The sequence below is a fragment of the Yimella sp. RIT 621 genome, from assembly GCF_004146205.1.
Lineage (GTDB): Bacteria > Actinomycetota > Actinomycetes > Actinomycetales > Dermatophilaceae > Yimella > Yimella lutea.
The window spans coordinates 115344-173014 of the sequence record NZ_SEIP01000005.1 but is presented as its reverse complement, the minus strand read 5'-3'; the positions used below and the strand labels follow the sequence as shown (position 1 = coordinate 173014).

Annotated in this window: 53 protein-coding genes and 3 pseudogenes (1 of these 56 only partly in view); 26 read left to right on the top strand and 30 right to left on the bottom strand. The window is 67.2% G+C overall.

The annotated features are described in order from the left end of the window. The 4 genes in view from EU513_RS06705 to pgl are tightly spaced (at most 32 nt apart) and all read left to right on the top strand, a layout consistent with a single transcriptional unit that may run on beyond the window. Positions 1-98: the 3' portion of a glucose-6-phosphate isomerase gene (locus EU513_RS06705; protein ID WP_129625112.1), read on the top strand. Its footprint begins 1540 nt before the window's first position; only the last 98 of its 1638 coding nucleotides appear in the window; the start codon falls outside the window, past its left edge; it ends in the stop codon at positions 96-98. Then, positions 95-1639 carry a glucose-6-phosphate dehydrogenase gene (gene zwf, locus EU513_RS06700; RefSeq protein WP_129625111.1) on the top strand — a complete coding sequence of 515 codons (1545 nt, stop codon included), beginning with the start codon at positions 95-97 and terminating at the stop codon, positions 1637-1639. The genes EU513_RS06705 and zwf overlap by 4 nt, the downstream gene beginning before the upstream one ends. Next, positions 1636-2589 (top strand): glucose-6-phosphate dehydrogenase assembly protein OpcA, encoded by a 954-nt coding sequence (locus EU513_RS06695; protein ID WP_129625110.1) that lies wholly within the window; start codon positions 1636-1638, stop codon positions 2587-2589. Before zwf ends, EU513_RS06695 begins: the two co-directional genes overlap by 4 nt. Positions 2590-2621: 32 nt before the next feature. After that, positions 2622-3386 (top strand): 6-phosphogluconolactonase, encoded by a 765-nt coding sequence (gene pgl / locus EU513_RS06690; protein WP_129625109.1) that lies wholly within the window; start codon positions 2622-2624, stop codon positions 3384-3386. 103 nt (positions 3387-3489) lie between these two features. Here pgl and EU513_RS06685 read toward each other — a convergent pair whose 3' ends face one another. From EU513_RS06685 to uvrA, 11 genes are all read right to left on the bottom strand, one after another. Beyond that, on the bottom strand, positions 3490-3840 hold the full coding sequence (locus tag EU513_RS06685) for an RNA polymerase-binding protein RbpA (RefSeq protein ID WP_129625108.1): 351 nt from the start codon (positions 3838-3840) through the stop codon (positions 3490-3492). A gap of 20 nt (positions 3841-3860) precedes the next feature. Beyond that, positions 3861-4106, bottom strand: coding sequence for a preprotein translocase subunit SecG (gene secG / locus EU513_RS06680; protein ID WP_129625107.1), 246 nt, complete (start codon positions 4104-4106; stop codon positions 3861-3863). 154 nt (positions 4107-4260) lie between these two features. After that, positions 4261-5061: a triose-phosphate isomerase gene (tpiA, locus tag EU513_RS06675; protein ID WP_129625106.1), complete on the bottom strand. Its 801-nt coding sequence runs from the start codon at positions 5059-5061 to the stop codon at positions 4261-4263. A 77-nt stretch (positions 5062-5138) separates the two neighbouring features. Then, complete coding sequence (gene pgk, locus EU513_RS06670; RefSeq protein WP_129625105.1) at positions 5139-6338, bottom strand: phosphoglycerate kinase; 1200 nt, start codon at positions 6336-6338, stop codon at positions 5139-5141. 4 nt (positions 6339-6342) lie between these two features. Continuing rightward, positions 6343-7350, bottom strand: coding sequence for a type I glyceraldehyde-3-phosphate dehydrogenase (gene gap / locus EU513_RS06665; protein ID WP_129625104.1), 1008 nt, complete (start codon positions 7348-7350; stop codon positions 6343-6345). Positions 7351-7526: 176 nt separating this feature from the next. Beyond that, the gene (whiA, locus tag EU513_RS06660; RefSeq protein WP_129625103.1) at positions 7527-8510 is read right to left on the bottom strand and encodes a DNA-binding protein WhiA; all 984 of its coding nucleotides are present in this window, start codon (positions 8508-8510) and stop codon (positions 7527-7529) included. Positions 8511-8597: 87 nt separating this feature from the next. Beyond that, entirely contained in the window at positions 8598-9536 is a 939-nt protein-coding gene (gene yvcK / locus EU513_RS06655) for a uridine diphosphate-N-acetylglucosamine-binding protein YvcK (RefSeq protein ID WP_129625102.1), read from the bottom strand. Beyond that, complete coding sequence (gene rapZ, locus EU513_RS06650) at positions 9533-10459, bottom strand: RNase adapter RapZ (protein ID WP_129625101.1); 927 nt, start codon at positions 10457-10459, stop codon at positions 9533-9535. Before rapZ ends, yvcK begins: the two co-directional genes overlap by 4 nt. Before the next feature lie 15 nt (positions 10460-10474). Continuing rightward, positions 10475-12472, bottom strand: a complete 1998-nt coding sequence (uvrC, locus tag EU513_RS06645) for an excinuclease ABC subunit UvrC (protein WP_129625100.1) — start codon at positions 12470-12472, stop codon at positions 10475-10477. A 90-nt stretch (positions 12473-12562) separates the two neighbouring features. Next, positions 12563-13045 carry a Rieske (2Fe-2S) protein gene (locus tag EU513_RS06640; protein WP_205744687.1) on the bottom strand — a complete coding sequence of 161 codons (483 nt, stop codon included), beginning with the start codon at positions 13043-13045 and terminating at the stop codon, positions 12563-12565. 81 nt (positions 13046-13126) lie between these two features. Next, positions 13127-16171 carry an excinuclease ABC subunit UvrA gene (gene uvrA / locus EU513_RS06635; RefSeq protein WP_255407426.1) on the bottom strand — a complete coding sequence of 1015 codons (3045 nt, stop codon included), beginning with the start codon at positions 16169-16171 and terminating at the stop codon, positions 13127-13129. Between the two features lie 263 nt (positions 16172-16434). Here uvrA and EU513_RS06630 point away from each other — a divergent pair, with 263 nt between their 5' ends. Genes EU513_RS06630 through EU513_RS06615 form a run of 4 tightly spaced genes read left to right on the top strand, consistent with a single transcriptional unit; the run spans position 16435 to position 20622 of the window. Next, positions 16435-18297, top strand: coding sequence for a glycoside hydrolase family 15 protein (locus EU513_RS06630; RefSeq protein WP_129625099.1), 1863 nt, complete (start codon positions 16435-16437; stop codon positions 18295-18297). A gap of 57 nt (positions 18298-18354) precedes the next feature. After that, complete coding sequence (locus EU513_RS06625; protein WP_129625098.1) at positions 18355-19017, top strand: MBL fold metallo-hydrolase; 663 nt, start codon at positions 18355-18357, stop codon at positions 19015-19017. After that, a complete protein-coding gene (locus EU513_RS06620; protein WP_129625097.1) occupies positions 19007-19735 on the top strand; it encodes an NlpC/P60 family protein in 729 nt (242 codons plus the stop codon). The genes EU513_RS06625 and EU513_RS06620 overlap by 11 nt, the downstream gene beginning before the upstream one ends. Further along, positions 19732-20622 carry a DMT family transporter gene (locus tag EU513_RS06615; protein ID WP_129625096.1) on the top strand — a complete coding sequence of 297 codons (891 nt, stop codon included), beginning with the start codon at positions 19732-19734 and terminating at the stop codon, positions 20620-20622. The genes EU513_RS06620 and EU513_RS06615 overlap by 4 nt, the downstream gene beginning before the upstream one ends. Here the strand turns inward: EU513_RS06615 and EU513_RS06610 are convergent, their stop codons facing one another. After that, entirely contained in the window at positions 20623-20967 is a 345-nt protein-coding gene (locus tag EU513_RS06610; RefSeq protein ID WP_129625095.1) for a DUF3817 domain-containing protein, read from the bottom strand. 425 nt (positions 20968-21392) lie between these two features. Between EU513_RS06610 and EU513_RS16650 the strand changes: the two are divergent. The 12 genes and pseudogenes from EU513_RS16650 to EU513_RS15795 form a co-directional block, all read left to right on the top strand. Next, a pseudogene (locus EU513_RS16650) lies at positions 21393-21809 on the top strand (methylated-DNA--[protein]-cysteine S-methyltransferase); the annotation flags it as partial. 55 nt (positions 21810-21864) lie between these two features. Continuing rightward, on the top strand, positions 21865-21990 hold the full coding sequence (locus EU513_RS16645; protein WP_370447348.1) for an MGMT family protein: 126 nt from the start codon (positions 21865-21867) through the stop codon (positions 21988-21990). A gap of 45 nt (positions 21991-22035) precedes the next feature. Continuing rightward, on the top strand, positions 22036-22539 hold the full coding sequence (locus tag EU513_RS06600; protein ID WP_129625094.1) for an RNA polymerase sigma factor: 504 nt from the start codon (positions 22036-22038) through the stop codon (positions 22537-22539). Further along, positions 22536-23180 (top strand): methylated-DNA--[protein]-cysteine S-methyltransferase, encoded by a 645-nt coding sequence (locus EU513_RS06595; protein WP_129625093.1) that lies wholly within the window; start codon positions 22536-22538, stop codon positions 23178-23180. The genes EU513_RS06600 and EU513_RS06595 overlap by 4 nt, the downstream gene beginning before the upstream one ends. Beyond that, positions 23177-23440 carry a hypothetical protein gene (locus EU513_RS16100; RefSeq protein ID WP_205744686.1) on the top strand — a complete coding sequence of 88 codons (264 nt, stop codon included), beginning with the start codon at positions 23177-23179 and terminating at the stop codon, positions 23438-23440. The genes EU513_RS06595 and EU513_RS16100 overlap by 4 nt, the downstream gene beginning before the upstream one ends. Continuing rightward, a complete protein-coding gene (locus EU513_RS06590; protein WP_205744692.1) occupies positions 23428-23910 on the top strand; it encodes a 2OG-Fe(II) oxygenase in 483 nt (160 codons plus the stop codon). The genes EU513_RS16100 and EU513_RS06590 overlap by 13 nt, the downstream gene beginning before the upstream one ends. A gap of 8 nt (positions 23911-23918) precedes the next feature. Then, a complete protein-coding gene (locus EU513_RS06585; protein WP_129625092.1) occupies positions 23919-24191 on the top strand; it encodes an Ada metal-binding domain-containing protein in 273 nt (90 codons plus the stop codon). Then, complete coding sequence (locus EU513_RS16335; protein ID WP_240795953.1) at positions 24188-24949, top strand: alpha-ketoglutarate-dependent dioxygenase AlkB; 762 nt, start codon at positions 24188-24190, stop codon at positions 24947-24949. Before EU513_RS06585 ends, EU513_RS16335 begins: the two co-directional genes overlap by 4 nt. A gap of 67 nt (positions 24950-25016) precedes the next feature. Then, positions 25017-25652 (top strand): DNA-3-methyladenine glycosylase I, encoded by a 636-nt coding sequence (locus EU513_RS06575; protein ID WP_129625091.1) that lies wholly within the window; start codon positions 25017-25019, stop codon positions 25650-25652. After that, a complete protein-coding gene (locus EU513_RS06570) occupies positions 25649-26509 on the top strand; it encodes a DNA-3-methyladenine glycosylase (RefSeq protein WP_129625090.1) in 861 nt (286 codons plus the stop codon). Before EU513_RS06575 ends, EU513_RS06570 begins: the two co-directional genes overlap by 4 nt. Before the next feature lie 68 nt (positions 26510-26577). After that, a pseudogene (locus EU513_RS16640) lies at positions 26578-26685 on the top strand (hypothetical protein); the annotation flags it as partial. A 28-nt stretch (positions 26686-26713) separates the two neighbouring features. Then, positions 26714-26947, top strand: a pseudogene (locus EU513_RS15795) (IS481 family transposase); the annotation flags it as partial. Positions 26948-26964: 17 nt separating this feature from the next. Here the strand turns inward: EU513_RS15795 and uvrB are convergent. Further along, positions 26965-29070: an excinuclease ABC subunit UvrB gene (uvrB, locus tag EU513_RS06560; RefSeq protein WP_129625089.1), complete on the bottom strand. Its 2106-nt coding sequence runs from the start codon at positions 29068-29070 to the stop codon at positions 26965-26967. A gap of 220 nt (positions 29071-29290) precedes the next feature. Between uvrB and EU513_RS06555 the strand changes: the two genes are divergently transcribed. Continuing rightward, positions 29291-30604 (top strand): sodium:proton antiporter, encoded by a 1314-nt coding sequence (locus tag EU513_RS06555; protein WP_129625088.1) that lies wholly within the window; start codon positions 29291-29293, stop codon positions 30602-30604. Here EU513_RS06555 and coaE read toward each other — a convergent pair. Further along, positions 30601-31818 (bottom strand): dephospho-CoA kinase, encoded by a 1218-nt coding sequence (gene coaE, locus EU513_RS06550; RefSeq protein WP_129625087.1) that lies wholly within the window; start codon positions 31816-31818, stop codon positions 30601-30603. The two genes, EU513_RS06555 and coaE, sit on opposite strands and share 4 nt — an antisense overlap. A 42-nt stretch (positions 31819-31860) precedes the next feature. On the opposite strand from coaE, the gene EU513_RS06545 reads away from it, so the two are divergent. Further along, entirely contained in the window at positions 31861-32622 is a 762-nt protein-coding gene (locus EU513_RS06545; protein WP_129625086.1) for an SDR family NAD(P)-dependent oxidoreductase, read from the top strand. A gap of 174 nt (positions 32623-32796) precedes the next feature. On the opposite strand, the gene rpsA is transcribed toward EU513_RS06545, so the two are convergent. Then, positions 32797-34251 (bottom strand): 30S ribosomal protein S1, encoded by a 1455-nt coding sequence (rpsA, locus tag EU513_RS06540; RefSeq protein WP_129625085.1) that lies wholly within the window; start codon positions 34249-34251, stop codon positions 32797-32799. A gap of 164 nt (positions 34252-34415) precedes the next feature. On the opposite strand from rpsA, the gene EU513_RS06535 reads away from it, so the two are divergent. After that, positions 34416-35276: a class I SAM-dependent methyltransferase gene (locus EU513_RS06535; protein ID WP_129625084.1), complete on the top strand. Its 861-nt coding sequence runs from the start codon at positions 34416-34418 to the stop codon at positions 35274-35276. A 34-nt stretch (positions 35277-35310) separates the two neighbouring features. On the opposite strand, the gene EU513_RS06530 is transcribed toward EU513_RS06535, so the two are convergent. Genes EU513_RS06530 through EU513_RS06510 form a run of 6 tightly spaced genes read right to left on the bottom strand, consistent with a single transcriptional unit; the run spans position 35311 to position 39595 of the window. After that, complete coding sequence (locus tag EU513_RS06530) at positions 35311-36318, bottom strand: UDP-glucuronic acid decarboxylase family protein (protein WP_129625083.1); 1008 nt, start codon at positions 36316-36318, stop codon at positions 35311-35313. Between the two features lies 1 nt (position 36319). Next, on the bottom strand, positions 36320-37282 hold the full coding sequence (locus EU513_RS06525) for a DUF3068 domain-containing protein (RefSeq protein ID WP_129625082.1): 963 nt from the start codon (positions 37280-37282) through the stop codon (positions 36320-36322). Positions 37283-37342: 60 nt separating this feature from the next. Beyond that, positions 37343-37897, bottom strand: coding sequence for an HAD-IIIA family hydrolase (locus EU513_RS06520; protein WP_168990174.1), 555 nt, complete (start codon positions 37895-37897; stop codon positions 37343-37345). Further along, a complete protein-coding gene (locus EU513_RS06515; protein ID WP_129625080.1) occupies positions 37884-38537 on the bottom strand; it encodes an SIS domain-containing protein in 654 nt (217 codons plus the stop codon). The genes EU513_RS06520 and EU513_RS06515 overlap by 14 nt, the downstream gene beginning before the upstream one ends. Further along, positions 38519-38827 carry a hypothetical protein gene (locus EU513_RS16330; protein ID WP_240795952.1) on the bottom strand — a complete coding sequence of 103 codons (309 nt, stop codon included), beginning with the start codon at positions 38825-38827 and terminating at the stop codon, positions 38519-38521. Before EU513_RS16330 ends, EU513_RS06515 begins: the two co-directional genes overlap by 19 nt. Positions 38828-38869: 42 nt before the next feature. Beyond that, entirely contained in the window at positions 38870-39595 is a 726-nt protein-coding gene (locus EU513_RS06510; RefSeq protein WP_240795951.1) for a hypothetical protein, read from the bottom strand. Between the two features lie 90 nt (positions 39596-39685). Between EU513_RS06510 and EU513_RS06505 the strand changes: the two genes are divergently transcribed. After that, positions 39686-40831, top strand: coding sequence for an acyltransferase (locus tag EU513_RS06505; RefSeq protein WP_129625079.1), 1146 nt, complete (start codon positions 39686-39688; stop codon positions 40829-40831). Here EU513_RS06505 and EU513_RS06500 read toward each other — a convergent pair. Genes EU513_RS06500 through EU513_RS06490 form a run of 3 tightly spaced genes read right to left on the bottom strand, consistent with a single transcriptional unit; the run spans position 40743 to position 45630 of the window. After that, a complete protein-coding gene (locus EU513_RS06500; protein ID WP_129625078.1) occupies positions 40743-44126 on the bottom strand; it encodes an alpha-(1->3)-arabinofuranosyltransferase family protein in 3384 nt (1127 codons plus the stop codon). The genes EU513_RS06505 and EU513_RS06500 overlap by 89 nt on opposite strands. After that, positions 44123-44818: a class I SAM-dependent methyltransferase gene (locus EU513_RS06495; RefSeq protein WP_240795950.1), complete on the bottom strand. Its 696-nt coding sequence runs from the start codon at positions 44816-44818 to the stop codon at positions 44123-44125. Before EU513_RS06495 ends, EU513_RS06500 begins: the two co-directional genes overlap by 4 nt. 26 nt (positions 44819-44844) lie before the next feature. Beyond that, the gene (locus EU513_RS06490; protein ID WP_240795949.1) at positions 44845-45630 is read right to left on the bottom strand and encodes a class I SAM-dependent methyltransferase; all 786 of its coding nucleotides are present in this window, start codon (positions 45628-45630) and stop codon (positions 44845-44847) included. A 147-nt stretch (positions 45631-45777) separates the two neighbouring features. Between EU513_RS06490 and EU513_RS06485 the strand changes: the two genes are divergently transcribed. Beyond that, complete coding sequence (locus tag EU513_RS06485) at positions 45778-47025, top strand: glycosyltransferase family 4 protein (RefSeq protein ID WP_240795948.1); 1248 nt, start codon at positions 45778-45780, stop codon at positions 47023-47025. A gap of 72 nt (positions 47026-47097) precedes the next feature. Here the strand turns inward: EU513_RS06485 and EU513_RS06480 are convergent, their stop codons facing one another. From EU513_RS06480 to EU513_RS06460, 5 genes are all read right to left on the bottom strand, one after another. Beyond that, positions 47098-47271, bottom strand: coding sequence for a DUF2613 family protein (locus EU513_RS06480; protein WP_129625074.1), 174 nt, complete (start codon positions 47269-47271; stop codon positions 47098-47100). Between the two features lie 98 nt (positions 47272-47369). Beyond that, positions 47370-49145 (bottom strand): hypothetical protein, encoded by a 1776-nt coding sequence (locus EU513_RS06475; protein WP_129625073.1) that lies wholly within the window; start codon positions 49143-49145, stop codon positions 47370-47372. Between the two features lie 3 nt (positions 49146-49148). Continuing rightward, positions 49149-50228 (bottom strand): glycosyltransferase family 4 protein, encoded by a 1080-nt coding sequence (locus tag EU513_RS06470; RefSeq protein ID WP_129625072.1) that lies wholly within the window; start codon positions 50226-50228, stop codon positions 49149-49151. Next, on the bottom strand, positions 50225-51079 hold the full coding sequence (locus EU513_RS06465) for a glycosyltransferase family A protein (protein WP_129625071.1): 855 nt from the start codon (positions 51077-51079) through the stop codon (positions 50225-50227). The genes EU513_RS06470 and EU513_RS06465 overlap by 4 nt, the downstream gene beginning before the upstream one ends. After that, complete coding sequence (locus tag EU513_RS06460) at positions 51076-55236, bottom strand: alpha-(1->3)-arabinofuranosyltransferase family protein (RefSeq protein WP_168990173.1); 4161 nt, start codon at positions 55234-55236, stop codon at positions 51076-51078. Before EU513_RS06460 ends, EU513_RS06465 begins: the two co-directional genes overlap by 4 nt. 214 nt (positions 55237-55450) lie before the next feature. Between EU513_RS06460 and EU513_RS06455 the strand changes: the two genes are divergently transcribed. Further along, positions 55451-56704, top strand: coding sequence for an oligosaccharide flippase family protein (locus tag EU513_RS06455; protein WP_129625069.1), 1254 nt, complete (start codon positions 55451-55453; stop codon positions 56702-56704). On the opposite strand, the gene EU513_RS06450 is transcribed toward EU513_RS06455, so the two are convergent. Then, the gene (locus EU513_RS06450; protein ID WP_129625068.1) at positions 56678-57514 is read right to left on the bottom strand and encodes a class I SAM-dependent methyltransferase; all 837 of its coding nucleotides are present in this window, start codon (positions 57512-57514) and stop codon (positions 56678-56680) included. The genes EU513_RS06455 and EU513_RS06450 overlap by 27 nt on opposite strands. Positions 57515-57671: the final 157 nt, after the last annotated feature.

Below are 57671 nucleotides of genomic sequence, written 5' to 3'. Positions count from 1 at the left end.
GTGTGCACCTCACCGACACCGAGCAGGGCATGAGCGATCTCACCCAGGCGATCCGCACCGCGACCAGTTCGCACGCGGGTTCGCAGGGCGACTCGTGACCACTGCTCGCGTCGCACGCGGGATCAACCCGTTGCGGGAGGCGGCCGACCGCCGCCTCCCGCGCATCGCGGGTCCGTGCAGTCTGGTGATGTTCGGTGTCACCGGAGACCTCGCCCGCAAGAAGCTGCTGCCCTCGATCTACGACCTCTACAACCGCGGTCTGCTGTCCCCCAGCTTCTCCCTCGTCGGCTTCGCCCGGCGCGACTGGGAGGACCAGGACTTCGGACGCATCGTCAAGGCCGCGGTCAAGGAGGGCGCCCGCACGGGCTTCTCCGAGGACGTCTGGCGTGACCTGTCGAAGGGCCTGCGATTCGTGCCCGGTGCCTTCGACGACGACGAAGCCTTCGACGAGTTGGCCCGCACCGTGGAGGAACTCGACCAGGAGCGCGGTACGGGCGGCAACCACGCGTTCTACCTGTCGATCCCACCGGCCGCGTTCGGCACCGTCTGCCAGCAACTCGAACGCTCCGGCCTGTCGACGCCCAAGCCGGACACTTGGCGTCGCGTGGTCATCGAGAAGCCGTTCGGTCACGACCGCGAGAGCGCCCGGAAGCTGAACGAGATCGTGGGTGCGGTCTTCCCCACCGACTCTGTCTTCCGGATCGACCACTACCTGGGCAAGGAGACCGTCCAGAACATCCTGGCGCTGCGCTTCGCCAACCAGTTGTTCGAACCGGTCTGGAACGGCAACTACGTCGACCACGTACAGATCACGATGGCCGAGGACATCGGCATCGGAGGTCGCGCCGGCTACTACGACGGCATCGGCGCCGCCCGCGACGTCATCCAGAACCACCTGCTGCAGTTGCTCGCAATCACCGCGATGGAGCAGCCGAACTCGTTCTCCGCCAAGGCTCTTCGCACCGAGAAGGAGAAGATCCTCGCCGCGGTGAAGCTGCCCGCCGACATCGGCAAGCACACCGCGCGGGGTCAGTACACCGCGGGCTGGCAGGGCTCGGAGAAGGTCATCGGCTATCTCGACGAGGACGGCATCGCGAAGAGTTCCACTACCGAGACGTACGCCGCGATGAAGCTCGAACTGGCCACCCGACGCTGGGCGGGCGTGCCGTTCTATCTGCGCGCCGGCAAGCGACTCGGCAAGCGGGTGACCGAGATCGCCGTCGTGTTCAAGCGTGCCCCGCACCTACCCTTCAACGAGAACTCGACCGAGGAACTCGGCCAGAACGCGATCGTCATCCGTGTGCAGCCCGACGAGGGCGTCACCATCCGCTTCGGGTCGAAGGTGCCCGGCGCGGGCTCGATGGAACTGCGCGACGTCACGATGGACTTCGGCTACGGCACCGCGTTCACCGAGTCGAGCCCCGAGGCTTACGAACGACTCATCCTCGACGTCCTGCTCGGCGACCCGCCGCTGTTCCCGCGACACGAGGAGGTCGACCTGTCCTGGCAGATCCTCGACCCGGTGGAGCGGTACTGGGAACGGCATGGCAAGCCCGCACCGTACGAGGCCGGTACGTGGGGACCGACGACGGCCGACACGATGATGAAACTCGACGGCCGCTCCTGGAGGATCCCGTGATCGTCGACCTGCCCAGCTGCAACACCCGCGACATCTCCAAGCAACTCCTCAGGCTGCGTTCGCAGGTCGGTGCAGTGACTCTCGGTCGGGTGATGACGCTCATCGTCGTCACCGACGAGGCCCACGCGGACGCCGCGATCGACGCCGCCGCGGAGGCCAGCAGGGAGCACCCGAGCCGCATCCTCGCTCTGGTCAGCGGACACCGTCGCGCGGCCAGCCGGCTGGATGCGCAGGTGCGCGTCGGCGGCGAGGCCGGTGTCAGCGAGCTCGTGGTGATGCGGATGTACGGCGAACTCGCTCGACACGGCGGCAGCATCGTCACTCCGCTCCTGCTGCCCGACTCGGCGGTCGTCGCGTGGTGGCCGGGTGCCGGGGAGACCGAACTGGCCGGCTCGTCCGTCGGCTCGCTGGCCGGACGACGGATCACCGATGTGTCCTTGGACAAGAACCCACGTCGGGCATTGGCCCGTCGAGCCGAAAACTACACGCCCGGTGACACCGACATGGCGTGGTCGCGCACGACCAGGTGGCGAGCGCTGCTCGCGACGGCATTGGACCAGTCTCCGTTCGAATCGGTCGATTCGGTGACGGTGACGGGTGCATCCGATTCAGCCAGTGCCGACCTGCTCGGTGGGTGGCTCGCCGTCCGGTTGCGTTGCCCGGTCCGACGGGTGTCTGCTGCGGCCGGTCGCGGGTTGGTCAGCGTCCGGATGGAGCGTGCGAGTGGACCGATCGTGTTGGAACGCGCGACCGACGACCAGGCGACGCTCACCCAGCCGGGTCACCAACCGCGTCCGTTCCCGTTGCCCCGGCCGACCACGGCCCAGGCGCTCAGCGAGGAGCTGCGGCATCTGGACAAGGACGAGGTCTACCGACTCGCGCTGCAGAACATCGGGCTGATGAGAACAACTTCGGCGGCGAAGCAGACATCATCGAGCAAGAGCACGTAACCCTCTCCCCCGCACGCACAACGAGGAGCGCCGTGAGCGACCGCACGATCGAGGTCCGTCCCGACAGGAATGAACTGGCAGCGGCGATCGCCGAAGCCCTCGAGCAGGCGGTCGACGCGGCACTGCGACGCGGACGGAACGCGCACATCGCGCTGACCGGCGGCTCCATGGGCCAGGAACTCATGAAGGCCTGGGTCGCCCGCGCCGACGACGAGCGCGACTGGACGCGCGTGCACATCTGGTGGGGCGACGAACGTTTCGTGCCCGCCGGCGACGACGACCGCAACGACAAGCAGGCGGACGACGCGGGTCTGAAGAAGCTGGGCGTCCCGGCGAACAACGTGCACCGCATGCCCTCGAGCGATGACGGTGGCGTTGCCGCGGGAGCCGAGGCATACGCTCAGGAGCTGGCGGAGTTCACCGACGTGACTGCGGTCGGTCTGCCGGAGAAGCCTCAGATGCCGACCTTCGACGTCCTGATGCTCGGCGTCGGGCCGGACGGTCACGTCGCGTCCTTGTTCCCCGGCCACCGCGACCAGTTGGTCGACCGGGTCACCGTCGTTGCGGTGCAGGATGCCCCGAAGCCGCCGCCCACTCGCCTCAGCCTCACTTTCCCCGCGCTCGCGGAGGCGCGCGAGGTCTGGCTCATGGTGGCCGGCGAAGACAAGGCGGACGCCGTCGCGACTGCCTTCAGTTCCAGCGACCCGATGGAGTGCCCGGCCTCCGTCGTCGGCGGCCAGGTGAGCACAACCTGGTGGCTCGACACCGCAGCAGCCTCGAAGGTCGAGCAAAGCTGATCCCGGTGGTCGAGTAGGTGCGCCGGCGCTGCAACCGGTCATGAGAGGCCCCGAAAACGACGATGCCGCCCGAACCGTGGTTCGGGCGGCATCGTCGTTCGAGCTACTTGATCAGACCGCGGTTGCGCAAGGTCTCCAGCGCCTCGTCCAGGATGACGGCGCCTTCGGCGTCGCTACGACGCTCCTTCACGTAGGCCAGGTGCGTCTTGTACGGCTCGGCCTTCGGCGGAGAAGGAGGGTTCTCCTGGTCCTGACCGGCCGGGAAACCGCAGCGCGGGCAGTCCCACTGCTCCGGCACGACCATGCCCGGCTCCTGCGCGAAGCTCGGCTTGGTCTCGTGCCCGTTGGAGCACCAGTACGAGATGACGACTCGGGGTGCGGACTCGCCGCGCTCCGCTTCGCCCATGGGTCCGGCGCCGACTCGGCTACCCCGGATTGCGTTTCCACCTGCCACGATCGTTCTCCTTCTGGTGCTTAGGCGCTGAAGCGCGCGACGAGCCCCAGCCCGACGATCGCCGTGATCCAGGTCAGACCGGCGATCACCGTGAGGCGATTGAGGTTCTTCTCGGCGACCGAGGAGCCGCCGAGGTTGCTGCTGACACCGCCGCCGAACATGTCGGACAGGCCACCGCCCTTGCCCTTGTGCATGAGGATCAACAGCACCAGGAACAGGCTGCTGAGCACGACCACCGCCTGCAACGCGATCCGCACCGCATCCACGTCGGGAACTCACCTTCGTCGGGAACATTCGGCAGTCGCCGAACGGCGACAACCCGTCCAACTTTACGGCATGGACCAGGCCGCTCCGAGCAGCCGTATGCCGACCCGCCGTGATGGCCGGGTCGGCGTACGCGTTACCGCAGGCCGACGGTGCTCAGTTGCCGCCGCCGTGGTGCTGCTTGTACCGGCAGATGGTGGCGAACTCGACCGGGTCGGTGCTCGCGCCGCCGACGAGCGCACCGTCGACATCGGCCTCCGCCATGATCGAGGCGACATTGCCCGACTTCACCGAGCCGCCGTAAAGGACGCGGACGCCGTCGGCCAGCTTCTGGTCGTACAGCTTCGCCAGCTCACCACGGATCGCCGAGCAGACCTCCTGGGCGTCGGCCGGGGTCGCGACCTCGCCGGTGCCGATCGCCCATACGGGTTCGTAGGCGATGACGATCGACTGGGCGGACGTCGCGGCCAGCCCGTCGAGGGCGGCACGCACCTGCCCGAGAACGAACTCGACCTGCTCGCCGGCCTTGCGGGTCTCGAGCTTCTCGCCGACGCACAGGATCGGGGTCAGATCGTTCTTGTAGGCGGCCTTCACCTTCGCTGCCACGACCTCGTCGGTCTCGTCGTGGTACTCACGACGCTCGGAGTGGCCCACGACCACGTAGGTGCAGCTGAGCTTCTTCAGGAACACCCCGGCGATGTCGCCGGTGTAGGCGCCTTCGTCGTGCGGGCTGAGATCCTGTGCCCCGAGCTTCAGCTTGAGCTTGTCGCCGTCGATCAGCGTCTGCACCGAGCGCAGGTCGGTGAACGGCGGGATGATCGCGACCTCGACCTCGTCGTAGTTGTGCTTGCCGTCGCGCAGCGTCCAATCCAGCTTCTGCACCAGCACGGTGCCCTGCTGGTGGTCGAGGTTCATCTTCCAGTTGCCGGCGATGAGCGGAGTGCGGGTATCTGCCACTTCGATTCCTTCGGTAGAAGCGTGAGGCGGCGGACGATCGAATCGCCCACCGCCTCAGGCGTTTTGGTTCGGGTTCCTCAGCTTTCGAGCACGGACAGGCCGGGCAGTTCCTTGCCCTCGAGGTACTCCAGGCTCGCGCCACCGCCGGTGGAGATGTGCGTGAAGTCGGAGTCCTCGAAACCGAGCTGACGGACGGCAGCCGCAGAGTCGCCGCCACCGACGACGGTGAGCGCGCCGTTCTCGGTCGCCTCGACGAGCGCGCCCGCGAGCTCCTTGGTGCCGGCCGCGTACGGCTCCATCTCGAACGCGCCCATCGGGCCGTTCCAGAAGACCGTCTTGGCCGACTTCACCTTCTCGGCGAAGGCCTTCGCCGACTCCGGTCCGATGTCCAGCCCCATCCGGTCGGACGGGATCGCGTCAGCAGCGACGACCTCGTGGTCGGCGTCCGCCGAGAACTCGGTGGCCGCGACGACGTCGGTGGGCAGCACGATCTCGACGCCGTCCTTCTGCGCCTGCTCCAGGTAGCCCTTCACGGTGTCGATCTGGTCCTTCTCCAGCAGGCTCTTGCCGACCTCGTGACCCTGGGCCGCGAGGAAGGTGAAGACCATGCCACCACCGATGACGAGAATGTCGGCGGTCTTGAGCAGGTTGTCGATCACGCCGAGCTTGTCGCTGACCTTGGCGCCACCGAGCACGACCGCGTACGGCTTCTCGGGGTCCTTGGTGAGACGCTCGAGCACCTTCACCTCGTTCTGCACCAGGTCGCCGGCGCCGTGCGGCAGCTTCTGCGCCACGTCGTAGACGGACGCCTGCTTGCGGTGCACCACACCGAACCCATCGCTGACGAAAACGTCTGCGAGGCAAGCGAGTTCGTCGGCGAACTTGCCGCGCTCAGCATCGTTCTTGCTGGTCTCACCCGCATTGAAGCGCAGGTTCTCCAGCAGGACGACGTCGCCGTCCTTCATCGCGTCGACCTTCTCCTTCGCCGACTCCTGCACCGTGTCGGTGGCGAATTCGACGGAGCTGCCGAGCAATTCGGCGAGGCGCTCGGCGACGGGCGCGAGCGAGTACTTGTCCTCCGGCTCGCCCTTCGGGCGGCCGAGGTGCGCGCACACGATGACCTGAGCGCCCTGCTCGGTCAGCTTCTTGATCGTCGGGACCGAGGCGCGGATGCGTCCGTCGTCGCCGATCTTCTTGCCGTCCAGCGGGACGTTGAGGTCGCTGCGCAGCAGCACCTTCTTGCCCGAGAGGTCGCCCAGGTCATCGATCGTGCGCATAGTCTCAGAGGTCCTTGCCGACGAGCTCGACGAGGTCGACGCAACGGTTGGAGTAGCCCCACTCGTTGTCGTACCAACCGACGACCTTGACCATGTTGCCGGTGACCTTGGTCAGGCCGGCGTCGAAGATGCAGGACGCCGGGTCGGTCTCGATGTCCTTGGAGACGATCTCGTCCTCGGTGTAGACCAGGTAACCCTTGAGCGGGCCTTCCTCGGCGGCCTTCTTCACCGCAGCGTTGACCTCCTCGACGGTGACCTCCTTGGAAGCCTCGAAGGTGAGGTCGGTGGCCGAGCCGGTCGGGGTCGGCACGCGCATCGCGTAACCGTCCAGCTTGCCCTTCAGTTCCGGCAGCACCAGGGCGACGGCCTTGGCCGCACCGGTGGTGGTCGGCACCATGTTCAGGGCTGCCGCGCGGCTGCGGCGCAGGTCCTTGTGCGGGCCGTCCTGCAGGTTCTGGTCCTGGGTGTAGGCGTGGATGGTGGTCATCAGGCCCTTCTCGATACCGATCGAGTCGTTCAGGGCCTTCGCCATCGGCGCCAGGCAGTTGGTGGTGCAGGAGGCGTTGCTGATGATGTTGTGCGACTTCGGGTCGTACTTGTCGTCGTTCACACCCATCACGATCGTGATGTCCTCGTTCTTCGCCGGGGCGGAGATGATGACCTTCTTGGCGCCTGCGTCCAGGTGCGCCTTGGCCTTCTCGGCGTCGGTGAAGAAACCGGTGGACTCGACGACGACGTCGACTCCGAGGTCCTTCCACGGCAGGTTGGCCGGGTCCTTCTCGGCGAAGGCACGGATCTTCTTGCCATCGGCGGTGATCGACTCGTCGTCGTAGGTCACCTCGCCGTCGAAGCGTCCGAGGATCGAGTCGTACTTGAGCAGGTGGGCGAGCGTCTTGTTATCGGTGAGGTCGTTGACGGCCACCACCTCGACGTCAGCACCCGAGGCCACCACGGCCCGGAAGAAGTTGCGGCCGATGCGGCCGAAGCCATTGATTCCTACGCGGACGGTCACAGTGAAACATCCCTTTCTGGGAGGCGGTATCCGAACTTACGGACGGGCTCCCCCGAGAGGATCCAGTGCTGCGAGAACCTCACGAGGTGTCACCTTCGACCCTATGGGATGACCGGGAAGTAACTGCAATCAGGCCGCACCGGAAATCAGCAGGCGGAACGAGTCGTGAGACGCACTCACTCGCCGTCGAGCATGTCCGGGGTCAAGCCGGCCTCGGTGCCCTCGATGCCCATCTCCTCGGCCTTCTTGTCGGCCATGGCCAGCAGACGGCGGATGCGTCCGGCGACGGCGTCCTTGGTCATCGTGGGCTGGGACAGTTGGCCCAACTCCTCGAGACTGGCCTGCTTGTGCTCCAGCCGCAGTCGGCCCGCATGTGCGAGATGTTCGGGCACCTCGTCGCCGAGGATCTCCAGCGCCCGCTCCACCCGTGCCCCGGCGGCGACCGCGGCACGCGCCGAGCGACGCAGGTTGGCATCGTCGAAGTTGGCCAGGCGGTTGGCGGTCGCGCGCACCTCGCGGCGCATCCGGCGCTCCTCCCAGGACAGCACACAGTCGTGCGCGCCCAGGCGGGTCAGAAGTTGGCTGATCGCGTCGCCGTCGCGGATCACCACGCGGTCGACGCCGCGAACCTCGCGTGCCTTGCTGGCGATACCCAGCCGGCGAGCGGCCCCGACGAGCGCCAGCGCGGCCTCCGGCCCAGGGCAGGTGACCTCGAGCGCCGACGAGCGTCCGGGTTCGGTAAGCGAACCGTGAGCCAGGAACGCCCCGCGCCACGCCGCCTCGGCGTCGCAGATCGCGCCGTTGACCACGCGCGGCGGCAGGCCCCGAACGGGGCGGCCCCGGTTGTCGATGAGCCCAGTCTGGCGGGCCAGGGCCTCACCGTCATGGCTGACCCGGACCACGTAGCGGCTGGTGCGCCGGATGCCGCCGGCGCTCATCACGACGACGTCGGGCACCTGCCCGTAGAGGTCGGCGATGTCGCGGCGCAACCGGCGGGCGGCATTCGCGGTGTCGAGCTCCGCCTCGATGACGATGCGACCACCGACGATGTGCAGACCTCCCGCGAAACGCAGGATCGCGGAGACCTCCGCCTTGCGGCAGCAGGTCTTCGTGACCGGCAACCGGCTCAGTTCGTCCTTGACCGCGGATGTCATCGCCATGGCGGCAATCCTCTCACCGCTGTCCAGACCGGCTCGTGGCCGAACTGGGCAGCGTCCCTCAGGTTCGATTCAGGTCCGTCGGCAAGGTCAACCGAGGATGTCTCGATAGGCAGCAGCGAGCAACAGTACGTCGTGTGTGCTCGAGTGGTCACGGTTGGCAACCGATTTGAGGATCAGTTCCGCCCCGACGGACTCGGCCGCGCGGCGTAGGAGGTCTTCCTGACCCACCACCGCCTCGGCGTCGGCGAGCACGGCGTCGAAGTGCAGTTCGGGGGCGTGAGCGACCATCACCTCGAGGTGGTTGGCGGCGGTGAAGCCCTCGGTCTCACCACTGTTGACGACGTTGAGGGTCAGCAACCGGCGGGCGCGGGTCTGTACCAGCGCCTCGCGCAGATCGGGCACCGCGAGGTGCGGCATCACAGAGGTGAACCAGGAGCCCGGACCGAGCACCACCCAGTCCGCGTCATGAACGGCGTCGAGCGACTCGCGGCACGCCAGCGGGGGGTCGGGCAACAGCCGGATCGACTGAACGCGTCCCGGTGTCGTGGCGACCTGCACCTGACCGACGACCTCGGTGACCTCGTCCGAACCCGGCTCGGCGCCCTGCACCATCGCGCGGATCTCGAGGGGCTCGGTCGACATCGGCAGCACGCGGCCACGCGCTCCCAGCAGGCGACCGACGAAATCGAGACCGGAGACCGGGTCGCCGCGCAAATCCCACAGCGAGGCGATGATCAGGTTGCCGAGGGCATGCCCGCCGAGCGGACCGTCGCCGGCGAACCGGTGTTGCAACGCGTCCCGCCACTGCAGGCCCCACTCGGTGGAGTCACACAAGGCAGTGAGTGCCATGCGCAGGTCACCGGGCGGAAGGATGTCGAACTCCTCGCGCAAGCGTCCGCTCGAGCCACCGTTGTCGGCGACCGTCACGATCGCGGTGATCCGGTCGGTGACCAGTTGCAGCGCCTGCAGCGAAGCCGACAGGCCGTGGCCCCCGCCGAGTGCGGCGACCCTGGGGCGGCCGCTCACTCGCGCCCCAGATCGCGGTGCACCACCACGGCACGCAGCCCGGGGACGTCGTCCAACCGGCCGCGCAACGCCTCGGCCATCGCGACCGAACGGTGTTTTCCGCCGGTGCAGCCGAACGCGATCGTCACATAGCTGCGTCCCTCTCGCAGGTAGCCCTGCAGCATCGGCTCGAGCATCGCCTCCGCGCGGTCGAGGAACTCGGCGGCACCCGGCTGGGACAGCACGAAGTCGGAGACGACCGCGTCCTGACCGGTGAACGGCCGCAGGTCGGGGTTCCAGAACGGGTTGGGCAGGAAGCGCATGTCCAGGACGATGTCGGCATCCAGCGGGATGCCGTACTTGAACCCGAACGACAGGACGGCCACGCGCATCCTGACCTCGGTGCCGTCCGGACCGAGGAACTGCTTCACCTTCGCAGTCAGCTGGTGCACGTTGAGGCCGCTGGTGTCGATCAGAACATCGGAGGTGGCGCGCAACTCCCCTAGCGCCTCACGCTCGGACTGGATGCCGTCGAGCAGACGTCCCTCCCCTTGCAACGGGTGGGGACGGCGTACCGACTCGAAGCGGCGCACGAGCGCCTCGTCGGTCGCGTCGAGGAAGATCACCGTCGGACGCCATCCGCCGTCGCGCAGCCGGTCGAGCCCGTCTCGGAAATCGGTGAAGAAGGTGCGGGCTCGGATGTCGACCACGGCCGCCAGCTTGGCCGGCTTGCGGGCCTGACCGCCGGCCAGGAGCTCGGCCATCGCGGACAGCATCTGCGGCGGGAGGTTGTCGATGACGTACCAGCCGGCGTCCTCCAGGACGTTCGCCGCGGAGGTGCGTCCTGCGCCGCTCATGCCGGTGAGAATCAGGAACTCGTTCTTGTCGGCAGGTCTCTCGCCGACGTCGTCGTGGTCGGCCGAGGGTGCGGTCGAGTCAGGCATGCGTTCCTACTGCTCCTAGTCCAGGACTTCGCCCGTGGTCACGTTGACCGACGGCGCACTCTCATCTTGGCGCAGACGGGAGGAGATTGCCTCCGCAAGTCGAGGACCGATCCCCTCAACCTGTTCGATCTCGGCGGTGGTGGCCGCACGGATCTTCTTCACCGACCCGAACTTCTTCAGCAGCGCCTTGCGTTTCACTTCACCGAGCCCGGGAATCTCATCGAGCGCGGAGACGGTCATCGACTTGCTGCGGCGTTGCCGATGGAAGCTGATCGCGAACCGGTGAGCCTCGTCGCGGACCCGTTGCAGCAGGTAGAGACCCTCGCTGGTGCGCGGCAGGATGACCGGGAAGTCATCGCCTTCGACCCAGACCTCCTCCAGTCGTTTGGCCAACCCGACCACCGGGATGTCGTCGATGCCGAGGGCGCGCAGGGCGCGGACGGCCGCGGTCACCTGCGGCTTTCCGCCGTCGACGACCACGAGTTGGGGCGGGTAGGCGAACCGTCGCGGTCTGCCGGTCATCTCGTCGATCGGACCGGAGGTCATTTCCTCGTCGTCCACGTCACCGAGCTCGACGTCGCCGGCATCCTGCCGATCGGACAGGTAACGCTTGAAGCGGCGGGTGAGCACCTCGTCCATGGCGGCGGTGTCGTCGAGGCGGAGTTCGCCGGACTCGGTGGGCGTGCCGCGCACCAGGAACTTGCGGTACTCCCCCTTTCGCGGCAGACCGTCCTCGAACACGACCATGCCGGCGACGACGTTCGTGCCCTGGACGTGGCTGATGTCGTAACACTCGATGCGCAGCGGCGCCTGACCGAGATCGAGGTACTCCTGCAACTCCTCCAGCGCCTTGCTGCGCGCGGTGAGATCGCCGGCGCGCGCGACCTTGTGCCTGGCCAGCGATTGGGTGGCGTTGCGGGTGACCGTCTCCATCAGCGTCTTCTTGTCGCCACGCTGCGGCACCCGCAGGGAGACCTGCGCGCCGCGTCGTTCGGTGAGCCATTCGCTCATCGCGTCGGCGTCGGTCGGCAACACCGGCACGAGCACCTCGCGCGGAAGACCTTGACCGCTCTCCTCGCCGTACACCTGCTGCAGCAGTCGCTCGACGACGTCCGCGAGCCCCACATCGCCCTCGGCCTCCTTGTCGACGACCCAGCCGCGCTGGCCGCGGACGCGACCACCACGCACGTGGAAGACCTGGACGGCTGCTTCGAGGTCGTCGTCGGCCATGCCGAAGACGTCGGTGTCGGTGGAGTCGCCGAGCACAACCGCGCTGTGCTCCAACGACTTTCGCAACGCCATGATGTCGTCGCGGCGCCGCGCGGCGGTCTCGTAGTCGAGGTCGGCGGACGCCTGGTTCATCTGTTGCTCGAGGCGTTTGACGAAGCGCGTGGTGTTGCCGTCCATGAAGTCGCAGAACTCTTCCGCGATCTCCCGGTGTTCTTCGGCGCTGACGTCGCCGACACACGGCGCCGAGCACTTCTCGATGTAACCCAGCAGGCACGGACGACCCACCTGGCCGGCCCGCTTGAACACACCGCTGCTGCAGGTGCGGATCGGAAAGACCCGCAGCAGCTGGTCGAGGGTCTCCCGGATCGCCCAGGCGTGGGCGTACGGACCGAAGTAGCGAGTGCCCTTGCGCTTGGCGCCGCGCATCACCTGAGCACGCGGGAACTCCTCGCCCATCGTCACCGCGAGATAGGGGTAGGACTTGTCGTCGCGGTACTTGACGTTGAACCGCGGGTCGAACTCCTTGATCCAGGAGTACTCAAGTTGCAGGGCCTCGACCTCGTTGCGGACGACCGTCCACTCAACCGATGCGCCGGTGGTGACCATCGTCCGGGTACGCGGGTGAAGGGCGGTGATGTCCTGGAAGTAGGAGGACAGCCTGCTGCGCAGAGACTTCGCCTTGCCGACGTAGATGACCCGTCCGTCCTTGTCGCGGAAGCGGTAGACACCCGGGTCGATCGGAATGTCGCCCGGTTTCGGTCGGTAGGAGGAGGGGTTGGCCACGTACCCACTCTAAGGAGGGCCACCGACATCGCAGACCACCCCACCGAGGCGTCTGCGCGTCGGTGGGGTGGTCTGCCCAACAAGGAGGTCTCAGGTCACCTTGAGGTTGTCGCCCTCCACGCTGACCTTCTTCTCGTCCAACGGCTTCTCGGCCGGACCGTTCTTCACCGAGCCGTCGGCCAGGGAGAAGGCGCTGCCGTGGCAGGCGCATTTGATCTGGTCACCGTCGATCTTGGTCATCGGGCACTTCTGGTGCGTGCAGATGTTGCTGAACGCCTTGAACTGGCCTTCGGTCGGCTGACTGACGACGACCAACTTCGCCTTGTCGACGAATCCGGAGCCGACCGGCACCTGCGACTTCGGGATCACCGCCCCGTCGGCGACGACCGAGGACGCGCTCTGCGAAACCTCACCGGCGCCGGAACTCGCCTTCGCGCCGAGATCGGACGCGGTGGACTTCGCCGCCTCCTGGTCCTCCTTGCTGCACGCGGCCAGGCCGCCGGCTGCAGCCACGATGCTCATACCGCGAAGAACCGAGCGTCGGTCCGCGTCGAAGGGCTTCTTGTCGGTCATCGCTACCTCCAGTCGTCGGGGTGTTCGCCCATCCTGACAAAAGGTTGACCGGGCAACAGCCCGCGCGACCTGTGAATTCGCCTACTTCTTCGAGGTGGCCTTCGTGGTCGTCCTCTTCGTGGCCGCCTTCTTCACCGGTGACTTCTTGGGCACAGCCTTCTTCGTCGCCGGCTTGGTCAAGACCTTGCTCGAGGAACTGGCCGACCGGGTCTGCGACGGACGAGCAGCGCCGGACGCGGCGAGCAGCGGCTTGAGGAATCGGCCGGTGTGGCTCTCGGCGACCTCGGCGACGTCCTCGGGCGTGCCCTCGGCGACGACGGTGCCACCGCGGAAACCGCCCTCGGGACCCATGTCGACGAGCCAGTCGGCCGACTTGATGACGTCGAGGTTGTGCTCGATGACCACCACCGTGTTGCCCTTGTCGACCAGACCCTGCAGCACGAGCAGCAGCTTGCGGATGTCCTCGAAGTGCAGACCGGTGGTCGGCTCGTCGAGCACGTAGATCGTGCGGCCGGTCGATCGCTTCTGCAGTTCGGAGGCGAGCTTCACGCGCTGTGCTTCACCGCCGGACAGCGTCGGCGCCGGCTGTCCGAGACGGACATAACCGAGTCCCACGTCGACCAGCGTGTTCATGTGCCGGGCAATGGCGGGCACCGCAGCGAAGAAGTCCTTCGCCTCCTCGATCGGCATGTCGAGCACCTCGGCGATCGTCTTGCCCTTGAAGTGCACCTCGAGCGTCTCGCGGTTGTACCGCGCCCCGTGGCAGACCTCGCACGGCACGTAGACGTCGGGCAGGAAGTTCATCTCGATCTTGAGCGTGCCGTCACCCGAGCAAGCCTCGCAGCGACCGCCCTTGACGTTGAAGGAGAACCGGCCGGGCATGTAGCCGCGCACCTTGGCTTCGGTGGTCTCGGCGAACAGTTTGCGGATGTTGTCGAACACACCGGTGTAGGTGGCCGGGTTGCTGCGCGGCGTGCGGCCGATCGGGCTCTGGTCGACGTGTACCACTTTGTCGAGTTCGTCCAGGCCCTCGACCGTGCGGTGACGCCCCGGGACGTGGCGCGCTCCGTTGAGTTGGTTGGCCAGGACGTTGTAGAGGATCTCGTTGACCAACGTGGACTTGCCGGAGCCCGAAACGCCTGTGACAGCAACGAGATTGCCGAGCGGGATCGACACGTCGACGTTCTGCAGATTGTGCTCGCGGGCGCCGCGGACGACGACCGTGCGGCCGTCCTGCGGACGACGCACTGCGGGCGTCTCGATCTGGCGGCGACCGGCCAGGTAGTCGCCGGTGATCGACTTCTTGTTGGCGAGCAGATCCTTGACCGATCCGGCGTGCACGACCTCGCCGCCGTGCTCGCCCGCGCCCGGACCGATGTCGATGACCCAGTCGGCGGTGGCGATCGTGTCCTCGTCGTGTTCCACCACGATCAGCGTGTTGCCGAGATCGCGTAGGCGGGTGAGCGTCTCGATCAACCGGTGGTTGTCGCGCTGGTGCAGACCGATGGACGGCTCGTCGAGCACGTACAGCACCCCGACCAGACCGGATCCGATCTGCGTGGCGAGCCGAATTCGTTGTGCCTCACCCCCGCTCAGCGTCGCGGCAGGACGGTCGAGCGACAGGTAGTCGAGTCCGACGTCCAGCAGGAAGCCCAGCCGCGCGTTGATCTCCTTGATCACCTGCTCGGCGATCTGCCGCTCGCGGGGCGTGAAGTCGACGCTCTCGAGGAAGGTCGCGGACTCCGAGATCGGCAGCGCACACACCTCGGCGATGGAATGCCCGCCGATGGTGACCGCAAGCGTCTCGGGCTTGAGGCGCGACCCCTTGCACGTCGGGCACGGGACCTCACGCATGTAACCCTCGTACTTGTCGCGGCTCCAGTCGGATTCGGTCTCACTGTGCCGGCGCTTGATGAACGGGACGACGCCCTCGAACCCGGTCGTGTACGAGCGCTCGCGGCCGTAGCGGTTCCGGAACTTCACGTGCACCTTGTAGTTCTGGCCGTGCAGCAGCGCTTCCTGCGCCCGCTGGGGCAACGCGCGCCAGGGCGTGTCCAGGGAGAACCCGAGATCCTTGCCCAGCGCGCCGATCACTCGGGTGAAGTAGTCGCTCGACGTGCCGCTGGTCGTCCACGGCAGGATCGCGCCCTCGGCGATCGACTTGTCCTCGTCGGGCACGACCAGTTCGGGGTCGACCTCGAGTTCGGTGCCCAGACCGGTGCACGCAGGGCAGGCACCGAACGGGCTGTTGAAGGAGAACGACCGCGGCTCGATCTCGTCCATGCCGAGCGGGTGGTTGTTCGGGCACGCCATCTTCTCGGAGAAGCGGCGTTCACGCTCCGGGTCGCCGGCCTCCTTGTCGACGAACTCGATGAGCACGATGCCGCCGGCGAGACCGAGTGCGGTCTCGATGGAGTCGGTGAGTCGCTGCTTACCGGTGCGGTCGTCCGGTCCCTTGGCGACCAAGCGGTCGACGACGACATCGATGGAGTGCTTCTTCTGCTTCTCCAGCTTCGGCGCCTCGGAGAGGGTGACCACCTCGCCGTCGACCCGGGCGCGCGAGTAGCCCTTGGCCTGCAGTTCGGCGAACAGGTCGAGGTACTCGCCCTTGCGCTCGCGCACCACCGGCGCCAACACCTGGAACTTGGTGCGGTCGGGCAGCTGCATCAACTGGTCGACGATCTGCTGCGGGGTCTGGCGACCGACCGGCTCGCCGCAGATCGGGCAGTGCGGGCGACCGGCACGCGCATACAGCAGACGCAGGTAGTCGTAGACCTCGGTGATGGTGCCGACCGTCGAGCGCGGGTTGCGGTTGGTGGACTTCTGATCGATCGACACCGCGGGCGACAGGCCCTCGATGAAATCGACGTCCGGCTTGTCCATCTGGCCGAGGAACTGGCGCGCGTACGCCGACAGGGACTCGACATAGCGGCGCTGGCCCTCGGCAAAGATCGTGTCGAAGGCCAGCGACGACTTGCCCGAGCCGGACAGGCCGGTGAACACGACGAGACTGTCGCGGGGCAGGTCGACACTGATGTTCTTGAGGTTGTGCTCGCGCGCACCACTGATCCGAAGATGATCGTGCGTGGGGCGGGCGGAAGCGTTCGAAGGGGTCTGTGCAGGCACGACCGCAATGCTAAGCCGCGCCACCGACAACCTCCGATTCGCGAGCCGAACGACTGCGTCACGTTCTCACCGATGGCGCCGCGCTGTGTTTGCGCTCCGCTGTGAACCCCGGGCGACTCCTGGCGCAGCAGTACGGATTGGCCATCACCGATGTCACCTGCGGTGCGGCCAAGACCCAGGACTTCGCGGGCCTCGGCTGACGAGCACGAACAGGCAGCGGCGCGGTTCCCGAGCCAGCCGCGCCGTTGATCTAGTCTGGCGCGATGCTCGAAGACCTGCCAGTGGGCGTCGAACGCGCTCGCGAACCCGCTCACACCCCGATCGAGGACTACGCGATCATCGGCGACACCGAGACCGCCGCACTGGTGAGCCGGTTCGGTTCGATCGACTGGCTCTGCCTCCCCCGGTTCGACAGCGGCTCCTGCTTCACCAATCTGCTCGGCACCCCCGAACACGGTCGTTGGCTGTTGCGACCGTTCGGTCCGTCCGAGGCCACACGTCGGTACGTCGGCAACACCTCGATCCTCGAGACCACACACCGCACTGCGACCGGGATCGTCAAGATCACCGACCTCATGCCGCTCGGCATGGAACGCGCCGACCTCGTCCGGATCGTCGACTGCATCGAGGGCGAGGTCGAGATGCAGCACGAGTGGATCGTCCGCTTCAACTACGGACGCACCCGCCCCTGGGTGTCGCACCACCCCAACCTCGAACCCGACCAGGACGCGCTCATCGCGATCGCCGGCCCCGACATGCTGGTGCTGCGCAGTTCGCGCGGCCCACAGGCCGAGGACGGCACGCACCGCGACCGGTGGACGATGCGGGCCGGTGGCCGCGAGGAGTTCGTCATGAACTGGCACGCGTCGTGGAAGCCGATCCCGCCCCCGACCGATGTCGAAGAGCGGGTCGCGAAGACCTTCGCCACCTCCGAGGCGTGGGCCTCGGCCTGCACCTACGAGGGCCCGTACGAAGACGCGGTCGTGCGATCGCTGCTCGTCCTTCGGCTGCTCACCGATACCCGTCGCGGTGGCATCGTGGCCGCTCCGACGACGAGCCTGCCGGAGGACTTCGGCGGGGTACGCAACTGGGATTACCGCTACTGCTGGCTGCGCGACGCAGCGCTCACGCTGGAGGCACTGCTCGCCGCCGGTTTCGTCGAGGCCACCGACCTGTGGCGCGATTGGCTGATCCGCGCGATCGCCGGTGACCCCGAGGACATGCAGATCATGTACGCGGTCGACGGCGGACGTGAACTCCCCGAGCGAAAACTCGACCACCTGCCCGGTTATGCAGACTCCAAACCGGTACGGATCGGCAACGGCGCGGTCGACCAACGTCAGACGGATGTCCTGGGCGAGGTAATGATCGCGCTGGAGGACGCCCGGACGATGGGCCTGACGGAGTCCGAACGATCCTGGGCAGTCCAGCGCGCTCTGGTGGAGAACCTCGCCGAACACTGGGACCAGGCCGACAACGGGCTGTGGGAGATCCGCGGTCCGCTACGGCACTTCACTCACTCGCGGGTGATGGTCTGGGCGGCGTTCGACCGTGCGATCAGTGCGGTCGAGGACCACGGCACCGATGGCCCGGTGGAACACTGGCGCGAACTGCGCGACCGTGTTCGTGCCGAGATCATGGAGCGCGGGTTCAACAGCGACATCAACTCCTTCGTGCAGCACTACGGCACCACCGAGGTCGACGCGAGCCTGCTGCTGATCCCGTTGGTGGGCTTCCTGCCGGGCGACGACCCGAAGGTGCTCGGCACCATCGAGCGCATCGAGCAGGACCTGATGCGGGATGGACTGTTGTTGCGCTACCGCACCGAAGCCGGCGTCGACGGACTCCCCGGCGACGAACACCCGTTCCTGGCCTGCTCCTTCTGGCTGGTGTCGGCGTACGCCAAGTCGGGACGCCTGGACGACGCACACCGATTGATGCAGCGACTGGTCGGCCTCTGCAACGACGTCGGTCTGCTCGCCGAGGAGTACGACGTCGACAACGACCGGATGGTCGGCAACTTCCCGCAGGCATTCAGTCACCTCACCCTCGTCGGCGCCGCCGTCGAACTCGCCCGGGCGGAGAAGGAGGCTGCGGCCACAACGGCAGGCACGCGTCCGGCATAGTGTGATCGCGAGCGGCCCGGGGCAGTGCCGTTCGATCGACAGCAAGCGAAGGAAACGATGACCCGTTACGACGGCAAGGTACAGCCGGGCGGCAACGTCCAGATCCGAGATGTCGGCAATGCTCGCATCCACAAACGCAACGTCGGATCGATGGGCAACAACGCCTATGTGATCGAGTCGAAAGCGACGGGCGACGCCCTGCTCATCGACGCCGCAGCCGACTGGCCCAAGCTGCAGCAGATGGTGTCAGGGGTCAACGTCGTCGGTATTGCGACCACCCACCGTCACAAGGACCACACCGGGGCCTTGGCGGACGCCGTCGACGCACTCGATGTCCCGACCTACGCCGGCGCCGACGATGCGGATGCGATCGAACAACCCACGACGACCCGTCTGTCGGACGGCGACACGATCGAGGTCGGCGACCTGAGGATCGACTGCGCCCACCTGCGTGGGCACACCCCTGGGTCGATCGCCTTCTCGTTCACCGATGCCGACGGACACAGCCACCTCTTCTCCGGCGACACGCTGTTCCCGGGTGGGGTCGGGGCGACGAATCACTATGACTATCAGTCATTCCCGCAGTTGATCGACGACGTCGAGGAGCGTTTGTTCGGACGCTTCGACGACGAGACGTGGGTATACCCCGGTCACGGTGACGACACCACGATCGGCACCGAGCGGCCGTCCCTGGACGAGTGGAGGAACCGTGGCTGGTGAAGCATGGGTGGCCGTCCCGGTCGCCGGGCTGTGGCGTTCGCCGGAGGCACCCAGAGCTGTGGACACCCCTGCGCTGCAGGACGATCCGGACCACACCGGCTGGCTCGCCGCGATGGATCAGCACCCGGTCGACCATCACGACAGTCGCGTCGGGCTGTTGGACCGACTCGACTCCGAAGTGCTGCACGGTGAACCGGTCGAGGTTCGCGAGGAACTCGACGGGTGGGTGCGGGTGACCTGTCCGCTCCAACCGGCAGGCAAGTCGCTGCAGCCTTACGAGGGCTGGGTACGGCGCGCGCACCTGAGCCACGACGCCCCGCAGCAGCCGCAAACGGCGTCCCCTGACCTTCTCGATGCGAAGGAGTTCGTCGCCGAGGCGCGTAAGTACCTCGGCCTGGGCTACCTCTGGGGTGGCCTGTCCCCCGCCGGCCTCGACTGCTCGGGTCTGGTGCATTTCAGCGCGCGCAGCCTCGGTGTCGTCGTGCCCCGTGACGCCGGCGACCAGCAACTCGCGGCCGAACCGGTCGAACTGGATCAGGTGCGCGAGGGTGACCTCTACTTCTTCGCCCACCCCGGCGAGCACGTCCACCACGTGGGCATCGTGATCCGGCCCGGCGTCATGTTGCACGCCCCCGAGTCGGGTGCCCGCGTGGTCGAGGAGGACCTCGGCGAGGATCGCTTGCGGACCCTCGTCGGAGCCGGACGCATCACCCGTTGAGCCGAACGTCCATCGGCTCGTCCGTCGATCGGGTGCCCCCGGTCGTCCTGGTCCTCTCCGCGGTCGTGTCGGTGCAGTTCGGCGGCGCGCTCGCCGCGACGCTCGTCCCGCAGGTGGGAGCACCGGGCACGGTTGCGCTCCGCATGGTGATCTCGGCACTGGTGCTGTGGCCTGTGGTGCGCCCACGCTTGCGCGGACGCACGGCATCCGATTGGCGCATCGTCGGCGTGTACGCGGCCGCACTCGCGTTGATGAACCTCAGTTTCTACGAGTCGCTGGCCCGGTTGCCGATCGGTGTGGCGGTGACGATCGAGTTCGTCGGACCGCTCGTGCTGGCGGCGGTGCTGTCCCGCGAGGGCCGCGATCTGATCGCCGTCCTGGCCGCCGCGATCGGAGTCGTCCTGATCTCGGGAGCCTTGTGGACGCCATGGTCGGAACTCGACCTCGTCGGCATCGTGTTCGCATTGCTCGCCGGCGCTATGTGGGCGCTGTACATCCTGGCCGGCGGACGCACGGCCGCGCGCTTCGCACAGTTGGACGGACTGGCCATCGCGCTGGCGCTCGGGAGCGTCGTGCTGCTGCCCCTCGGCTTCGCCACGGCCGGCACGACGTTGTTGGAGCCGGCAATCCTGCTCAAGGGTCTGGGCATCGCGATGCTCTCGTCACTGATCGCGTACAGCCTCGAGCTCCTGGCTCTCGGCCGGATGTCGGCCGGGGTGTTCGGAGTGTTGCTGAGCCTCGAACCCGCCGTCGCTGCGCTCGCCGGTCTGGTGGTGTTGTCGCAGACGCTCAGCCCGATCCAACTCGTCGGGATGTCGCTCGTCGTGCTCGCGAGCGTGACGGTGATGAGTCGCCGTCGCTCCGCCGAGCCTCAGGACGGCGGTTGATCAGACCCGAGGGGTGTCGGCTGCGGCGCCGCCCAGCAGGCCGTGACGCTCGGCGTGTTTCTCGAACCAGAGCGTCATCAGCGGCGGTACGGCGCTGACCAGGCCGAGGAGCAGGTGCTTGGGCGTCCACTTGTGCACCATCGCCACCCACAGGCAGCTGATCACGTAGAGCACGAACATCCCACCGTGGATCGGTCCCATGATCTGCACGCCCTTCTCGGTGGTCTCGAGGATCCACTTGAAGAACATCCCGGTCAGTAGACCGATCCAGGACAGTGCTTCGAGGACGGCTGCGACCTTGAAGAGTTTGGCGGAGGGGTGCGTGGTGGTGAGGTTCTCGGACACGGTCTCACCCTATGAAATCGTGCCACCCGCGCGGTCCATGGGGTCGCCGGCGTAGCTCCCCCGCCAGCTGACGACCTCAGCAGAAACCCGACCTAGCTGTACTGACCGGACACGTTGATCGAGCGATCTGGCATTCTCTGGCTGCCCGAACCCCTCGCATCGTGTTCCGCTGTCGTCCGCATGGGAGGGCCTCAGGAGCTGACTCCGTCCCCGGTCTCCGTCGCCGACGACGACCGAGTGCAGCAAGTATTCGTAGCCCTTGCCCGAGGACATGACCCGGATCGTCATCACCACGACGGCCCCTCCCCGAGACGGGCTCAGGAGGAGCCGTCTCAGGGGTCAGGTGGGCGCCCGGCACCCTGGTGCCAGACGTGTGGGGGGAATCATGGGGCTAGGTATCCGGCGCCAGCGCGGACGTCGCCCTCATGAGACGCGTTCAACAGCAGGGGATCTCACGTTTGCCGCTGCTGGCACGTCTTCATCGTGAACGAGGAGAGGTGAGAGGCATGAACGACACGAGACATACAACGGTCGAGTTGGCGCTGGGCGATGTGACTCTGGTTGCCGAAGGTGATGAGTTGACTGGGTTGTACTTTCCTGGCCACTGGCATCTGCCGGACGCGTCGGTGTTCGGTGCTCGGGTGGAGGCCGATGCGGACGAGGTATTCGTGTGGGCGAAGGCCGAACTGGAGGCGTATCTGGCGGGTGAGCGGGAGTCGTTCGATGTGCCGCTGCGCGCCAGCGGGGATGACTTTTCCGAGCGGGTGTGGTCGTTGCTGCGGTCGATTCCGTATGGTCAGACCACGAGTTACGGGGTGCTCGCTGAGCAGCTGGGTGACCGGCGTCTGGCGCAGCGCGTAGGGCAGGCGGTCGGGCGGAACCCACTGTGCGTGGTTCATCCCGTGCCATCGCGTCGGCGGTGCGGACGGGTCGCTGACGGGATACGCGGGCGGGCTGGAGCGCAAGCGGTGGCTGCTGGAGCTGGAAGAGCCCGCCGAGGCGACCGGATCGCGACTGTTCTAGAAAACCGGATCTCACGTTTCGCGCCGCTGGTGCGTCTACCGTGTGATGAAGGCGAAACACCCATTCGAACAGGCCGTGCAGCGGCACGGGGAGACCGTGCTGCGGGTCTGCCGCGCCGTGCTCGGGCCGGGGCCGGATGCCGACGATGCCTGGTCGGAGACGTTCCTGGCCGCGCTGCGATCGTGGCCGGACCTTCCCGAGGACACGAATACGGAGGCGTGGCTGGTGCGCGTCGCTCGCCGAAAGGCGATCGACATCACCAGGGCACGTGCACGGCATGCGATCCCCACCGACGATCTCCCCGAACAGGTCTCACCGCTGGGTAACCACGACGGTGACGAGTACGGGGTGTGGGCGGCGGTCGCGGCGCTCCCGGAGCGGCAGCGCCTCGCTGTCGCGTATCACTATCTCGGCGGGCTGCCGCACGTCGAGACCGCCGAACTCATCGGCGGCAGCACGGATGCGGTGCGCCGAGCGGCGGCGGACGGCATCAAGAGTTTGAGACAGACCTATCACGCGGGCCAGCACACGAAAGGAGCATCCCGATGACCGACATCACTCCATCCGGGATCAGCCGTCCGACGGGTGACGGCACGGGAGCCGAGCACGCCGCCCTCTTCCCGATCGACCCAGGCGCGATGGCCGCCTTGCACACGCGGCTGGCCGAACTCGCCGGTGAGCGCGGCCTGCTCGATGTCGCCTACCGCACGATCGACACCCCGGTCGGTCCGCTGCTGCTGGCCGCGACCGAGAAGGGTCTGGTGCGCGTCGCGTTCGAGCGCGAAGACTTCGACATGGTGCTGGAGTCGCTGGCGCGGAAGATCAGCCCGCGGGTGCTGGAGGCCCCCCGCCGTCTCGACGCGGTGGCCGCTGAGATCGACGAATACTTCGCAGGTAAGCGGCACGCGTTCGACGTGCCCTTGGACTACGCGATGTCCTCGGGGTTCCGGCAGATCGTGCAGCGCTACCTGCCGCACATCGGCTACGGACGCACACAGTCCTACAAGGAGGTCGCCGAACTCGTCGGCAACCCGAAGGCGGTACGCGCCGTCGGTACGGCGTGCGCGACCAACCCGCTGCCGGTCGTGGTGCCCTGCCACCGGGTGCTGCGCACCGACGGCAGCCTGGGCGGGTACATCGGCGGCCCGGACGCGAAGACGACGCTACTGACACTGGAGAAGGCAGCATGAACGCGACGAAGAACGATCCGGACGTGTATGCGCAGCGCGTGGACTCCGGCGAATGGGAATCGATCACCGAGGAGGTCAACGAGTACGGCGGTGCGCTGTTGCCGCAGTTGCTCGCTCCGGAGGAGGCCGAGGAGATCCGTGGCCTCTACGACGTGGATGACGCGTTCCGGCAGACGGTCAACATGGGCCGTGTGCGTTTCGGGGAGGGCCAGTACAAGTATTTCCATGCCCCCCCTACCCGGAGCCGATCGAGCGGCTGAAGCAGGCCCTGTACCCGCGTCTTCTGCCGATCGCCCGCGACTGGTGGGGAAAACTCGGCCGCGAGGCGATCTGGCCCGACACCCTGGACGAATGGCTGGACATGTGCCATCAGGCCGGGCAGGACAAGTCCACCGCGATCTTGTTGAAGTACGGCGAGAAGGACTGGAATGCGCTGCACCGCGATCTCTACGGCGATCTCGTGTTCCCCTTGCAGGTGGTCATCAACCTCAACAACCCCGGCGTGGATCACACCGGCGGCGAGTTCCTGCTCCTGGAGCAGCGCCCCAGGGCGCAATCCAGGGGCACCGCGTTCCTGTTGCCGCAGGGTCACGGGTATGTGTTCACCACGCGGGATCGCCCGGTGGAGTCCAAGCGCGGCTGGTCGGCGGCCCCGGTCAGGCACGGTGTCTCCGCGATCCGTTCGGGTGAACGGTTCACGCTCGCGCTGGTCTTCCACGACGCCGCGTGAGGGCACGCATGGTCGGCAAGACGTACACGCTCCTCGGCGCGGATCGGAAGCCGTATGAGAGCACAACTGCGGGCACGCTCGGCGGACACTGGGCCGGGCGCATCTACGGGCGCATGGACTGCCCGGCGGCGCTGCGTGCGATCGCGAAGGGCGGCTACGTGAAGAACCGGGTGTTCTTCGCCGATGAAGCCACTGCGATCGCCGCAGGGTTGCGGCCCTGCGGCCCGTGCCTGCCAGAGGAATACGCCGCATGGAAGCAATTGCAACAGGAGGCCCGATGACGCACAGCCCCCGCCTGTCCACACCGCTGGCTGTGCGCGACACCTTGCCGGAACCGGCGACCGATGCGGAGGTCGACGCTCTGGTCGATCTCGCGGACCGCCTCGACGTACAGAGTGTCGTGATCGGGCACGGCCGCGATGACGTCTCGCGTCAGAACGCGGCCCGCTTCGTCGCCCGCTGGGAGGCGGGCGACGGGGAGGTGCTTGTACGGGTGTCGTGGCCCGAGGAAGCTGCGTCGTGGCTGCGACAGTCCCGCAGGCTCACTGGACCGGAACCGGATCTGTGGGTACTCGGCGGAGCCGCTGCGGGGCTGGCGCAGGTGACCCGCAGGCTCGCGTGGTCGACGCTGTGGCAGCCGCGCCGCACCCTGGCCCTCGGCAGCAGCACCGTGCGCGAGACGCTGCGTCTGGCCGGGGCCGCGTGTGCTGGAAGGAATGCGCGGCGCTCACCCGGACGGGGCGCTGTGGCAGATCCGAGACGATGCCGTGGGGTGTCTGCATCCCGCCGAGACCTCGCCCCGGTGGTGTCGCTGTCGATCGGGGACACCTGTAGGTTCCGGTTTGGCAACACCGAAACCCGGAACAAGCCCTACCAGGACATCGACCTCGCCTCCGGCGACCTGTTCGTCTTCGGAGGTCCCTCCCGTCTCGCCTATCACGGCATCCCCAAGGTCTATCCCGGCACCGCACCGCACGGGTGCGGTCTGGAGGCCGGGCGGATCAACATCACCATGCGCGTCACCGGACTCGACGGCTGACAACTCGCCCCTGCCGCCGCGACCTCGCCGAACGAGCACCGCACCGAGCGAACGAAGGATTTCAGGTTTGACCCCCACGACTCCCACCGAAGCCCCCACTGCGAGGGACGATCCGGGCATCGTCATCGGTGAAGACGGACTCGCACGCCCTGCCTGGGCGAGTGTCGATCCGATGCTGCGCGACTACTACGACACCGAATGGGGCATGCCCGTGCGCGACGAGCAAGGCATGTACGAGCGCATCAGTCTCGAAGCGTTCCAGGCGGGTCTGTCGTGGGCGACGATCCTGCGCAAGCGGCCCGCGTTCCGTGCAGCGTTCGACGGCTTTGACCCCGAGCGGGTCGCCCGCTACGGGGAGGCGGAGATCGATCGGCTCATGGCCGATGCGGGGATCGTGCGGAACCGGGCGAAGATCCTCGCCGCGATCACGAACGCGAACGCGACGATCCGGCTGCGCGACAAGGGAGGGCTGGCCGAGTTCGTTTGGTCGTTTCAGCCGTCCGAGACGCCCGCGCCGCGCACGTTCGCCGAGATCCCCTCGAAGTCCCCCGAATCTTTGGCGCTGTCCAAGGCGCTGCGCAAGGAGGGGTTCGCGTTCGTCGGCCCCACGACGATGTACGCGTTGATGGAGGCGATTGGGATCATCGACACCCACCTCGTCGGCTCTCACCGTCGTGGTTCCTCCGGCGTCTGGACCGCATGAGCGACGTCTTGCAGACCAGGATCGACGCCAACGGCCCATTGGATCGTGACACGGCTCTCGGCACACTCGCCGCGCACGCCTTCGATGGCCTGCACCGGCTCGACCCCGACACAGCGGAACTGACCCGCTGGATCGACATCCACGGCGAGCCGTACCAGATCGTGGTGCGTCTCGACCCGGACGGCGCGACCGTCTCGACAGCGACCCACGACGCGGGCATCAATACTGAGATCACCAGACGGGTGCGGCACTGGTTCGACCTCGACACCGACCTCACCCACGTCAACGCCCATCTCGGCGCGGACCCTTTGTTCGCTGAGCAGATCGAGTGGCGGCCGGGCATCAGGATCACCCGGTTCCATGCCCCGTTCGAAGCGGTCATCCTCACCGTGCTCGGGCAGCAGGTCTCCCTCGCCGCCGGGCGACGGTTCGCGGCACGGCTCGTCGCCGCATACGGTGTCCATCCGGCCGCGGGCCACCAGAACTCCGGGCTCCGATGTTTCCCGGCACCAGCAGTCCTCGCCGCCACGCCGATCGACGAGTTGCGTGCGGCGGTCGGGCTCACCGGTGCACGAGCGCGCACCGTGCACGAGGTCGCCGTGCTCTTCGCCGAGGCAGACGACAGCGCGGCACTGCCAGCGCGGACGGATCTGCACGCTGTCTTTGGTGTCGGGCCGTGGACGCTGGACTATCTCGCGATCCGCGCAGGCACAGATCCGGATGCGCTCCCCGCGACGGACGCCGTGCTGCGCCGCACCCTCACAGCCGCCAGTCCGGACGCCGATGCTGCACGCGTCGAGTCCTGGAGCCCGTATCGCAGTTATGCGGCGTCACGGCTCTGGGCACAATCTCTCTGATCCCGGATCTCACGTTTGCTCTTGCTGGGGCGTCTACATGGTGAGGCCGAGATTCGGCCCGGAAGGAGATGACCATGCCTGACACCAGAACACAGCAGGATCTGGCGAAGCGAGTCCGTGACCTCCACGACGACTTCCTGATTCTCCCCAACGCCTGGGACGCAGGCAGCGCACACCTCATCGCGCAGACCGGAGCCGCTGCCATTGCGACGTCGGGAAGGGCCGGTGCAATTGGCTTGCCGGCTCGGCATCGCGCCGTCGACGGTCCACCGCATCCTCACGGATGCCCATCTCAACCGGCTTTCTCGCGTCGACCGCGCCACCGGAGAACCCGTCCGCCGCTACAAGCATGACCATCCCGGTGCGATGCTGCACGTCGACGCGAAGAAGCTCGGCAACATTCCCGACGGCGGCGGCTGGCGCCGGGTCGGCCGAAAGAGTCATCATCATCGACTTCAGCTGGTCGCGGCCGTCATCTGGCGCAGTTCTTTCTTGAGGTCGGACAGTTCGTCTCGCAGCCGTGCGGCCAGCTCGAAGTGCAGGTCGGAGGCTGCCTGGTGCATCTGCTCGGTCAGTTCCTGGATCAATTGCGCCAACTCCGCCGCCGGCATGTTCGCCGCCTTGCCTGCACCGGCGACCTCGGCGTCGGCGGCCGCAGCACCGCGACCACCGCGGCCCTTGCCCCGCGACTGAGTACGCCCGCTGCCGAGTAAAGCATCGGTGTCGGCGTCCTCTCGCTGCAGCATGTCGGTGATGTCGGCGATCTTCTTCCGCAACGGAGTCGGGTCGATTCCGTGTTCCTTGTTGTAGGCGACCTGCTTGTCGCGCCGTCGCTGGGTCTCGTCGATGGCGTCCTGCATCGACGGAGTGATCTTGTCGGCGTACATGTGCACCTGGCCCGACACGTTGCGAGCTGCGCGACCGATCGTCTGGATCAGTGAGCGTGTCGACCGCAGGAAGCCCTCCTTGTCGGCGTCCAGGATGCTGACCAGCGAGACCTCCGGAAGGTCGAGGCCCTCACGGAGCAGGTTGATACCCACCAGCACGTCGAACTCACCCAGTCGCAGCTCGCGCAGCAACTCCACGCGCCGCAGCGTGTCGACCTCGGAGTGCAGGTACCGCACCCGGACGTCCTTCTCCAGCAGGTAGTCGGTGAGGTCCTCGGCCATCTTCTTGGTCAACGTCGTCACCAGCACGCGTTCGTTCTTTGCCGTGCGCTCACGAATCTCGTGCAGCAGGTCGTCGATCTGGCCCTTGGTGGGCTTGAGGATGATCTGCGGGTCGACCAATCCGGTCGGTCGGATCACCTGCTCGACGTAACCGTCAGACTTCGCCATCTCGTAGTCACCCGGCGTCGCCGACAGGTAGACGGTCTGTCCGATGCGCTCCAGAAACTCCTCCCACTTCAGCGGACGGTTGTCCATCGCGCTGGGCAGCCGGAAGCCGTGGTCGACCAGCATGCGCTTGCGCGACATGTCGCCCTCGAACATCGCACCGATCTGCGGCACCGTCTGGTGCGACTCGTCGATGACCAGCAGGAAGTCCTCGGGAAAGTAGTCGAGCAAGGTGTTCGGCGCGGTTCCCGGCGCACGGCCGTCGATGTGCCGGGAGTAGTTCTCGATACCGGAGCACGAACCGACCTGCCGCATCATCTCGATGTCGTAGGTGGTGCGCATCCGAAGTCGTTGCGCCTCGAGCAGTTTGCCCTGCTTCTCGAACTGCGCCAGGCGTTGTTCGAGTTCGCTCTCAATCGTGCCGATCGCGCGCTCCATCCGCTGCGGTCCGGCGACGTAGTGCGAAGCCGGGAAGACGTACATCTCGTCCTCTTCGCGCATCACCTCGCCGGTGAGCGGATGCAGCGTGTACAGCCGCTCGATCTCGTCGCCGAAGAACTCGATGCGCACCGCGAGCTCCTCGTAGACCGGGATGATCTCGACGGTGTCCCCACGCACCCGGAACGTGCCACGGCTGAACGCGAGGTCGTTGCGCGTGTACTGCATCTGCACGAACCGTCGCAGCAGGTCGTCACGGTCGAGTTGCTGACCCACCTTGAGCCGGGCCATGCGATCGACGTATTCCTGTGGAGTGCCCAGACCGTAGATGCAGGAGACGGACGCGACCACGACGACGTCGCGACGCGTCAGCAGCGAGTTGGTAGCGCTGTGCCGCAACCGCTCGACCTCGTCGTTGATCGAGGAGTCCTTCTCGATGTAGGTATCGGTCTGCGGGATGTAGGCCTCAGGTTGGTAGTAGTCGTAGTACGACACGAAGTACTCGACTGCGTTGTGCGGCAACAGTTCTCGGAATTCGTTGGCCAACTGCGCGGCGAGCGTCTTGTTCGGTGCCATCACCAACGTCGGCCGTTGCACCTGCTCGATCAACCAGGCGGTGGTGGCCGACTTACCGGTGCCCGTCGCACCCAGCAGGACGACGTCCTGCTCCCCAGCGTTGATCCGCTTGGTGAGGTCTGCGATCGCGGTCGGCTGGTCACCGCTCGGGGAGAACTCGGAGACGACTTCGAACGGGGCGACTCTGCGTTGCAGATCGGTGGTCGGGCGCATGGAACAACCGTACGACGCGGCACCGACAAGCAGGATGACAACGTCCTGAGCACCGACCTCACCATCCACCTGATGGCCCACCGAGCGTCGCCCGGATGACGGCAGAAGAGCTCGCACCGCCCCCCACCCTAAGGCGTGCACCGGTTTGCTCGCTCCGTTCGAACGGACGCAGGAGGCATACCTGACAGACTGATCCAATGACCGATCAGCTGCGTCCCGCATGAGTGCGTCCACCTACATCGCAGCTGCATATCTGATCATCGGAATCGCCCTCTTCGTCGGTCTGCTGCTCCCCCGCATCACGGCCAACCGGGCGATCTCCAGCCCGATCGTGTTGCTCACGATCGGGCTGGCCGCCGGGATGCTCCCGCTGCCGGACGGCGTGAGTCTGGACCCGATGAAGCACCCGGCGCTGACCGAACAGATCACCACGATCACGATCGTCATCGCACTCACCGGCGTGGGCCTGGCCCTCGACCGCCCGTTGCAGCGCAGTCGTGAGACGTGGAAGAGGTGGAACAGCACCTGGCGGTTGATCTTCATCGCCATGCCACTGGCGATCGCGGTCACGGCCGTCCTGGGCTGGTGGCTCGCCGGTCTCGTGCCGGGCGCCGCGCTCGTGCTCGCCGCCGCACTTGCACCCACCGACCCGGTGTTGGCTTCGGACGTTCAGGTCGAAGGTCCGACGGTCGACGTCGACGACGAGGCACGTCTGGACGAGGACGACGAGATGCGCTTCGCGCTTACGTCCGAGGCCGGCCTGAACGACGGTGCCGCCTTCCCGTTCGTCGTCGCCGGACTCTACCTGCTCGGGGCGGGGTCGGTCTGGTCATGGGCGCCGTCCTGGATCGCGTGGGAACTGGTGGGGCGAACGCTCATCGGAGTGTTCGTGGGATGGGTCGTCGGCACGCTGCTCGGCCAGTTGGCCTTTCGGGCACCGCGAAGCGTCCGATTCGCCGACATCGGTGATCCGCTGCTGATCGTCGCCGCCCCACTGATCGCGTACGGCCTGGGCGAACTGGTGCACGGCTGGGCCTTTCTTTCGGTCTTCGTGTGCGCGCTGTGCATGCGCGCGAGCGAACGAACGCACGAGTACCACCAACACATGCACGGCGTAATCGACCGGCTGGAACACCTGTTCACGTTGCTCGTGCTGCTGATGCTGGGGGCCGCACTGACTGACGGGATGTTGGCGCACCTGACCTGGGCCGGGGCGCTCGTCGGGGTGCTGCTCATCTTCGTCATCCGGCCGGTGACCGCCTGGGTAGCGCTGTGGAGTCCGCACAAGGTCGATCGAGCGGGCGACGGGGTGCTCGGGCCGCGCGAACGATTGGCCACTGCCTTTCTCGGCGTGCGAGGCATCGGCACGCTCTACTACCTCGCCTACGCGTCTTCGCACGCCAAGGTCGACAACGGGGCCGAACTCTGGTCGATCGCCGGCTTCACGGTGGCTCTGTCGGTGATCGTGCACGGCATGGCGGCCACGCCGATCGTGCAGTGGCTCGACCGCACGCGGCGCGCCAAGGCGGCTTAGCCGGGCATCCTCCATCCGGACGTCTGCGCCCACGCCCGCGCCTTCGGCAGTGCTTCGGCGAACCACGGTTCCTTGGCCTGGACGTAGTCCTGCTTGGTCTCCTGCGTGCCGCCTGGGTGTTCAGCGGCCACGGCTCGCTTCATCTCGGCGTACGCGTCCCGCTCCTCGTCGTTCGCGCGGAGCCAGTCACGGAACTGCAAGGCCGCCGTCGCAGCAGGACCGCCGTTGGTCCTGATATGGACGTGCACGACCTGCTCCGGGTCGGCGCCGTTGGCGTAGAACTTGCGCCACTGCTCGGGATCCGGCGCCCACGGTTGGGGCGCATCGTGGTTCGAACGCACCTCGACGACGCCTGCTCCCCAGAGTGCTCCAACGAACGAATCGCTCTGTGCCACAGCAAGATCGGGCACCTGGATCTGAAGATCGATGACGTCCTTCGCGGCCAGCCCGGGCACCGACGTCGACCCGATGTGATCGACCTGCACCTCGCTCATCCCTGCTGCCGAAAGTTGGTGCGCGAGGCGGGCGCACCAGCGGCGCCCCTGCTCGGCCCATTCGGGATCCGGTTCGCGGATGGTGACGCTGTCCGGACGCCGCACGCCGCGTACGGCGGTGAGGTTGTCTGCGTAGGGCCGAATCCGGTTCTCCCACAGCGAATTCACGGACGTGTGCAGCTCCTCGGGGGAACCGGAGTTGTCGAGCAACACGTCCGCCGCCGCGCGACGCTGCGCATCGGTGGCCTGCGCGTCGACCCGGGCTTGCGCGTCCTCGCGATTCATCCCACGCTGCTCCACCAGCCGGTCCAGTCGGACCTCCTCGGGCACGTCGACGATCACCATCAGGTGATAGCCGTCCGTCTGACCGAGTTCGACCAACAGCGGCATATCGTGGACGACCACCGCACCCGCCGGCGCTCGGGCGAACAGCTCGGCGGTCCGTTCCGCGATGAGCGGGTGCGTGATGGCCTCCAGGGCTCGACGCCGTTCGCTGTCGGCGAACACGATCGCGCCGAGCGCAGGACGGTCGAGTACCCCGTCCGCAGTGATGACTTCGTCCCCGAACTCTTCACGGATCAGGCCCAGCCCCGGTGTCCCCGGCTCGACCACCTCGCGAGCGATCGCGTCGGCGTCGACGATCACGGCACCATGTTCCGCGAGCAGATTCGACACCGTCGATTTACCCGATCCGATCCCGCCGGTCAGCCCGATTCGCATGGGCCGAGGCTATCGGCGCCGTTCAGGTTCTAGGTTGGTGGCATGACTTCTGGCTCGTCTCGACGCATCGTCATCACCGGTGGAGGCACCGGCATCGGCAAGGCCATCGCGCAGCGCTTCCTGCAGGAGGATCCCGACCTCGTGCTCGTGGGACGCCGCGCAGAACCTCTGGACGCGGCCGCAGCCGAACTGCGATCTGCCGCACCCAGAGCGCGCATCGCGACCCGCACCTGCGATCTGACTGTTCCCGAACAGGTCGAGCAGCTCGCGGACGAACTGAAGACCGGAGCACCGATCGGCGTGCTGGTCGCGAACGCCGGCGGCAACTACGGGCTCGGCGCGAAGACCCTCACCGAGACCGCACAGGCGTGGCGGGCCGACTTCGACGGCAACGTCCTTTCCGCCGTCCTGATCACCCAAGCGCTCCTCGACCACATGCCGCGTCCAGGGGGACGGATCATCGCGATGAGTTCCATTGCCGCACTTCGAGGTTCGGGTGCGTATGGCGCTGCCAAGGCCGCTGTCAACGCCTGGGTGCTGAGCCTGGCGGCGCAGGTCGCAGCCGACGGAATCACCGTGAACTCGGTCGCGCCCGGGTTCGTTCCCGGAACGCCGTTCTGGGCCGGACGCATCGCCCGCGATCCCGACATCGTGCAGAACCGCACCGCCCCGATCCCGATGAGGCGCCCGGGAACTCCCGAGGAGGTGGCCGAGGCTGTCGCCTACCTGGCCTCCCCCAACTCCGGGTGGACCACGGGACAGATCCTCCAGGTCAACGGCGGCACCCTCTTCGGCCGCGGCTGACCCCGAAAGTCCGCAGGACGCGCGGGTAAGCGCCGCCATCGCGCGGGCACCCGCCATCGACTGTCCGCGAAACTCGCGGGTCAGCTCGACAAGGTTGCGGACTTCCGGGGAAGGCGAAGGCCCGCCCACCGAAACGGTGAGCGGGCCTTCGTGGCTTCCAGCTGTTGATCAGCCTCAGTTGCCGGTGAGCTTCTCGCGCAGAGCAGCAAGTGCTTCGTCCGAAGCAAGCGTGCCCTCGGCCGGAACCTCGGCCTGCTCGCCACCGGAGGAGTACGAGGTCGGCGCGGTCTGCGCGGTGGCGACAGCCTCCGCGTCGGCCTTGCGTGCAGCCTCGATCTGAGCCTGGTGAGCCTCGTAGCGAGCGTGGGCGTCGGCGTACTGCGCCTCCCAGGTCTCGCGCTGGCTCTCGTAGCCCTCGAGCCACTCGTTGGTCTCCGGGTCGAAGCCCTCGGGGTACTTGTAGTTGCCCTGGTCGTCGTACTCGGCGGCCATGCCGTACAGCGTCGGGTCGAAGTCGTTCGCACCGGCGGCGTCGTCGTTGGCCTGCTTGAGCGACAGCGAGATGCGGCGGCGCTCCAGGTCGACGTCGATGACCTTGACGAACAACTCGGTGCCGACGGTGACGACCTGCTCCGGCAGCTCCACGTGGCGCTCGGCCAGCTCGGAGATGTGGACCAGACCCTCGATGCCGTCCTCGACGCGCACGAACGCACCGAACGGAACGAGCTTGGTGACCTTGCCCGGGACGACCTGACCGATCGCGTGGGTGCGGGCGAAGTGCTGCCACGGGTCTTCCTGGGTCGCCTTCAGCGACAGCGAGACGCGCTCGCGGTCCATGTCGACGTCGAGCACCTCGACGGTGACTTCCTGACCGACCTCGACAACCTCGGACGGGTGGTCGATGTGCTTCCAGGACAGTTCCGAGACGTGCACCAGACCGTCGACGCCACCGAGGTCGACGAACGCACCGAAGTTGACGATCGAGGACACGACGCCCGAGCGGACCTGGCCCTTCTGCAGTTCCTTGAGGAACGTGGTGCGGACCTCGGACTGGGTCTGCTCCAGCCAGGCGCGGCGCGACAGAACGACATTGTTGCGGTTCTTGTCGAGCTCGATGATCTTGGCCTCGACCTCCTTGCCGACGTACGGCTGCAGGTCGCGGACACGACGCATCTCGACCAGCGAGGCGGGCAGGAAGCCGCGCAGGCCGATGTCGAGGATGAGGCCACCCTTGACGACCTCGATGACGGTACCGGTGACGACGCCGTCCTCTTCCTTGATCTTCTCGATCGTGCCCCAGGCGCGCTCGTACTGCGCACGCTTCTTGGACAGGATCAGACGGCCTTCCTTGTCCTCCTTCTGGAGAACGAGAGCCTCGACCTCATCGCCCACGGAAACGACCTCGGTCGGGTCGACGTCGTGCTTGATGGAGAGTTCGCGCGAGGGAATGACGCCCTCGGTCTTGTAACCGATATCGAGGAGAACCTCGTCACGGTCGACCTTGACGATGACACCTTCGACGATGTCGCCGTCATTGAAGTGCTTGATCGTCGCGTCGATCGCGGCGAGCAGCTCCTCCTCGGATCCGATGTCGTTGATCGCGATCTGGGAGGTGGTGGCGGTAGTCATGTAGTAGGAAACCTTTGATGGACGGTTGAGTTGGACAATGATTGGATCCCTGGCCGCTCACCAAGGCGAGCGAACAGGTCGAGCACGCACAAGAAAGTGCGTCTCTACCCTACCGGCTGTGCAAGAAGTGGGCAAAACCACAGATTTCGACTCCGAAAGGACCCATGAGCAGCAACGACCCGACCGACGACCGGACCAACACAGACGACGCCACGACGTCCGAGGCGGCGGGCCGCGACGGCACCCGGACGGTCGATGACCGGGAGAGCGCCCGCGCCCAACGTGCCTGGTGGGACGGCGAAGCGGACGACTACTACCGCGAGCACGGGGCCTTCCTGCGCGACGAACACCTCGTCTGGGGACCGGAGGGCTGGACCGAGGAGGAACTTCGGATCATCGGTCCCGTGGACGGGCTCGACGTCCTGGAGTTCGGGGCCGGCGCCGCGCAGGGCGGGCGGTGGATGCACGACCAGGGCGCCCGCGTCGTGGCCTCTGACATCTCCCTGGGCATGCTCGAGGTCGGCCGCCGGATCGACGAACGTCAGGAGCGCGCACTCCCCCTCGTCCAGGCCGATGCGGCTCGACTTCCCTTCGCGGACGCGTCCTTCGACCTGGCGTTCTCCGCCTACGGCGCGGTGCCGTTCATCAGCGACACCGCCGCGCTCATGGTCGAACTGGCGCGCGTGCTGCGGCCCGGCGGCCGACTGGTGTTCTCCACCACGCACCCGACCCGCTGGGCCTTCCCCGACGTCCCGGACGAGGCCGGCCTGGTCGCGCAGTACGACTACTTCGACACCGCGCCGTACGTCGAGCGTGCCGGCGGCCTGGTGACCTATGTCGAACACCACCGCACCTTGGGCGGACGGATACGTGAACTGGTCGCCGCCGGCCTCCAGGTGCAGGACGTGGTCGAACCCACCTGGCCGGAACGCAACGATCAGAACTGGGGTGGATGGAGCCCCACCCGTGGACGCGTCATCCCGGGCACCGCGATCTACGTCGCGAAGAAGGCCGGGACCGCCTGACGCACAAGAGATCCGGCCTTCGACGAGGTGAGACTCAGCGAACGGGTCGCGGCACCGTGTGACCGGTGGCGATGATCTCCTCGGTCGCCTCCGGCGACAACGGCGGCACTTCACCGTCGTGTCCGCGGAACCAGGCGATGGTGCGGTGCAGGGCGTCCTCGATCGGGACGATCGGCGCCCAGCCGAGCTCGCGCTGGGCGATCGTCGTGTCCGGACGGCGCACCGTGGGATCGTCCACCGGACGGTCGATGTGCACGATCGGCGAATCCGAGCCGACCAGCCGGACGATCCACTGTGCGAGGTCGAGCATCGAGATCTCGTGCGGGTTGCCGATGTTGATCGGGCCGCTGTGATCGCTCGCCGCCATTGCGAGGATGCCCGCGACGAGGTCGTCGACGTAACAGATCGAACGAGTCTGCAGACCGTGGCCGGCGACAGTGACTGGCTCCCCCATCAGCGCTTGGCGGATGAAGTTCGGGATGGCACGCCCGTCGTTCGGACGCATCCGCGGGCCGAAGGTGTTGAAGATTCGGACGATGCCGGTGTCGACCCCGTACGCCTGCCGGTAGGCCAGCGTGAGCGCTTCACCGAAACGCTTCGCCTCGTCGTACACGCCGCGCGGACCGACCGGGTTCACATTGCCCCAGTACGACTCCGGCTGCGGGTGCACCAGCGGGTCGCCGTACACCTCGGAGGTCGAAGCGACGACGAACCGCGCGTCCCTGGCATGTGCGAGATCGAGCGCGTGGGTGGTGCCCTGCGAGCCGACCTGCAAGGTCTCGATCGGCATCCGCAGGTAGTCCACGGGGGACGCTGGGCTGGCGAAGTGCAGCACCAGGTCCACGTCGCCCTCGATGCGCAACCCCTCGGTGACATCGGCCTGCACGAGCCGGAACCGTCCGGTGTCGTGCAGGTGCGCGACGTTGTCCGGGCTGCCGGTGCAGAAGTTGTCGACGGCGACGACCGTATGCCCCTGTCGAAGCAGGGTCTCGCACAGGTGCGAGCCGAGGAATCCGGCCCCGCCGGTGACGACAGCCTTCATGTCAGTGGCGCGGTTGGCGCCGGCTCTTGCTCATGACGGCCATGATCGCGCCGAGAACCAGCAGGATCAGACCGAGCGGCATCAGCACCCACGGAGCGACCGAGAGGGCGTTCAGCGACTTGCCCTTGCTGCTGTAGTCGTCGACGTTCTTCTTGATCGTGTCGTCGGTGAACACCGAGGTGGTGTCCATGACGGTGATCGGCTCGCGGTTGGGCACCGTGAGCTTCTGCACCTGGTGCTGCTCCATCTTCATGAACACGCCGGTGATCGGGTCGGCCCACACGGTGATTTGGTTGCCGTACGAGCGGTCGGCGTTCTGGGCCGGCGACTCCTTCGGCAGACCGAAGAGCGATCCGGGAACTTCCTGCTTGGTGAAGACGGTGTCGGGAATGACGACCTGGAACTTGTAGGTCTCCATGTCGCGGACCTTCTCCTCGCCCTTGAACTCCAGGTTCACCGGCTTGGCCAGCGTGGTGTCGAAGTAGGGGTAGGTCTTCTTCTCGACGTTGAACGGCAGCTTGATCGTGTAGGAGCCCTGGTAGTCGACCTTCTCACCGTTCAGCTCGGTGCCGTCCCACTTCAGCGTCTTACCGGTCTTGCGGTCGATCGCGTACCGCTGGACCGTCGCCGAGATCGGCGGGTTCTTGGTCTTGTCGCCCTGCTGCTTCTTGGCGTTCTCGACGCTGTCGGTGTACTGCCACTGGTTGAGCACCAGCGCGTCGTCCGAGATGCCCTTCGCCGCCTTCTCGTCGGCGACGACCGTCGCGGTCGTCTGGATCGGCGAGTCCTTCTTGAAGGACAGCGAGGCGACGTCGAGGAAGTTCGCCTTCTCGTCGACGAGGGTCTGCGACGTGTTCTGGTCCTTCGGGATCACCGCAAGTCGCGGGTACGCGTAGAACTTCAAGAGCAGAGCGAGGGTCAGGAAAAAGGCTCCGAACGCGATGACGATGGCGGATTTCCGCACGCTGGCCTCCCAGTGGTGAGCAAGGTCTACCGGAGAGTAGCAGCTTGGATGCGGCGTAGGTCACACCTTCAGAAGACGTGTCATGGAGTTTTTGTCGAGCAACCGTTCCCTGCCGTCGACCTTGACAACTGCCATACCCAGACCGAGCGCGGGCTGCAGGTCCGAATCGCTGTCACCCACCATCACGCAGCGGCGCGGATCGGCCCACGGCGCACGGTCCAGAATGTGGCGGAACAAGCCGTCCGCGGGCTTTCGGCAGGCGCACGTGCCGGCCAGGTGCGGGCACACCGCGAACGCGTCGATGCGACCCGGTTGCAGGCCCTCGATCAGCGCCCGATGCACCGCGACGAGCGCTGCGGCGTCCATCAGTCCCTTGCCGACGCCCTGCTGGTTGGTGACGATCGCGACCGGGATTCCATGGTCGTTCAGCGAGCGGACCGCGGCGGCCGCCCCCGACAGCACCTGCAGATCCTCGGGACGCTCGATGTAACCGGGGCGGTGGACGTTCAGCGTGCCGTCGCGGTCGAGCAGGACAAGATCCCAACGCCCGCGGGCAGAGGGTTGCGGAATCCCTGCGGTGCCCGCGCCGAGCAGTTCGGCGTCAGACAGATGCATCGCGGGACAGTACGTCGACGGCCTCGCACCACACATGTGCCCACAGCATGTGGACCTCCTGGATGCGCGGCGTCGAGCGCGAGGGCACGACGAGCAGGTGATCGACCGATTCGGCCAGGTGTGCCCCGCCTTCCCCCACCATCGCGATGGTTAGCAGACCACGACGTCGTGCCTCGGCCAGCGCCGCCACGACGTTCGGACTCGTGCCGCTGGTGCTCATGGCCAGCAACACATCGCCCTCCTGGCCGTGCGCGGCGACACCGCGGGTGAAGACCTTGTCGTAGCCGTAGTCGTTGCCTACCGCGGTGATCGACGAGAGCGACTCGGCCAGGTTGATCGCCGGCAGCGGGTCGCGGTCGTGGATGCACTTGCCGATGAACTCGGCCGCGACATGGGACGCGATTGCGGCCGACCCGCCGTTGCCGGCGACCAGCAGCGTCCGTCCCGCGACGAGGGCCGCGATGAGTTCCTCACCGGCGGTTCGAACCGCATCCGCCAACTCCGGATCGGCGAGGGCACGGGCCAGCTCCGCCCAATCGTTGATCCCATCGGCGAGTTGCCGGTGCACGGCCGCGGTCGCATCCCCGGGGGTCGTGCCGTGCAGCGGGTGAGTGTCCGGGTTCACTTCTGGGCTCGCCATGAGACGACACCTTCCTTGCTGAACGTCACCTCGGACACCACGAGCCCCATGTCGATGAGTCGCTGAGCCACCAGGTGGCGCCTCTCGAACTCGCAGACGAAGACCATGTGACCGCCGCCGCCGGCACCGGTCACTTTCCCGCCGAGCGCACCGCACCGGCCGGCTTCCTCCACGGCCTCAAGGATGAGGGGGGTGGCGATGCGCGAGGACATCTTCTGCTTCTCCTGCCAGGCCTGACCCAGAAGTCGGCCGACGGTGTCGACCTCGCCCCGCACCAGCGCGATCTTCATCGCCGCAGCGAGGTCCTTCTGTGCGCGCAGACCGGCCAGGGCCTAGCTGTCGCCGGTCTCGTACCGGGAACGCTGGTCCTCGATGATGTGGTCACTCACCCGCGTCGCCCCGGTGAACGCGAGCAGCATGTTGTGTTCGAGTTCGTGCACGGTTGCCGGGCGGATCCGGAGCGGGTTGACGATCACCTGCTCCTTCTCGAACTCGATGAAGTTGAAGCCACCGAAAGCTGCTGCGTATTGATCCTGGGAACCGCCGGGGATCCCGAGGTCCTCGCGCTCGAGCTTGTAGGCCAACTCGGCGATCTCGTACGGCGTGAGGTCGACATTGCAGTGCTGGGCCACCAGGCCGATCACCGACACCATGACCGCACTGGAGGAACCGAGTCCGGAGCCGGGGGGCGCCTGGGTGTGCAGGAACAGGTCGAAGCCGCCGGACGGCGTTGCTCCTTCGAAGTCACGCACGCGGGCGATCGCCGCCTTGGGCAGGTCGAGTTGTCCGTCGTACTCCACCGGCTGGTCGATGTCGAAGCCGATCGACTTGCCGAAGTCCTGCGACTGGACGGTGACCTTGCCGTCCGTGCGCGGACGCAACGTGGAGAAGGCGAACGCGGAGATCGTGCTCGACAGAACACACCCGCCCTCGCGCTCCGGGAACGGCGACACATCCGTACCGCCACCGGCGAACGAGATCCGCAATGGCGCCCGGGCCCGTAGCACTGGGCGGCGGTGATCGATGACAGAAGGATCGGTCGGCTGCGTGAACGTCATCGGGACGGCTAACCTCCACCACGTCGAACCGATTTCCCAGCAGGTCGATGAGAAACTTACTGCACAGTAGCCAGGAGTCGGGAGAGAGGTATGCGCAGATTCCCGATGCTTGACGGGCTGCGGTTGCTGGCTGCAGGTCTGGTGCTGGTCTCCCACGTGGCCTTCTGGACGGGAGCGTCCGGGATCGATGTCAGCGGCCCGTTGCTGGCGCGGGGCGACAGCGGAGTCGCGGTGTTCTTCGCCATCTCGGCATTCCTGCTGCTGCGCCCTTACTTCGGGCGCGACGTCGACCTGCGTCGGTACGTCGTGCACCGCGCGGCACGGATCCTGCCGGCATACTTCGTCGCGCTGGCCGCAGTCTGGCTGGTGCTGTTCCTGCGGACGGGCTCGGTCGGCGGCGCGATCGATGTCGTGGCGCACCTGTTCCTCCTGCAGGGTTACACAGGCGCCGACTACCAGGCGTTCACCCAGACCTGGAGCCTGACTACCGAGGTCACGTTCTACGCGCTCGTGCCGTTCGTCGGACCGGTGCTGGCGCGTCTCGCACGACGCGACGTCCGGCGAACGCTTCTCCTTCTCGCTGCGGTCGCCCTCGTCGGCGTGCTCGCTCAGGCACTCGCGACGGCCGGCACGGCGACACGCGCCACCACGTGGCCGGGAGTCCTGGCCACCAGCGTGATCGGTCACGCCTCGTGGTTCGCCGCCGGTGCAACGCTGGCCGTACTGATGTCCGGAGCCGGACGCACGTGGCTCGCCGGTCGCGTCCCGGCGCCGTCCGCGAGCATGTTGTTCTCGACCGCAGCGCTGATCTATCTCCTCGCGTCCCTCCCGTGGGCCGGACCGGTCGACCTCACGGCGCCGACGGCGTCACAGGCGATCGTGAAGGAACTGCTCTACACCGCGTTCGCGTTTCTGGCGCTCGCGGCCGCGACCCGCCCGGCCGGCGACGAAGCCGCCGAGCGAGTGCATCGCTCCCCCGCGCTGCGCCTGGCCGGCGATCTGTCGTATGCCGTGTTCCTCTGGCACGTCCTGGTGCTGCAGGTGCTCTACCTGGTAGCAGGATGGCCATTGTTCGCAGGCGGATTCGGCTGGATGTTGTTCGCTGTAGTCACCGTGACGGGCATGATCGCCTATGCCTCGGCCCTATTCATCGAACAGCCGGTGATGAAACGGTGGGCGTCGAAACCGACGACTGCCCCGGACGGCGGAACGGTACTTCCGTCGCGATCACGGTGAGCGTGAGCGTACCCAGCACCTGGCCGGCTGCCGCTCCCCACGAACGCTGATCCACCACTCCCCCGAACGCGAGCGCCAGCCCGGCGAGAGTCATTGCGAGCGCCGCGACGAGCGGTCGCAGACGCCGGGGTGACGCCGCTGCGCCGAGGCCGACGAGGACGCCCGCCGGACCGGCGGCGAGGCCACCGACAACAGCGCCGAGCAGCGTGCTGCGAACCGGGCCGGCTCTGTGTTTTTCAGGCTCGTCCTCGACGCCGTCGAACGAAGGCGTCGCGTCCACCCGTCGGGTGATGAAGGCGACCGCTGCCAGGAGCAGGACGCACAGGAGTCCGACCAGCAGCCCTGCGCGATGCCAGGCGGTCGGAGCGAACATCTCCCGCACGGCACCCGCACCCGGGGCGTACGCCTGCCGCCAGCCGTCTACCGTCAGGCTGGTTCTCCCCCGCGCGGTCCAACCCGGGTTGGCACCGTGCGTCGTGACGAACAGCGGTTGCTGTTCACCGCGGGGTGGGGATCCGAGGAGCAGGTGCTCGACCTGCGCACCCTCGGCGGGATCGACCCGGATGTCCAGCCCGCCGGGCGGCACGTCGACCCGCTCCGAGAAGCACGGGACGGCACGACGCAGCGTCCCGGTCGCTCCTCCGGCGAAGCGGAGCGGGAGCTTCGAAGCACCCAGGGTCACGGATCCGGCGGCGCCACAATCTGATCCACCGGCTTCGGCAGTCCGCACCCACACGGACAACGGCACTCGGCCACCCACCTCGATGCGCACGCGCCGACGGAGCACCTCTTCCTCGCCCGCACGGGAGGGCACCGTCGCAGCGGTCACGTCGGCTCCGAGCAGCAGCGCGCCTGTCCGCAGATCGACCGCGTCCGGGACGACGACGATCGAGCCGATGGCAACGCCGTCGAGCGAGACCTCGTTCAAGCCCATCACCGGTTTCGCAGCACCGTCCGGTGCCCGCAGGGACACCCGGATCGTGGTCGTGCCCCGGGCGATGGAGAAGTCCGCCTGTTGCGCTGCCGGGTGTCGTGACTGACCGTTCACCGTGAGCTGCGCCGGCACGGTCAACCCGTGTCCGGTGGCCACACCGACTCGCATCCGCCCACCGTCGAAGGGTGCGGCGAGTTCAAGGTCGTAGGTGGCCGTCGTCTCGTGATCGCCGGTGAGCCAGGTCGTCCGCGGGTCACCGTCGATCGCCGCGTACTGCGAATGCGCAACCGAGACAGGGGCTTTCGCGAACGGGTCCGCCGCACTGGAACTGGCGGCAAGGGCTCGCAGGCCGATGAGTTGACGATGCGGTCGCGCCTGGGCCGGCACCGGCGGTGGGAGGTCCTTGGATCCCGCCACGCCCGGAGACGGGTCGGATGCCGGCAGGGTCGGACCGTAGGCGAGTTGAGCGGGCGCGCCGTTGTGATAGACCCGCCAGCCGCCGGAGTCGGTGACGAGGCCGGCCGGCTCACGCGTGTCGGCGGACAGCACGGTCGCGATGTCACGGGTGATCGCTGCGGTGGCAAGAGCGGCGGGCAGCGCCTCGGATCCACCGGACATCACCACCCGCGCCGCGGTTCGCTCGACCGGCGTGGGTGCGACCCGCCAGATGGAGCGGTGCTTGTCGCGCTCCCCCGCCACCTCGGCCAGTCCGGGTGACGCGGCGAGGGTTTTCTCGACGTTCTCCCATGAGCCGGCCCCGGCATTGCCCGCAAGATCACGCCGGACGACGACGGTGCGGATCCCCATGCGCGCCAACGATTCTGCGAGCGCGGGCTGCGATTCACCGGACGCAGCCAGCGCGTCGACTGCGTCCAACATCCTCGTCGCCACCGGATGACCCAGCGGTGCGGAGGCGCGCACCACAACCGGACTGTCGGCCATCGCGGACAGCGGTTCGTCGGTGGACCGTCCCCAGGTGTAGGACGCCGTACGCGACGACGGGAGCAACAGCGTGGACCCCTCATCGCCGGCCAGCCGGTCCACGGTCTTGGCGGCTCGCTGCCAGGAAGCAGGTACGGCGCTGTACGACGCGTCGGAACCGACCCGTCCTTGCCACAGGGGCACGAGAGCGAGCAGCGTGACCGCCGCGACGGCACCGGCACGTATCCTGCGGTCGAACAGGTCGCGTCCGCGCAGGTGCGCCGACGAGCCCACCAGACCCGCCAGCCCGAGCGCCAGGGGCAGGCGGATGAGCAGGTCGATCTTGTGGACGTTGCGGAACACGACCAGGGGTCCGTCGAGCAGGCCGCGGACGGCGTCCGCGAAGGGTGCGCCGGCGAAGCCCGGGTGACCGACGACCATGACCAGCGTGCCGAGGACAACGCTGACCAGCGCGAACCGGCGCACCACCCCCCGTAGGCGCAGTACCCCCACCACCCCGAGGGCTGCGACCAGACTCGTCAGGACGATCGCGGTGAGAGACTGCGCGACGATCCACCCGCCTTGCCAGGACGGGTGGCCCTCGGCGTCCAGGATGTAGGCGATCCAGTTGTTCGCGCCACGCAGCGTGTTGGGCACCGAGGTGACGGCCGTCGTGATCGAGGCCGTCTCGATGTAGTCGAGGAACGGATAGGCGTAGCCGCCCAGCACGAACAGCGGCAACACCCACCACAGACCGCCGAGCCCGGCGGCGAGCACTAGCAACAGTATTCGCCGTCGTCCCACCGGATGGACGGCCAGCAGGATCAGGGCCGGCACCACCGCGACCGCGGACGCCGTCGCGTTCACCCCGCCGAGTGCTGCGACCAGGAGCCCGAGTCGCGCAACCGGTGCGAGAAGCGCCCGGCCGCGAATCCTCGGGTCGCAGAACCCGCCGGCCGCCAGTAACAACCAGGGCGCGACGGCCCCCGGCCAGGCCTCGACCGAGTGATCGGACAACAAGGTGAGCACCCGGGGTGAGAGCGCGTACGCGGTCGCGCCGACCAGCGATGCCGTCGGCCCGGCGATTTCCCAGCGACGGATCAGTGCTCTGACGCCGGTGAACGCGACGACGATCAGCAGGGTCCACCAGATCCGTTGGACGACCCACGTCGGTAGACCGAGCGAATGCCCGACGCCGAAGACCGGCCCCATCGGGAAGAGGTACCCATAGGCCTGGTTCTGCAACTCCCCGAGCCCGTTGTGCCCGTTCCATGCGTCTAACGAGCGTCCGAGGTAAGCCCAGGGGGCGATCGTGAGGTCGACCTTGGTGTCGGGCTGGATGCGGCCGGGTTGGACGAGCCACGGGATGAGCGCGATCGCGAGGAGCCAGACCCGATCGTAGAAGCGAGACCTCGTTGCACGCTCCGTCCGAACGCTCATCGGTGGTCCGGTCGCCGCCGAAGGATCAACAACAGGTTCCAGGTCAACACTTCGCGCACGCCGGGCACCGTCACCAGGTGTGCCGCCCAGTCAGGAAGATAGCGCGGACGGGCGGCCAGCACCTCGACGTCCGGGTGCGACTTCGCCCAGTCCAGCCCCTGCCGGACGCTGACCCGGAACAGAGTGTCGTCGACCAGGTTCTTGGGTCGGTGGCCGTGCTTGCGCTCGTACCGGCGCGCTGCGCGGTCACCGCCGAGCCAGTGCCAAGGAGACGTCTCGTGTCCGCCCCAGGGTGACAACCAGTTGGTGTACGACAGCAGAATCGTCCCGCCGGGTTTGGTGACCCGGACCAGTTCGTCGGCGACCCGTTCCGGTTCCGCGACGTGTTCCCAGACGTTGCTGCTGAACACGACATCGGCGGTGCCGTCGGCGAACGGCAGAGCGGCAGCAGTCGCAACGACCCCACCGTCGTGCACCGAGGGAACGTTCACGTCATGATCGATGGGCACGTATCTGGCTCCGGCAGCGCGGAATTCACGCGCGAACTCGGCCGGTCCGGCCCCCACGTCGAGGACGAGGACGTCGTCGAATTTCACCCACTCGTCCAACAACTGCACGGAGTCCTGAGCCAGGGCGCCGTAGAACACTTCGGGGCGGGTCTGCTCGAGTCGGAAGGCGCTGAACAAACGCACCGACCGACGAAGGCCACGCCGTGTTGTCATCGGGGACGACGCGCGATCAACTGGAGCGTGGGCCGCATCGCTGGCACCACCGCTCGTCCGGCGATCACCAGGGGTGCGGTGGCCGCGGCGGCTCCCAGGACCGCTTTGGAGGCAAGGACCCCGTGCGGGGTCGACTTGCGGGCGAACCTGCGAGCGACCGAAGCGATGTCCGTGGACAGGCTGTCGAGCAGCGGTCGGCGCACCTCGATGTCGATGAATCCGGCCGCTCGCAACGCCTGCTCCGCGCTGGCAGCGGTGAAGAAGCGAACGTGAGTGGGGTCCTCCAGCATCCACCACGCGGATCCGTACGCCGTCAGGCCGGCGCTGTCCCCGGCCGGCGTGAAGAACTGCACCTGGCCACCCGGCTTCAGCAGGGCGTGGGCGATGCGCAGCGTCTTCGCCGGGTCGATGACGTGCTCCAGTACGTGGATGCCGAAAACCAGGTCGACCGCCACCGATCCGTGCGGGATCTCCTCGACCGGGCAGGCATACAGGTCGCCGTGCTGCCGCACGACCTCGTCGACCCTCAGACCCAACTGGTCGGGGTCAGCGCCGGCGACCGTGGCACCGACGTCCACGAAACGGCGCAGCATCGACCCGGTGCCGAAGCCGATCTCGAAGACGGAGTCCGGGACGCCGGAGCGCACCATCTCGCGGTAGGTCAGGGCGAGACGTGCCTTGTCGAGCGTGGGCTCACCGCCGTACGCCTGATCGCGGTGAGCGGCCGGTGCTGCCGCCAGGTCACGCGTCAGATGACCACATGCGGTGCACTGCTGGAGCACATCGCCCGCCGAGAGCGTCCGGGGTGAAGTCGTCGCGGAACAGACCTCACACGCTTGAGTCGCGATTATTGCTACCTCCGAGTAACCAATAGGCGCTAGCCTAGCGACGCACATCACATGAGCTGGCGAACACCGCAAGGAGAGTACGTGAGAACGTCCCAAGTCGCCGCGCAGTCCGCGCCGCTTCGGGTCCTCTACCTCTCGTGGCGCGATCGTGACAACCCCGAAGCAGGCGGCGCGGAGGTGTTCACCGAGCGGACCAGCGAGGTCATGTCCGACCTCGGCGCCCAGGTCACCATCTTCGCCAGCAAGTTCCCAGGTGCACGCTCGCACGACCGGCACGGCAATGTGCGTGTCATTCGGCAAGGTGGCCGATTCGGCTGTTACCTCGCCGGATTGGCGCACCTGGTGCGTCGCCGAGACGACTACGACGTGGTCCTCGACGTGCAGAACGGGGTGCCGTTCTGGGCTCCCCTGGTGTCAAAGGTGCCGGTGATCAACGTGACCCACCACGTCCACAAGGACCAGTGGCCGGTGATCTTCGGGCCGAGGATCGCGCGACTCGGCTGGTTCCTGGAATCCAGGATCGCCCCGCGCGTCTATCGCGGAAGCCGGTACATCACGGTCTCCAGAGCGACGCAGGACGATCTGGGGGATCTCGGCATCAACGTCGCCGACATCGACCTCGTCTACTCCGGCAATGATCTGCCGGACGACTACGACTCCTACGAACTCGTGCCGCGCACGCAGCACCCGTCGATGGTGGTGGTCTGCCGACTGGTGCCGCACAAGCAGGTCGAGTTGGCCATCGATGTCCTCGCACATCTGCGCGACCAGATCCCCGACCTGACCTTGGACATCGTCGGTTCCGGCTATTGGCGCGCGGAACTGGAGAGGCACGCGCAGGCACGTGAGGTTGCCGACCGCGTGCTGTTCCACGGCTTCGTCGACGAGAACACCAAGCACACCCTCCTCGCACGTGCCTGGCTTTCCCTCATGCCCTCGCACAAGGAGGGTTGGGGTCTGACGATCGTCGAAGCCGGACTGCACGGCACACCGACGATCGCGTTCGCTCACGCCGGCGGTCCGAGCGAATCGATCGTGCACGGGATCAGCGGACTCCTCGCGCAGGACATCCACGACATGACCGAGCAGGTGCGGGTGCTGCTGACTCATCACGACCTGCACGAGGAACTCGGACGCGGCGCCCGCAAGCACGCTCGTGGTTTCTCCTGGGAGGCTGCCGGTGAGCAGGTTCACCAGGTGGCTCTCTCGGTTCTGGGTCGTGGCAGCCGCCCGGCGACACCGTCCACCGCCAGGGTGAACCCCAAGCGCATCGATCAGATCGTCCGCGAGTACGAGATCGAGCGCAGCCTCTCCCGAACACACGCCTGAACTTCCTCTCGGCGAACGAGGCCGACCACCCGCTGATGCGGGTGGCCGGCCTCGAAGATTCAGCTACTCAGGTCACTGGTCGTAGTTGATCTGCGCCTTGTAGGTCTGCGGCTGGCTGACGGAGGACTGCTGCTGCACGAGGCCGAAGATCGCGACTGCTGCGAGCAACGCGCCGGCGATCGCACCGACGATGTTCCAGGCAGCCTTCTTGCCGCCGTCGTTGTTGTTGTTCGTAGTGGCGCTCATGCGATTCCACACCCATCTTTCTCGGATCGCCCGTCGGCGATTCGGGACTCTGTCAAGTCGACAGGTTACCAGGGTGCCGGGCGGTTGTCTGCGAAATGTTACCCGCGCGTTCGCGCCCGTGCTCGACGATCTGCGAACCCCGTCACGAGGACCGCTGCGACGCCCACCACCGGGCCGACAATTCCGCTCCAGCGCCACGGCGGACGCTCGGTCGGTGCCGTCGCTACACCTGGCAACTCGTACAGGCGTAGCCCCGGTTCGGACGCGCTCGGCGTTCGTCCAACAGGGTCGAAGCTGCGCACCGCCGGCTGATCGATCTGGACGAGGACGTACCGGACACCGGCGCGGCGCAAGTCCCGCTCGATGCCACCAGGAGCACCGGCCGACACAGCCGCAGTGATCCGGGCGGACTCGGTGGACTCGCCGCGGACCACCCGATCGGACAACGGCAGGTCGTCGTTGACAAGCACCTCGCGGCCGACGAGGCGCTGCCAAGGGTCCAGGGTGACGACGTCGTGATTCCAGCTGTAGCGCCGGTACAGATTCCACGGGAAGACCGCCACCTTCCCTGGGGACAGGCTCTCGATCCGTTGTGCCATCCGTAGATGACCCGCCGGATAGTCCACGGCGTGCCAACGCCCACCCGCACCGAAGGCCAAGCCGGCGAAGGTCGCCACCGGCCACAGCGCCAACGCGGCGGCCAATGCCACCCTGACGGCCCCCGCCGCGCCGGCGGCACGCGCGAGCCCGGTCAGACGTTCGGCGCTGATCCCGGACGCGACGGCGACGGCGACCATCCACGGCGCGATGAATTTCTGCGAGTCGCGCAGCAAGCCACCCCCCGGCACGGACGTGACGATCCAGGTCATCACTGCCTCGCCCCCGGGCAGGGCCGCAGCGCAGGCGATGAACAGGCCTACTCCCCCGGCCAGGCAGGCCGCCGACACAGCTGCGCGTCGCTCGAGCTGCTGCGCCGTCCGATGATCGGGTCGCGTGACTGCCCGCCAGGCAACGACCAGGACGAAGGCGACCGCCAGGGTCGCCGCGACCGCGACGGGGAGCGAGCGTCGGTCGGCGAACCAGACTCCCTCGTTCCAGATCCCGCCCCCGGTGAACACCGACAGCACGACCCCGAGCGGGGTGTCGGACCGAGACATGAACGCCGTCACGCCTGCCGGATCGGCCGCGTCCCGTGGCGCCAGGAACAGGAAGGGGAACCACCAGGCGGAGTTCACGACGACGAAGGCGCCGAGGGGCAGCATCGCCGTGCGCAGTCGTTCACGCGGCGATGCCTCGTCCACCGGGACGAGCAAGGCGGCGACCGTGGTGAGCAGACCGATGACCGCACCGGTGCTGCCGGTGAGCGCGGTCAGGAGTATCCACAGCAGCAGGCGGAAACGAGCCCCGTCCTCCGTCCGGCGGTACGACAACACCGCGCGCACCAGGAACGGCAGACATGCGTACGCGAGCAGGAATCCCCAGTGACCGATGGCGAGTCGCTCCCCCACATACGGATTCCAGGCGGCTGCGACGGCAGCCGCGACGGCTCCTGTGCGGCTGCGGAAGAACGAGGCGGCTCCGGCCGCGACACCCACGAACACGAGCAGGAGCACCACCTTCTGGACGACCCACCCTGGGGCAAGGTGCGACAGGAGCGAGACCACCAGGTCGCCCGGAACCGCGCGCGGGACGGATCCGTCGGTGCCGAGCGTGCGCTCACTGAGGTCGAGACGCGGTACGAACACCATGTCGTAGAACAGCAAGTAGCCGGGTTTGATCGCCGGGCCGAGAGCGAGGACCCCACAGATCAATCCGACGAGAGCGCCGAGCCAAGTCTTTCGGTCCGTGCGGCCGGTCCCCTTGTGGGAGAACATGATTCAGGACCGTTCGACGTCGGCGAACGCGTCACCCATACGCGCGCACTGGGTCGCGAGGTCGTGCTCGGCGAGCATCCGCGCGCGGTTGTGCGCACCGACCGAGGTGCGCAGCGCGGTGTCCTGCAGGAAGCGGAGCAGTCCGTCGGCCAGCGCCTCCGCGTCGTCGTCCACCAGCAGGTTGGGTGCGTGGACGGCTTCGTCGTTGGTGCCGCAGCGGGTGGTGACCACCGGCAGACCGGTCGCCTGCGCTTCGAGATAGGCCAGGCCCAGCTGCTCCGACCACTTCCAGGTCGGGCGGGGGGCGGTGCAGAACACAGCCGAACTCGCCAACAGGTCGGCCACGCCATGAGCGTCCAGTTGTCCGGCGAGGCTCACCCCATTGGAAGGGTCGGCCGCCGCTTTCTCGACCAGCGGACGAAGCGGCCCCTGACCTGCCACCACCAAGGTGGCCTCGGGGACACTGCGTCGGACGATCTGCAAGGCCTCCAGCACCCGGTCGATCCCCTTGTTCTCGGCCAGCGGCGAGGTGAAGACGATCTGCGGACGGTCCGCACCGTCGCGCCGTGGGCGGAAGATCTCGGTGTCGACACCGGGTTTGACGACCCGGATCTGTTCATCGGTAAAACCGTTGAGCAGCAGGTGATCCCGTGCCGCGTCGACCATGCACAACAGCAGGTCGGCGCCCCGTGCGGATTCCAGTGCCTGCTTGTACGGTGGCACCCTGTACAGGGGCTGGTAGGGCATGTTCTCCCACGTGATCACCGCCTGCTTCACCCTCCCGGATGCGCGCCGACGGTACTTCGACGCCTGGCCGGTGACCAGCGAACACAGCTCGAGGCTGGTGACCCAGTCGTACTCGGACGCCGGCTGACGTTCCAGCCCGTCGACCCACGCGAACGCGCCGGCCTCGATGAAGCGTTTGATCGGGCGACGATAGGTCGACGGCACCCAGGTGATGTCGCCCACCGGCTCCTGGGCGGCGAGCGCGGTGACCTTCGTGTCGGGCATTCGCGACATCCAGTACAACTCGCGCCGTGCCCGCTGGTCGGGCAGCGAGACCCAGAGCAACCGGCGGGTCATGAGCCGGTTGCTGCCCGGTCACGTGCTCGATCACGGCGTCCGCGCCGTGCGCCGAGGGTGTATCCGACGACCTCCATCGAACGCAGCGCGACCATCCCGGCAGCATGCTGGGGGTCGCGCGTCAGCCGGGCACGATTGTCGACGTACGCCTTGATCAGCGCCTTGCCCTGTGCACCGACGGCTCCTTCGTGCTGCTGGGCGAACGCAGGGATGGAGCGCCCGTAGTAGTAGCGCTTGCTCATCACGTCACGCAGCGTCAGACGTCCCTCGTCGTGGTCGATCACGACCGGCGCGAGTTCGATCCTGGCGCCGGCCGCGAGCATTCGCATCCGCAGGTCGGCGTCCTCGGGGCCGGACATGTCGAGATGGAACCCGCCGTCGCCGAGCAGGAAGTCGCGGCGCAGCAGACGAGGATTGTGCAGCCACGGTTGATCGAGGTAGCACTCACGTTCCAGCGCGCGGCACGCCGTCCAGAAGCCTTCACCGATGGTGCGCTCGGGCAGCGCCACCCCGTCGGCGCCGGTGTCGAGAGCCGTCCGCACGGCGACTGCGATGCTCTGCGGCGGCAGGATCATGTCGCTGTCCAGCCAGAGCACCCACTCCCCGACTGCCTGCTCTATGCCGAGATTGCGCTGGGCGGAGCGCTCCGGGCCACCGGTGAGCACCCGGTCGGCGTACCGTGCCGCGATCTGCGGTGTCGCGTCCGTGCTGTGGTTGTCGACGACGATGAGTTCGAGCGGCCGATAGGTCTGCGCGACAACCGACTTCAGACATTCTTCGATCGTGCGCTCGTTGTTGCGGGTAGGAACGACCACCGTCACCATGGCGTTGCCGACCGAGCGATCATTCATGCCGGTGTTCCTTCCCGTTCGGTTGCCGGTGAAGTACCGGCTGCTGTATCGGACCGGTTGTTCGCGTCCGGTGAGATCGTGCTGCGGCCCGGCCCGCCCCGCTCGGGTTCCGCAGCAGAACCGCGCATCGACAATGCCGCGAGCAACACGACAACGAGACCGAATCCGGCCAGCCGATGCGGCCAGAGACTGAGCGCCACCGCGTCCGCGCTCACGGTGCCTCGCTTGTCCCCGATCACCCACAGGTAGAGCGGGACCGCGGCGAACATCAGCCCGGCACCGACGGACAACAGATGCCTGGGTGGGACCGGACGCAGGCGTTGGAGCGCCACGACCAGCGCAGCCGCGACCAGACCCGGCCACCCGACGGCGAAGCCCGCCACGAGCACAGCACCGGCTTCCTTCGACCAGCGCGGAACCTGCTTCGTCCGAACATCGGTCGGCATGACGTCGTCGGCGAACAGCCGCTTTCTCCGTGCGGCCAGCACCACGGACATCAGCGCGACGATCAGGACGAGACCCGATGCACCGGCCGCAATGTTCGACCACATCTGCGGCCCGAACCGCATCTCGATCTCGTACCGGCCACCGGCCGGAACCCGCCATCCCGTGGAGTATCCGTCGAGCGTGGTCGGAGCCCCGAGGTCGCGACCGTTGGCGGTCGCTTTCCAGCGGGCGTCGTAACTCTGACCGAGAATCACGTTGAAGGGGCCCGACGCGGCGACGGTCATCGCCTTCGAGGACGGCGTGTCCTTCGTGATCTTGACGACCGGATCCGTGGTGCGCACCCGCACGCGATCCTGCCGGTCGGTCAGGGTCATGGAGTCGACGACGAAGCCGGCGGCCTGTTCGATGCGATGCTCACCGGCACCGAGGCTCAGCGGTGCGCATGCCGCCCAGGATGTTGCCTGCTCACTCTCTCCGGCGATCGACTTCGTCGCCGGTCGCATCCGCAGGGGTTGACCGTCGACGGTTCCGACCGTCAGACAACGCCCGCCTGAACTGCCTGCCGAGTCCAGCGGTCCGGGCTGGTCCTGCGCCATCCGGGCGCCGGTGTCGATCGTGGTGAATCTTGGGGGTGGGCCGTCGCGCCGTCCGATGGCGGCCTTGAAGGTGACCCGAACCGTTCGCCCGTCGACCTCGGGGAACTTGATGGTCGTGCGCCCGTCCTGCCGAAGCTTGTACTGGTCGACCACCTTCTTGCCGTCGACGGTCACCGTCGCCCAGCCGGCCCAGTCGGTGTTGTTCTGGGCACCGAACCCTTCCGCCTGGTCGATCGTGACCGACGAGACGGGGCGCCGCGACCCGGTGAGTTGCCACCACGACCCGTCGGTACCTCCTCCGGGCATCCAGGCGGTGGACGACTTGCCGTCGACGGCCATGGACGCGCGGGCGTCCGCGTTGTGGAAGTAGAAGTCGGACGACGTGGCGCGTGTCGATCGGCTGTACCCGGCTACGTCGTCGTATGCGGTCTCTACATCGCCCTTGGTCCGCACCGTCGCCCTCGCAGTGAAGCTGCGCTCGTCGGGCAATGTCACGATCCGCCGGAAGACCTTCTCCGGATCGTCCGCCGTGGACGCGGTGCCCTGCTGGCGAGCGAGGGTGACATCCAGCGGCGTTCGGGCGAACGCCTGTTGCTGCGCCGGAGTCAGGCGTGCATGCAATGACTGGTAGGTCAGCGGTGTGCGGGCGGTGCGGATCGCCAGGGCGCCTGCCATCTTCACGTCGGACAAGCCGACCATGTTGTATCCGTCACCACGTGTGCCGGCGACGGTGAAGCGGACCGTGTCGGTGGTCAGATCGCCGAAGTCGAAGGACGCGTAGCCCTTGTCCGGCAGGCGATGGGTGATCGTGCGTCCCCCGGCCGTGACCGAAAGCCGGTCGATCCGGGCCGAGCCGAGTTGTGCCTGCTGCACCTTCACTGTGCCCAGACGTATTGGGGTCGGCTGGCGCACGGTGGCGTACTGACCGACCGCACGGCCGAAGTCACCGAACAACCACGAGGTGTCGGGATCTGCGTCGAGGAGGTTCTCCGGTGCCGCCGAGGGAACGTCGAAGAAGGTGCCGCCGCGCGCGCTCGCCGTGACGATCGCACCTGAACGGACAGCGACCGTCTGGTCGTCCGGGGTGCCGAGCGCGCGCATGTTCTTCGCCGTCTCGTCGGCGGCCAACAAGGACCCTTCGCCGTTCGTGAGCCGGTTGGGAATCGCCGCGCGACGCGCATTCGTGTCGGTGATGACCAGCGCGTGCCGCTGACCGAGTTGGTGCAACAGGTCACCGACGGTGAGATCGGCGGCATAACGGAAACTGGGCTGGGTCGACAACAATCCGTCGGCGGCCAACCGTCCGATCGACCACGCGTCACCCGCGACGACGATCGACCGGTTGTCGCTCGTCGCCCGCACTGCCGTGACCGGGTCGCGGACGTCGTACAACTGAACCGGATGCATCAACGCCTCTCCGTAGGAATAGGCGTCGGTGCCGCGTCCGAAGACGAACTCACCCGGCTCACCGAAGTTCGCCCGGCCGAACAGGCCTGGGTCGACACTGATGACCCGATCCACCAAGCCGGGCCGAGCTCCGCCGTCCTGCTCCCACACCGTGTCGTGACGCACCAGCACGCGATCCGCACCGAGGTAGCGGGCATAACTCGAGATTGCGTTCGCCGGGGTACCCGCACTCTGCAGAGCATCGTTCACCGCCGCGAGGTAATTTCCGCCCGGAGCCGAAGCGTTGGGACTGGTCTCCGGCAGGACCGCGTCACGCTTCAGCAGCGAGTTCGGCAGATCGTCCGGACGCTGCGCCGTCCACCGGTAGGTGGGCCGCACCTGACCGGGTAGGAACAACACCCGAGAACTCGGATGCCCCTTGTCGGCGGCCCGTGCGGCCTCGTGCCAGTAGCCGGGGATGTTCATCTGTGAGGTGTAGAGGCGCCCGGTCAGGGCAGGCAACGCCCACGCGGTGAGCAGCACGGACACCATCGCGAAAACCAACGGCGCGGCCCAGCCGCGCCGTTGGACGGCTCGTGCCCAGTGTTCTGCGGCGAGGCCGAGCGCGACCGCGAACCCCAGCGCCAACACCGCACCCACCTTGTTGGTGGTGCGGAAGGCGGAGGCCGCCGGATTCTGGAGAACTTCTCCGAGCACTCGACCGAATGGTGACTCCTCGCGTCCGGGACCCGGGAACATCCCGACCATGACCACAGCCGCGAGCGCGATCCACCCCACGACCATCCCGCGTACGTCACCGGGCAGGTATCGCAACGCCAACGCAGAAAGCGTGGGCCACAACATCGTCAGCAGCACCACGAACGTGCCGACGAGGAAGATCGCGTGTTGCGGCACCCACGGACCGCTGGAATCCGTCCCGTACAACGGCCACATGCCCAGGCCGCGCAGCACCTCCGGGAACGAGGACACCTTCGCGATGCCGTCCAGCGTCTCGGACTGCATGACGATCTGGCGTCCGGTGGTGAGCGCAGCTCGCGCGGGGACCAACCAGTACAGCGAGACCCCCACCACGAAGGCCGCACACTTGGCCGTGACCACAGCCAGATCGCTGATCCTCGCGCGCCACGCGAAGCGGGCGACGAGGAGGATCGGGATCAGCGCGGCCAACTGGAGCAGCGGAACGACGGCCACGTTCATTCCACTCATGCCGAAGAAGACGAGACCGAAGGCTGCCGGCCAGGCCCAGCTTCGCGGATGACGGACGGCGTGGACGAAGGTGATCAGCAGCCAGGGCAGAAGAGCCATCGGCAGCAGGATGGCGAGGGTGACGCCGGCCTGGATCTGGTACGGATTGGCCAGGTACACGATGCCGGCGACCAGGCCCGCCCAGCGTGAGGCTCGTGGTGCGAGCAGCCGCACCAGACGGTTGGCGCCCCATGCCGCCGACAGCCACAGCCCGAAGTGGAACACCTTGAAGGCCCACTCGGGATTCATCCCCACGGCGCGCAGCAGTCCGACGACCAGCAGGACGGGGACGAGTCCCACGTTGAAGTTCGCCGAGCCGAGGTAAGGGGACGCCGTCCAGCCACTGAGGTAGCGCGCGAGGGTGTCCCAGGGTGCCAGGTAGACCTCGGGCTTGATGTCGGTGTAGAAGGATCCGAAGCCGTTCAGGGCGACGATCAGCGCCAGACCCACGACCGACGCCACGCACGCACAGGCGTAGCGGCTGATTCTGGGTCGCACTCGGTTTCGCTCCGCACGGTCGGCGTCAACGCCGCGGCGGGCGTCCTCGGACAAATCGGTTCACCAATATAACTGCCCGGTAACCTAGGTCACAGCGCATCGCCACGATGCTTGCCCTGTCATCTCCCATCACTGCCCGATCACGTGCGGATCGGGTCGACCACATGCCTAGGACACGGTGAAGAATCCAGCCACCAAGGGTTACCGCCATCAGGCGTTGGCGGCCGTCCTGGGACTTGCGATGGGGCTGTCGAACCTGCTCGGCTACTTGATGGTGCTGCTGTTGACCCGCTCACTGGGTCCGGCCGACTTCGGCGGCTACACCGCTTTGTCCACCTACGGCGTCCTGTTGGCGATTCCTGCGGGCGCGTTCCAGATCGTGGTCGCCCGACGGCTGTCCAGCGGCTGGGCCGATACCGGGTTGCGAGGGACCTCGGGCATCGGATCGGCTGCCTTGCTGGGAGTCGTGTTCTTCGCAATCACGACAGTGCTCGCCCCGTGGCTGGTCGAGATCTTCCACGTGGGTTCCACCTGGTCCGCGGTCTTCCTCGCAGCGATGTTGCCGCCCATGATGCTCACCGGATGTTTCCAGGGCATCCTGCTGGGTCGCCAACGCCTACGCCAGTTGTCGATTCTCTACCTGGTCACGGCGGTGAGCCGGGTCCTCGCGGCAGCAGTCGCTGCCATGTTCGCGTTCTCGGTACGCGACGTGTTCGCGGCGATGTTCCTGGCCACGCTCGTGTCGGCCGCGACCGGCGCCTGGCTGACACGAACCGATCTGCGGTCGTTGCCGCGATCAGCCCACGGACTCACCGGTGAGATGCTGCGCTCGAACAGCACCCTCGCCGCGTACGTGGCGCTGACCAACATCGACGTCCTGCTCGCGCGGCACTTCCTCGACCCGCACGAAAGCGGTGGTTACGCCCTGGCGTCCACCTTCGGTCGCGCGATGTGTTGGGGCACGCAGTTCGTCGCGCTCATCATCGTGCCCCGGATGCACGGCACCAATCCCACGCGGACACTGCTGAGAGCCAGTCTGTTGGTCCTGACCATCGGGTTGTGCGGCACTGCCCTCATCGCCGTCGACCCCGGGTTGTTCATCACTCTGGCCGGAGGCGCTGAGTTCACCGAGTACGGCTCTCTGGCGCTCATCTGTGTCGTGCTCGGAATCGCGTGGGCTCTGGCGCAGGTGTGGTTGTTCTCGGAGATGAGCACGGACTCCGGTGTCCTCGGTGCACTCACCTGGGTGGTCGTCGGGGTGCAGAGCGCGACGATCTGGCTTTGGGCACACGAGAGCCCCGGTCAGATCGTCGGAGTCTGCCTGGCGGGGGCACTCCTGATCGCAGTTGCGGGTCTGCTGCGCGTGCTACGCGGGCGCCGACCGCCGGACGGTGCCCGTCCGGAGCTACTTGTCCTCGCCGATGGCCCGTGAGCGTGACAGGAAGACCTTCGCCCCGGCACGGAACAACCCGGGAAACTTGTTGACGGCCTTCCAGGCCACCGTGTTGACGCGGTCCTGAATCTTCGTCTGGTAAAGCCGCAGCGCCTCGTCCCTCTTGGACAGCGCTCGTCCGGTACCTGCCGGACGGCGGAACACCAGTGCGTGCAGACCGTTCGACCAACGCAGGTCATCCGCATGTGCCGCGTCCCAGGTGCGTTCGATCGTCCAGCCGGGGTGCTTGGCCAGGAACAGGCGGTGCGCCTTCTGCACGACCGGCCATGAGGCGTCATCGATGAGCACGAGCGCTTCGTCGGCGAGCAAGGGTTCCACCACCGCGAGCGCCAGATAGTGCGAGATGAGGGTGTGTTCCCCGTCGTAGAAGTACACGCCCACCGGCTTGTCGATCAGGGTCCGGTCGGTCATCAGCTTGAAGCAATCGCCTTCGAGCAGAACGACGTTCGCCTGCCCCGCGTACTTCCCGAGGTTCGCCTCCAGCTCGGCTCGTGCTTCGAGTCCCTGCATACCGAACTCGAGGAAGTTCTCCATCGCATAGAAGTCCTTGCCGGCGTTGTCCTGCACGGCAGCACACAACGACCGGCCCTTGAACGTGCCGACCTCGAGATACGCCTCGTCGTCGGGCATCGCTGCGGCGGCCGCCTGAAGGACGGCAAGTTCATTGGGACCGGTATAGCCCGCGACGTCGGTCGCGATCTGCGCCCACCGCGCGTCGAGAGGATCCGTGGTCTGCGGATCGCCGGGGAAGGCGTCAGCCAACTGATCGAAGAACTTCGCGGTGTTCATAGACTCTCTTCCGGATAACGGCCCACGACTGGGACCCACGCGGCATCCTACCGATGGGTAACGTGCGTGTTCGCAGTTCCGTCGCACGTCGTCGCAGGCCTGTCGGGCACCTGCGCTTCCCCGCGGCTCTGCCTGGATCGAGGAGGACCAGCACCAC

Coding starts and splice junctions, on each gene's coding strand:
- EU513_RS06505 (WP_129625079.1), top strand. CDS start 39,686: ATGCGCAGATTCCCGATGCTTGACGGGCTGCGGTTGCTGGCTGCAGGT.
- EU513_RS06535 (WP_129625084.1), top strand. CDS start 34,416: ATGAGCAGCAACGACCCGACCGACGACCGGACCAACACAGACGACGCC.
- EU513_RS06510 (WP_240795951.1), bottom strand. CDS start 39,595: ATGACGTTCACGCAGCCGACCGATCCTTCTGTCATCGATCACCGCCGC.
- EU513_RS06640 (WP_205744687.1), bottom strand. CDS start 13,045: ATGACCGACAAGAAGCCCTTCGACGCGGACCGACGCTCGGTTCTTCGC.
- EU513_RS06630 (WP_129625099.1), top strand. CDS start 16,435: ATGCTCGAAGACCTGCCAGTGGGCGTCGAACGCGCTCGCGAACCCGCT.
- EU513_RS16330 (WP_240795952.1), bottom strand. CDS start 38,827: ATGAAGATCGCGCTGGTGCGGGGCGAGGTCGACACCGTCGGCCGACTT.
- EU513_RS06585 (WP_129625092.1), top strand. CDS start 23,919: ATGGTCGGCAAGACGTACACGCTCCTCGGCGCGGATCGGAAGCCGTAT.
- EU513_RS06480 (WP_129625074.1), bottom strand. CDS start 47,271: ATGAGCGCCACTACGAACAACAACAACGACGGCGGCAAGAAGGCTGCC.
- coaE (WP_129625087.1), bottom strand. CDS start 31,818: ATGCGAATCGGGCTGACCGGCGGGATCGGATCGGGTAAATCGACGGTG.
- EU513_RS06570 (WP_129625090.1), top strand. CDS start 25,649: ATGAGCGACGTCTTGCAGACCAGGATCGACGCCAACGGCCCATTGGAT.
- EU513_RS06515 (WP_129625080.1), bottom strand. CDS start 38,537: ATGGCGAGCCCAGAAGTGAACCCGGACACTCACCCGCTGCACGGCACG.
- EU513_RS06625 (WP_129625098.1), top strand. CDS start 18,355: ATGACCCGTTACGACGGCAAGGTACAGCCGGGCGGCAACGTCCAGATC.
- EU513_RS06595 (WP_129625093.1), top strand. CDS start 22,536: ATGACCGACATCACTCCATCCGGGATCAGCCGTCCGACGGGTGACGGC.
- EU513_RS06530 (WP_129625083.1), bottom strand. CDS start 36,318: ATGAAGGCTGTCGTCACCGGCGGGGCCGGATTCCTCGGCTCGCACCTG.
- pgk (WP_129625105.1), bottom strand. CDS start 6,338: ATGCGCACGATCGATGACCTGGGCGACCTCTCGGGCAAGAAGGTGCTG.
- EU513_RS16335 (WP_240795953.1), top strand. CDS start 24,188: ATGACGCACAGCCCCCGCCTGTCCACACCGCTGGCTGTGCGCGACACC.
- EU513_RS06555 (WP_129625088.1), top strand. CDS start 29,291: ATGAGTGCGTCCACCTACATCGCAGCTGCATATCTGATCATCGGAATC.
- EU513_RS06600 (WP_129625094.1), top strand. CDS start 22,036: ATGAAGGCGAAACACCCATTCGAACAGGCCGTGCAGCGGCACGGGGAG.
- EU513_RS06450 (WP_129625068.1), bottom strand. CDS start 57,514: ATGAACACCGCGAAGTTCTTCGATCAGTTGGCTGACGCCTTCCCCGGC.
- EU513_RS06465 (WP_129625071.1), bottom strand. CDS start 51,079: ATGAATGATCGCTCGGTCGGCAACGCCATGGTGACGGTGGTCGTTCCT.
- EU513_RS06520 (WP_168990174.1), bottom strand. CDS start 37,897: ATGCATCTGTCTGACGCCGAACTGCTCGGCGCGGGCACCGCAGGGATT.
- EU513_RS06475 (WP_129625073.1), bottom strand. CDS start 49,145: ATGTTCTCCCACAAGGGGACCGGCCGCACGGACCGAAAGACTTGGCTC.
- EU513_RS06500 (WP_129625078.1), bottom strand. CDS start 44,126: ATGAGCGTTCGGACGGAGCGTGCAACGAGGTCTCGCTTCTACGATCGG.
- uvrB (WP_129625089.1), bottom strand. CDS start 29,070: ATGCGCCCGACCACCGATCTGCAACGCAGAGTCGCCCCGTTCGAAGTC.
- EU513_RS06545 (WP_129625086.1), top strand. CDS start 31,861: ATGACTTCTGGCTCGTCTCGACGCATCGTCATCACCGGTGGAGGCACC.
- EU513_RS06470 (WP_129625072.1), bottom strand. CDS start 50,228: ATGACCCGCCGGTTGCTCTGGGTCTCGCTGCCCGACCAGCGGGCACGG.
- whiA (WP_129625103.1), bottom strand. CDS start 8,510: ATGGCGATGACATCCGCGGTCAAGGACGAACTGAGCCGGTTGCCGGTC.
- rpsA (WP_129625085.1), bottom strand. CDS start 34,251: ATGACTACCGCCACCACCTCCCAGATCGCGATCAACGACATCGGATCC.
- rapZ (WP_129625101.1), bottom strand. CDS start 10,459: ATGCCTGACTCGACCGCACCCTCGGCCGACCACGACGACGTCGGCGAG.
- EU513_RS16100 (WP_205744686.1), top strand. CDS start 23,177: ATGAACGCGACGAAGAACGATCCGGACGTGTATGCGCAGCGCGTGGAC.